Origin of the sequence: Nostoc paludosum FACHB-159, assembly GCF_014698835.1 — a bacterium.
Lineage (GTDB): Bacteria > Cyanobacteriota > Cyanobacteriia > Cyanobacteriales > Nostocaceae > Nostoc > Nostoc paludosum.
The window spans coordinates 1-57,671 of sequence record NZ_JACJTU010000002.1; the positions used below are offsets into that span (position 1 = coordinate 1).

Annotated in this window: 51 protein-coding genes (1 of these 51 running past the window's edge); 37 read left to right on the forward strand and 14 right to left on the reverse strand. The window is 42.4% G+C overall.

Annotated elements, in window-relative coordinates:
- The first annotated feature begins 56 nt into the window (after positions 1-56).
- The 4 genes from H6H03_RS02485 to H6H03_RS02500 all read left to right on the forward strand — a co-directional run bounded on the left by H6H03_RS02485 (position 57) and on the right by H6H03_RS02500 (position 4,214).
- Positions 57-509: a response regulator gene (locus tag H6H03_RS02485; RefSeq protein WP_313931782.1), complete on the forward strand. Its 453-nt coding sequence runs from the start codon at positions 57-59 to the stop codon at positions 507-509.
- Between the two features lie 58 nt (positions 510-567).
- Positions 568-1,527, forward strand: a complete 960-nt coding sequence (locus tag H6H03_RS02490; protein WP_190953570.1) for an orange carotenoid-binding protein — start codon at positions 568-570, stop codon at positions 1,525-1,527.
- 431 nt (positions 1,528-1,958) lie between these two features.
- On the forward strand, positions 1,959-2,402 hold the full coding sequence (locus H6H03_RS02495; protein WP_190953571.1) for a hypothetical protein: 444 nt from the start codon (positions 1,959-1,961) through the stop codon (positions 2,400-2,402).
- A gap of 240 nt (positions 2,403-2,642) precedes the next feature.
- Positions 2,643-4,214: a B12-binding domain-containing radical SAM protein gene (locus H6H03_RS02500; RefSeq protein ID WP_190953572.1), complete on the forward strand. Its 1,572-nt coding sequence runs from the start codon at positions 2,643-2,645 to the stop codon at positions 4,212-4,214.
- 174 nt (positions 4,215-4,388) lie between these two features.
- Here H6H03_RS02500 and H6H03_RS02505 read toward each other — a convergent pair whose 3' ends face one another.
- Positions 4,389-4,673 (reverse strand): hypothetical protein, encoded by a 285-nt coding sequence (locus tag H6H03_RS02505; protein ID WP_190953573.1) that lies wholly within the window; start codon positions 4,671-4,673, stop codon positions 4,389-4,391.
- 488 nt (positions 4,674-5,161) lie between these two features.
- Between H6H03_RS02505 and H6H03_RS02510 the strand changes: the two genes are divergently transcribed.
- Positions 5,162-5,806 carry an HMA2 domain-containing protein gene (locus H6H03_RS02510; protein WP_190953574.1) on the forward strand — a complete coding sequence of 215 codons (645 nt, stop codon included), beginning with the start codon at positions 5,162-5,164 and terminating at the stop codon, positions 5,804-5,806.
- Positions 5,807-6,053: 247 nt separating this feature from the next.
- Here the strand turns inward: H6H03_RS02510 and H6H03_RS02515 are convergent, their stop codons facing one another.
- The 3 genes from H6H03_RS02515 to H6H03_RS02525 form a co-directional block, all read right to left on the reverse strand.
- Positions 6,054-7,400 carry a dihydroorotase gene (locus H6H03_RS02515; RefSeq protein ID WP_190953575.1) on the reverse strand — a complete coding sequence of 449 codons (1,347 nt, stop codon included), beginning with the start codon at positions 7,398-7,400 and terminating at the stop codon, positions 6,054-6,056.
- A 136-nt stretch (positions 7,401-7,536) separates the two neighbouring features.
- A complete protein-coding gene (locus H6H03_RS02520; RefSeq protein ID WP_190953576.1) occupies positions 7,537-8,889 on the reverse strand; it encodes a histidine phosphatase family protein in 1,353 nt (450 codons plus the stop codon).
- A gap of 171 nt (positions 8,890-9,060) precedes the next feature.
- Entirely contained in the window at positions 9,061-9,411 is a 351-nt protein-coding gene (locus H6H03_RS02525; RefSeq protein WP_190953577.1) for a hypothetical protein, read from the reverse strand.
- Positions 9,412-10,100: 689 nt separating this feature from the next.
- Here H6H03_RS02525 and H6H03_RS02530 point away from each other — a divergent pair.
- The 6 genes from H6H03_RS02530 (at position 10,101) to tsaB (ending at position 15,697) form a co-directional block, all read left to right on the forward strand.
- Positions 10,101-10,676 (forward strand): TetR/AcrR family transcriptional regulator, encoded by a 576-nt coding sequence (locus H6H03_RS02530; protein WP_190953578.1) that lies wholly within the window; start codon positions 10,101-10,103, stop codon positions 10,674-10,676.
- A gap of 258 nt (positions 10,677-10,934) precedes the next feature.
- The gene (locus tag H6H03_RS02535; RefSeq protein WP_190953810.1) at positions 10,935-12,224 is read left to right on the forward strand and encodes an ABC exporter membrane fusion protein; all 1,290 of its coding nucleotides are present in this window, start codon (positions 10,935-10,937) and stop codon (positions 12,222-12,224) included.
- A gap of 196 nt (positions 12,225-12,420) precedes the next feature.
- Positions 12,421-13,581, forward strand: a complete 1,161-nt coding sequence (devC, locus tag H6H03_RS02540; RefSeq protein WP_190953811.1) for an ABC transporter permease DevC — start codon at positions 12,421-12,423, stop codon at positions 13,579-13,581.
- 113 nt (positions 13,582-13,694) lie between these two features.
- Entirely contained in the window at positions 13,695-14,447 is a 753-nt protein-coding gene (locus H6H03_RS02545) for a DevA family ABC transporter ATP-binding protein (protein ID WP_190953579.1), read from the forward strand.
- Positions 14,448-14,605: 158 nt separating this feature from the next.
- Positions 14,606-14,962 (forward strand): hypothetical protein, encoded by a 357-nt coding sequence (locus H6H03_RS02550; RefSeq protein ID WP_190953580.1) that lies wholly within the window; start codon positions 14,606-14,608, stop codon positions 14,960-14,962.
- An 87-nt stretch (positions 14,963-15,049) separates the two neighbouring features.
- Positions 15,050-15,697: a tRNA (adenosine(37)-N6)-threonylcarbamoyltransferase complex dimerization subunit type 1 TsaB gene (gene tsaB / locus H6H03_RS02555; protein ID WP_190953581.1), complete on the forward strand. Its 648-nt coding sequence runs from the start codon at positions 15,050-15,052 to the stop codon at positions 15,695-15,697.
- Between the two features lie 9 nt (positions 15,698-15,706).
- On the opposite strand, the gene H6H03_RS02560 is transcribed toward tsaB, so the two are convergent.
- Positions 15,707-15,916 carry a hypothetical protein gene (locus H6H03_RS02560; protein ID WP_190953582.1) on the reverse strand — a complete coding sequence of 70 codons (210 nt, stop codon included), beginning with the start codon at positions 15,914-15,916 and terminating at the stop codon, positions 15,707-15,709.
- A 545-nt stretch (positions 15,917-16,461) separates the two neighbouring features.
- Here H6H03_RS02560 and H6H03_RS02565 point away from each other — a divergent pair.
- A complete protein-coding gene (locus tag H6H03_RS02565) occupies positions 16,462-16,899 on the forward strand; it encodes a DUF6918 family protein (RefSeq protein WP_190953583.1) in 438 nt (145 codons plus the stop codon).
- Positions 16,900-17,058: 159 nt separating this feature from the next.
- Here H6H03_RS02565 and H6H03_RS02570 read toward each other — a convergent pair whose 3' ends face one another.
- Together H6H03_RS02570 and H6H03_RS02575 are read right to left on the reverse strand one after the other, a co-directional pair.
- Positions 17,059-21,432 (reverse strand): ATP-binding protein, encoded by a 4,374-nt coding sequence (locus H6H03_RS02570; RefSeq protein ID WP_190953584.1) that lies wholly within the window; start codon positions 21,430-21,432, stop codon positions 17,059-17,061.
- Positions 21,433-21,568: 136 nt separating this feature from the next.
- A complete protein-coding gene (locus tag H6H03_RS02575) occupies positions 21,569-21,802 on the reverse strand; it encodes a helix-turn-helix domain-containing protein (protein ID WP_313931775.1) in 234 nt (77 codons plus the stop codon).
- 703 nt (positions 21,803-22,505) lie between these two features.
- Between H6H03_RS02575 and H6H03_RS02580 the strand changes: the two genes are divergently transcribed.
- A complete protein-coding gene (locus H6H03_RS02580; protein WP_199338694.1) occupies positions 22,506-22,808 on the forward strand; it encodes a hypothetical protein in 303 nt (100 codons plus the stop codon).
- A gap of 251 nt (positions 22,809-23,059) precedes the next feature.
- Here the strand turns inward: H6H03_RS02580 and murD are convergent, their stop codons facing one another.
- Together murD and glyS are read right to left on the reverse strand one after the other, a co-directional pair.
- On the reverse strand, positions 23,060-24,643 hold the full coding sequence (gene murD, locus H6H03_RS02585) for a UDP-N-acetylmuramoyl-L-alanine--D-glutamate ligase (RefSeq protein ID WP_190953585.1): 1,584 nt from the start codon (positions 24,641-24,643) through the stop codon (positions 23,060-23,062).
- An 83-nt stretch (positions 24,644-24,726) separates the two neighbouring features.
- Positions 24,727-26,880: a glycine--tRNA ligase subunit beta gene (glyS, locus tag H6H03_RS02590; protein WP_190953586.1), complete on the reverse strand. Its 2,154-nt coding sequence runs from the start codon at positions 26,878-26,880 to the stop codon at positions 24,727-24,729.
- A gap of 767 nt (positions 26,881-27,647) precedes the next feature.
- Here glyS and H6H03_RS02595 point away from each other — a divergent pair.
- A complete protein-coding gene (locus H6H03_RS02595) occupies positions 27,648-28,937 on the forward strand; it encodes a glycosyltransferase family 4 protein (RefSeq protein WP_190953587.1) in 1,290 nt (429 codons plus the stop codon).
- 693 nt (positions 28,938-29,630) lie between these two features.
- Positions 29,631-31,256 carry an efflux RND transporter periplasmic adaptor subunit gene (locus H6H03_RS02600; RefSeq protein ID WP_190953588.1) on the forward strand — a complete coding sequence of 542 codons (1,626 nt, stop codon included), beginning with the start codon at positions 29,631-29,633 and terminating at the stop codon, positions 31,254-31,256.
- On the opposite strand, the gene H6H03_RS02605 is transcribed toward H6H03_RS02600, so the two are convergent.
- Positions 31,253-31,441 carry a hypothetical protein gene (locus H6H03_RS02605; protein WP_190953589.1) on the reverse strand — a complete coding sequence of 63 codons (189 nt, stop codon included), beginning with the start codon at positions 31,439-31,441 and terminating at the stop codon, positions 31,253-31,255. The two genes, H6H03_RS02600 and H6H03_RS02605, sit on opposite strands and share 4 nt — an antisense overlap.
- Positions 31,442-31,486: 45 nt before the next feature.
- Between H6H03_RS02605 and H6H03_RS02610 the strand changes: the two genes are divergently transcribed.
- A complete protein-coding gene (locus tag H6H03_RS02610; RefSeq protein WP_190953590.1) occupies positions 31,487-34,642 on the forward strand; it encodes an efflux RND transporter permease subunit in 3,156 nt (1,051 codons plus the stop codon).
- A 202-nt stretch (positions 34,643-34,844) separates the two neighbouring features.
- Positions 34,845-35,288: an RpiB/LacA/LacB family sugar-phosphate isomerase gene (locus tag H6H03_RS02615; RefSeq protein WP_190953591.1), complete on the forward strand. Its 444-nt coding sequence runs from the start codon at positions 34,845-34,847 to the stop codon at positions 35,286-35,288.
- 53 nt (positions 35,289-35,341) lie between these two features.
- Here the strand turns inward: H6H03_RS02615 and H6H03_RS02620 are convergent, their stop codons facing one another.
- Positions 35,342-36,076, reverse strand: a complete 735-nt coding sequence (locus H6H03_RS02620; protein ID WP_190953592.1) for a gamma-glutamyl-gamma-aminobutyrate hydrolase family protein — start codon at positions 36,074-36,076, stop codon at positions 35,342-35,344.
- Positions 36,077-36,458: 382 nt separating this feature from the next.
- Between H6H03_RS02620 and H6H03_RS02625 the strand changes: the two genes are divergently transcribed.
- Positions 36,459-37,409 carry an RpoD/SigA family RNA polymerase sigma factor gene (locus tag H6H03_RS02625; RefSeq protein ID WP_190953593.1) on the forward strand — a complete coding sequence of 317 codons (951 nt, stop codon included), beginning with the start codon at positions 36,459-36,461 and terminating at the stop codon, positions 37,407-37,409.
- A gap of 351 nt (positions 37,410-37,760) precedes the next feature.
- Here the strand turns inward: H6H03_RS02625 and H6H03_RS02630 are convergent, their stop codons facing one another.
- The gene (locus H6H03_RS02630; RefSeq protein WP_190953594.1) at positions 37,761-38,504 is read right to left on the reverse strand and encodes a Ycf66 family protein; all 744 of its coding nucleotides are present in this window, start codon (positions 38,502-38,504) and stop codon (positions 37,761-37,763) included.
- A gap of 366 nt (positions 38,505-38,870) precedes the next feature.
- Here H6H03_RS02630 and gndA point away from each other — a divergent pair, with 366 nt between their 5' ends.
- The 14 genes from gndA to H6H03_RS02700 all read left to right on the forward strand — a co-directional run bounded on the left by gndA (position 38,871) and on the right by H6H03_RS02700 (position 51,791).
- Positions 38,871-40,304 (forward strand): NADP-dependent phosphogluconate dehydrogenase, encoded by a 1,434-nt coding sequence (gene gndA / locus H6H03_RS02635; RefSeq protein WP_190953595.1) that lies wholly within the window; start codon positions 38,871-38,873, stop codon positions 40,302-40,304.
- Positions 40,305-40,851: 547 nt separating this feature from the next.
- Positions 40,852-41,256 carry a 50S ribosomal protein L21 gene (gene rplU / locus H6H03_RS02640; protein WP_190953596.1) on the forward strand — a complete coding sequence of 135 codons (405 nt, stop codon included), beginning with the start codon at positions 40,852-40,854 and terminating at the stop codon, positions 41,254-41,256.
- A 35-nt stretch (positions 41,257-41,291) separates the two neighbouring features.
- Positions 41,292-41,573: a 50S ribosomal protein L27 gene (rpmA, locus tag H6H03_RS02645; RefSeq protein WP_190953597.1), complete on the forward strand. Its 282-nt coding sequence runs from the start codon at positions 41,292-41,294 to the stop codon at positions 41,571-41,573.
- 465 nt (positions 41,574-42,038) lie between these two features.
- Positions 42,039-42,554, forward strand: a complete 516-nt coding sequence (locus tag H6H03_RS02650) for a hypothetical protein (protein WP_190953598.1) — start codon at positions 42,039-42,041, stop codon at positions 42,552-42,554.
- Positions 42,555-43,041: 487 nt separating this feature from the next.
- A complete protein-coding gene (locus H6H03_RS02655) occupies positions 43,042-44,247 on the forward strand; it encodes a sigma-54-dependent Fis family transcriptional regulator (RefSeq protein WP_190953599.1) in 1,206 nt (401 codons plus the stop codon).
- Positions 44,237-44,626: a response regulator gene (locus H6H03_RS02660; RefSeq protein ID WP_190953600.1), complete on the forward strand. Its 390-nt coding sequence runs from the start codon at positions 44,237-44,239 to the stop codon at positions 44,624-44,626. The genes H6H03_RS02655 and H6H03_RS02660 overlap by 11 nt, the downstream gene beginning before the upstream one ends.
- 211 nt (positions 44,627-44,837) lie before the next feature.
- On the forward strand, positions 44,838-46,367 hold the full coding sequence (locus H6H03_RS02665; protein WP_190953601.1) for a YifB family Mg chelatase-like AAA ATPase: 1,530 nt from the start codon (positions 44,838-44,840) through the stop codon (positions 46,365-46,367).
- A 128-nt stretch (positions 46,368-46,495) separates the two neighbouring features.
- Entirely contained in the window at positions 46,496-46,858 is a 363-nt protein-coding gene (locus H6H03_RS02670) for a hypothetical protein (protein ID WP_190953835.1), read from the forward strand.
- Between the two features lie 11 nt (positions 46,859-46,869).
- Complete coding sequence (locus H6H03_RS02675) at positions 46,870-47,286, forward strand: type II toxin-antitoxin system VapC family toxin (protein ID WP_190953602.1); 417 nt, start codon at positions 46,870-46,872, stop codon at positions 47,284-47,286.
- A 303-nt stretch (positions 47,287-47,589) separates the two neighbouring features.
- On the forward strand, positions 47,590-48,621 hold the full coding sequence (locus H6H03_RS02680; protein WP_190953603.1) for a YihY/virulence factor BrkB family protein: 1,032 nt from the start codon (positions 47,590-47,592) through the stop codon (positions 48,619-48,621).
- Between the two features lie 362 nt (positions 48,622-48,983).
- Positions 48,984-49,535 carry a DUF421 domain-containing protein gene (locus tag H6H03_RS02685; protein WP_190953604.1) on the forward strand — a complete coding sequence of 184 codons (552 nt, stop codon included), beginning with the start codon at positions 48,984-48,986 and terminating at the stop codon, positions 49,533-49,535.
- A gap of 40 nt (positions 49,536-49,575) precedes the next feature.
- Positions 49,576-50,871 (forward strand): adenylosuccinate lyase, encoded by a 1,296-nt coding sequence (gene purB, locus H6H03_RS02690; protein ID WP_190953605.1) that lies wholly within the window; start codon positions 49,576-49,578, stop codon positions 50,869-50,871.
- A 19-nt stretch (positions 50,872-50,890) separates the two neighbouring features.
- Positions 50,891-51,172: a hypothetical protein gene (locus tag H6H03_RS02695; protein ID WP_190953606.1), complete on the forward strand. Its 282-nt coding sequence runs from the start codon at positions 50,891-50,893 to the stop codon at positions 51,170-51,172.
- A gap of 67 nt (positions 51,173-51,239) precedes the next feature.
- Complete coding sequence (locus H6H03_RS02700; RefSeq protein WP_190953607.1) at positions 51,240-51,791, forward strand: DUF4126 domain-containing protein; 552 nt, start codon at positions 51,240-51,242, stop codon at positions 51,789-51,791.
- Between the two features lie 117 nt (positions 51,792-51,908).
- On the opposite strand, the gene hemH is transcribed toward H6H03_RS02700, so the two are convergent.
- Positions 51,909-53,075 carry a ferrochelatase gene (gene hemH, locus H6H03_RS02705; protein WP_190953608.1) on the reverse strand — a complete coding sequence of 389 codons (1,167 nt, stop codon included), beginning with the start codon at positions 53,073-53,075 and terminating at the stop codon, positions 51,909-51,911.
- Between the two features lie 94 nt (positions 53,076-53,169).
- Here hemH and H6H03_RS02710 point away from each other — a divergent pair, with 94 nt between their 5' ends.
- Complete coding sequence (locus H6H03_RS02710) at positions 53,170-53,793, forward strand: class I SAM-dependent methyltransferase (protein WP_190953609.1); 624 nt, start codon at positions 53,170-53,172, stop codon at positions 53,791-53,793.
- Between the two features lie 19 nt (positions 53,794-53,812).
- Here H6H03_RS02710 and H6H03_RS02715 read toward each other — a convergent pair whose 3' ends face one another.
- Positions 53,813-54,325: a DUF3122 domain-containing protein gene (locus tag H6H03_RS02715; RefSeq protein ID WP_242058171.1), complete on the reverse strand. Its 513-nt coding sequence runs from the start codon at positions 54,323-54,325 to the stop codon at positions 53,813-53,815.
- Positions 54,326-54,509: 184 nt separating this feature from the next.
- Here H6H03_RS02715 and H6H03_RS02720 point away from each other — a divergent pair, with 184 nt between their 5' ends.
- From H6H03_RS02720 to H6H03_RS02735, 4 genes are all read left to right on the forward strand, one after another.
- Positions 54,510-55,565, forward strand: coding sequence for an ABC transporter permease (locus H6H03_RS02720; protein ID WP_190953611.1), 1,056 nt, complete (start codon positions 54,510-54,512; stop codon positions 55,563-55,565).
- 114 nt (positions 55,566-55,679) lie between these two features.
- Positions 55,680-56,258, forward strand: coding sequence for a Uma2 family endonuclease (locus tag H6H03_RS02725; RefSeq protein WP_190953612.1), 579 nt, complete (start codon positions 55,680-55,682; stop codon positions 56,256-56,258).
- A gap of 103 nt (positions 56,259-56,361) precedes the next feature.
- Positions 56,362-57,291, forward strand: coding sequence for a polysaccharide deacetylase family protein (locus H6H03_RS02730; RefSeq protein ID WP_313931776.1), 930 nt, complete (start codon positions 56,362-56,364; stop codon positions 57,289-57,291).
- Positions 57,260-57,671, forward strand: the beginning of a protein-coding gene (locus tag H6H03_RS02735; protein ID WP_190953613.1) for an ABC transporter permease. Its footprint extends 515 nt past the window's final position; 412 of the gene's 927 nt are visible here — the first part of the coding sequence; the start codon lies at positions 57,260-57,262; its stop codon lies off the right edge, out of view. The genes H6H03_RS02730 and H6H03_RS02735 overlap by 32 nt, the downstream gene beginning before the upstream one ends.

Consider the following 57,671-nt stretch of genomic DNA (forward strand, 5'->3'; position numbering starts at 1 on the left):
GATCTGTAAATGCTGGGGTCATGCTTAATAACTGCTGAAATGCTTATCCTATATACATTTTCGCAGTTTTTGACCCCTTTTTTTTATATCTTTGTGAGAAATCCGGGTATGGTGTTGAGGTGCAACAAGCGTTTTCAGTCCCGCAAGCTCTGGAGATATTTGAGCAATGGCAACCTTATATCGTCGTGAGTGACATTGGTTTGCCAAACGAAGATGGCTATGCCCTGATTCAACAAGTGAAAAGCAAAGCCAAAGAGCGAGGGCAAGTGGTGTTAGCCATTGCGGTGACAGGCTATGCCGATGAAAAGATGCGTCAACGTGGTTTGTCTGCGGGGTTTGACCTGTGGTTCACCAAACCTATGGATATTGATGAGTTCATGGCTGTGCTTGCCTGTTTAGCTATTTGCCAACAATCCTCATATGCGATCGCGCAACGGATTTTGAGTCATGTTATTAGACATGGTGATTTATGTCTTGAACAGCAGTTAGAACCGTTAGTTTCAAGTTAGCATCACCGTTTTTGAAACACTATCAATTAATGTAATTTCGTTTTGGAGATTTTGAAAAATGTCATTTACTATCGAGTCTGCACGCTCCATTTTTCCGGGAACTCAAGTTGCTAATGCAATTCCAGCTACGGTTGAATCATGCAACCAACTCAGTGCTGAGGATCAGTTAGCTTTACTTTGGTTTGCCTATACCGAGATGGGAGTTACAATCACCCCTGCTGCTATGGGAGCAGCCAATATGGTCTTCGCAGAAAAAACCCTGACTCAAATCAAGCAGATGTCTGCTATAGACCAAACGCAAGTTATGTGCGATCTGGTTAACCATAGTGATACTCCCATCTGCCGTACATATTCATCTTTCGGCACGAATGTTAAGTTGGGCTTCTGGTATCAGTTAGGCGAGTGGATGAAACAAGGAATCGTTGCTCCCATTCCAGAAGGTTATGAACTATCTGCACAGGCATCAGATGTCCTCCAAGCTATCCGTCAACTTGAAGGGGGTCAGCAACTCACCGTATTACAAAATATTGTCGTCAATATGGGGTATGCCCCAACAGTTAGCACCCAAAAAGTCAAAGAACCTGTGGTTCCACCTAAAGATATCGCACCCCGAACTAAGGTCAGCATTGAGGGCATCAACAACTTGACAGTCCTAAGCTATATGGAGAATATGAATGCTTTTGACTTCCAAGGGGCTGTAGCTTTATTTGCTGAAGATGGTGCTTTGCAACCCCCTTTCCAAGAACCGATTCTGGGTCAGGAGAACATCCTCGTCTATATGCGCGAAGAATGCTACGGACTCAAGCTCATACCAGAACGAGGGGTATCTGAACCAACAGAAGGAGAATTCACCCAGATTAAAGTGACGGGTAAAGTGCAAACTCCCTGGTTTGGTGACAGTGTTGGCATAAATCTAGCATGGCGGTTCTTGCTCAATCCGCAAGGCAAGATTTTCTTTGTGGCAATTGACGTGCTGGCATCTCCCCAGGAACTACTTAACATGGGCTTTATCCAGTAGAACACGTTTCGGGTGTTTTGGGATGTAGACCCTACAAGTTCCTCACCAATCAATATAGCACCTGCATAACGCTCTAAACCCCTGAAAAAACGGGGTTTATTTGTTTTTATCAAGCTCAATTATTAGCAATATTATTGCCGAACTTTGGGTGCAACATAGATTTTAAGATTGATAGACAAGACCCCATATTTAGTTGCAATACAGTTTTTGTAAATTTTACAAACGTCAAGATATTATTAGTCAAAGAAAAAGAATAATAATATCATAAGTATTTCAATTTTCTAAATAATTTGTTATAATAATTACATACAAGTTTATACGAGGTCACAACTACTAGTTAAAGTTGTTGCCCAACAAGCGGATGCGAATTTGAGACCATAAGACAAGGTGATTCTGAGCGTTTTTTCTGCGTTATGTTAACAAAAAATGTGATGAATATAGATTTTTTAAAGAAAATTAATAGCTTATCTTTATTACTACTTTGTCTTGCTTACGCTTTCTTAGGTTGGTATCTATCTGCTTATCATCTTATTTGGCTTGTAGCAACTTTTATAGCAAGTGTGGCTTTCTTTGGCGGCCCTAAAAATAGCTCTCTATTTGAACGTTCGTTGAGTTTTTTTCTTCCAAGTTCGTTTGTAATTTTTATTATCTATTTCATTGTAAGTATATTAGTATTGGCTTTAGCAGTAAATAGCCCTATTTTAGGAATTCTCATTATCGTCCCGCTAGCAACTACTGTTTTAGCAGAATTAGAAATGCGTCTTACTGGTTTAAACAAACTAAATGCATTAGTAATTTTAACAGTCATAACTGGATTTAGTTTAGTATGGGGCGAAATGATAGATGTCGTGCTTGTACCAAGCCCCAGGTACTAAGTTATGGATGTTGAATTTAGGGACAATTGTTAGACATAGACGCTTTGTGAGAGCTTATAATTACAATACAGGTATAAACTGTATTTAGCTCGCCTGTTAACTGAGCTAAATATTATGTATTTAAATACACAGCAATCCTAGTAATCTAAGTTAATCAGCGTGTATCTTACTCTCCAGCGAGTGGTATGTTGAATACACCATTCAGTCTCAGCGAGGGATACAGTTTATTGGAGGTTTTTGATGAATATTTTGCTCCTGTATCCCCTTTTTCCCAAAAGCTTTTGGTCGTTTGAGAAGACCTTGGCATTGCTCGATCGCAAGGCGATGTTGCCACCGCTTGGGTTAGTGACGGTTGCCGCGATCTTACCGCAGGAATGGGAATTTAAGCTAGTCGATCGCAATGTGCGCGAAGTTAATCAAGCAGAATGGGATTGGGCAGATTTGGTGATTCTGTCCGCCATGATCGTGCAGAAGGAAGATTTATTAGAGCAAATCCAGGAGGCAAAACGCCGAGGAAAACGGGTAGCAGTAGGTGGGCCTTATGCAACTGCATTACCTCAGGAAGTGATGGAGGTAGGGGCAGACTATTTGATTTTGGATGAAGGAGAGATAACTTTGCCCCTGTTTACCCGTGCGATCGCACAGGGCGATCGATCTGGAATCTTCCGTGCCAATGGCGAAAGACCAGATGTAAGCCATACGCCCATTCCCCAGTTTGACCTGTTGGAATTCGATGCCTATGCAGAAATGTCAGTACAGTTTTCGCGTGGATGTCCCTTCCAGTGCGAGTTTTGCGACATTATTGTACTTTACGGTCGCAAGCCGCGCACAAAAACACCAGAGCAATTACTTAAGGAACTCGATCGCCTCTACGAGTTGGGTTGGCGACGCAGCATTTTTATGGTGGATGACAATTTCATTGGCAATAAACGCAACGTCAAACTGTTTCTCAAAGAACTAAAACCTTGGATGGTGCAACATCAGTATCCTTTTTCCTTTGCCACAGAAGCCTCAGTAGATTTGGCAAACGACCAAGAACTAATGGATTGGATGGTGCAATGCAATTTTGGCGCTGTCTTTTTGGGCATTGAAACACCAGATGAAGCTAGTTTGACTCTCACCCAAAAACACCAAAACACAAGGAATTCTCTGACTGAGGCAGTGAACGCGATCGCAAAATCGGGCTTGCGGGTAATGGCAGGATTTATTATTGGCTTCGATGGTGAAAAGGCAGGCGCAGGCGCGAGAATCGTGCAATTTGTAGAACAAACATCAATTCCGACAGCGTTGTTTAGTATGTTGCAAGCATTGCCTGATACAGCCCTCTGGCATCGCCTCGAAAAAGAAGGACGACTCCGCACTAAGTCAGCTAACATCAACCAAACTACGTTGATGAATTACGTACCGACTCGTCCCTTGGAGGAGATCGCCAACGAGTATGTGGAGGCTTTTTGGCAATTATATGAGCCGACAAAGTTCTTAGATCGTGCTTATCGTCACTACCTAATTCTGGGTGAGGCGAATTATCCCAAGAAAGGTAAAAATGCCAAAAAACCGATGAATTGGGTAACAATTCGTGCCTTATTAACTATATGTTGGCGACAAGGTGTTCTTCGTAACACTCGGTGGCAGTTCTGGCGTAATCTTTGGAATATGTATCGCTACAATCCAGGCGGTTTAAGTAGCTATCTGTCAGTTTGCGCTCAAATCGAGCATTTCGTTGAGTATCGCCAAATTGTCAAAAGGGAGATTAATGAACAAGTAGCTCAGTTTCAAGCAGAGGAAGCCAGAAGCAAGTTTGTTCGTGTGTAGGCTTACTATCTGGCGAGGCTGTCACCAAGTGCAAACTGATTTCATCAAAAATATGCTCAAATACTCAATTCGATTGTTACTTCATTCTTTTAAGAATAGATAAATATCTGTATTTTCCTAAATCATCCCGCATTTATGCAACGCCAAAAACATTTTGGCCACTTTTGTTGTAGTTCAGAAGGCTCCAAGGGAACCCACGTTTTTAAACGTGGGATTGAAGCAAGGACGCTCTGTTGCAAAGTTCAGTTCGCGCTTCGCGTTGCCGAAGGCAGACGCTCCGACTTTGCGCTTTGTATCTTGCGCTATGCCTCTGGTACCAGTATCTTTTTTTAAACTGGGCTTTAGACCCAGAAGTAAAGTTTTTATTGATGCTCCTTTCATAAAAGCCTTCTGCCCTGTGCCTTTCTTTGTAATTTCATGGCTAGATCCCAACTTCTTAGACTTGTTAGGATATGCCATCGGACTCTACTGCCTTACTATACTTCTTCCTGTTAATGTTTCTTTACATCTATTGGGAATGTGTAAACACAAAGGGGATTGTCGTCACACATTGCAGAGCTTGTAGAAAATACCAATTAATTGTTCTATTATTATTATTAGCAAAGCACAGTTTTAAATAAGCTTAATCAACCTAATAGCAGCGAGAGCTACATTCACTACTGAGATAGATTTTTTCACTCAGAAGAATAGTTATAACTAAAGTAAAGTCAACGCAGTTCAAGAAAAAGCTCTTTTAAGTAGTTCAATCAAAAAAAAACGTAACATTTAAACTGTGTTATGGCAGAAGAGCTAACGCATCCCCATAAAGTATATATATAGATTGTGCAGGGCTTGGCGACAAAGCACCCTACTATTTTTTGGTGTTTAATTAAATTGGCTTACTTATAACATCAATAGATAACTTTATAAGCTTCAATTCTGTTTTTTTCAAATTACAAAACGATACTATGACTTCTAAAAAACGACCTAATTCGGACAAAAGCGCTAATTTTAATCTGCATTTACCTTCAACAAAGGCAGCTAAAAGTGTAGCAAAAGAAGCAATGCCATTCCCAAAAATATCATATAGCATTGTTCATGCAATTCCTGGGCGGATACGTTTTCGTATTCCTCTAATAGCCAGAGATACTGAGTATATTAATAAAATTAAATCCGCGATGGAATCTGACAACAGGGTTATAAATGTCCGTGCTAACCCACAAGCTGCGTCCATTGTTGTCAATTATAAAGTAGGTGTAATTCCAGATAATCAAATGCGCGAACACCTCGTCAGCCTAATTCAAACTGCTCAAGATCTTGCTACGCCAAAAGAGGTAACAACAAAATCAATCGTCAGGGCTATCTTTGATGCTTTAATCAACCTAATTGATAACACGCGTCAGATTAACCAAGCACGTAATGTTATTGTCTATCGAAGGTTTAAAACAGACATTTGGGAACGAATACTTTCTACCTCAAGAAGCATAATTAAGAGATTAAAATCTGCCACTATGTTTTTCTTACCCAACAAACGATGGCGATTGCACGAAAATGGCAAGGTCAACTCTCAGCCTTTACAATTACAAGCTGTCGGCGAAGGTGATGCTGTATAACTGCCAATACAGTAACCATTGCACCCAGTTATCCCAGTCGAAAAGCAGACCAGATCGGTGTCGGAATCAAGATGTACTCCAAATTATATCAAGTTCGGATGATTAGTTCTGATTGCAGTCCTCGCGTTACCCCTCCCCGATGCTTTGGGGAGGGTGCCGTAAGGCGGGTGGGGTGTTTCAGGATTTATAAGTAATTAAGCGAACTTGATATTACTCAGAGAATTTCTATTAACAGGATTGAACACAACTAACACCAAGTTTGGACAACCCGACCTTGTAATTGTTGTCCTAACCAAGGTGTATTTTGTGAAAGTGTATGCAGATTTTTCCTTTCAACTTTCCAGGTTTGCTGAGGGTCAAATAAAGTCAATTCTGCCGATTGATGAGGGCTAATTGCATTTACTTTCTGCCCCAAACACTTTGCTGGATTACTACTCAATGCACGCCATAATTCTAAAGCTGTAAATTCCCCAGTTTCCACAAGATATTGCCACAGCAAAGACAATGCTAACTCAAAACCGATCGCTCCAGCTGGCGCTTCGGCAAAAGCCTGGACTTTCTCTTCGTAGCTATAGGGTGCATGGTCAATGGCGATCGCATCTATAACTCCTCCACGCACCCCCGCACGCAACGCCGCTACATCACTGGCATTGCCTAAAGGCGGGTCTAAATGCAGGCTAGTATTATAACTTTTAATTGCTTTGGTGTCAAGTAATAGATGCATCCAAGTAGTGCTGGCGGTGATGGGTAAACCAGCAATTTTAGCTCTTGCGATTAATTCCACGCTGCGGGCTGTGGAGACGCGCATGATATGTATTGGGGTGTCGATGGCTGCAACTAATTCAAGTATTGCAGCGATCGCACTTGTTTCGGCGCTGGCGGGTACTGGCGGTAAACCTAAACGCAGGGCTTGGGCACCTTCTCTGATTACACCATTTGCAGCTAATTGGCGATCGCAAGGCCAAAATGCAACAGGTTTCCCTAACGGCTGGAGATACTCTAACACCCGCTGCACCAGCGCTAAATTTTCCAAAGGCTTGCCATCAGTAAAACCAACAACCCCAGCCGATGCTAAATCCGCCAATTCCGTCATTTGCTTCCCAGCAACATCCAAGGTGATAGCACCCCAGAGATTAAGCAGAGGAGCAGGGGAGCAGGGGAGCAGGGGAGAATAAGAATGCAAACTCTCCTCTGCCCCTCTGCCCCCCCGTCCCGCGTTAGGGGTTTCTGCCATAGACCTCTGCCCCTCTGCCCTTCTTTGCTGCAACTGCGCCACAAGCGCAGGATTATCGATAGCTGGGGATGTATCGGGTAATATACTCACTCTCGTAAAACCGCCAGCAGCAGCAGCTTGCAAAAGAGACACAAGAGTTTCCCGTTCTTCAAACCCTGGTTCGCCGGAGTGGCTGTATAAATCCACTAACCCAGAACCAAGAACTAATCCCCGACAATCTCTGATTTGAGTATCCGAACTGATATCAGAAATGCCCGAAGCCACTGCTTGGATATAACCATCAGCAATCAGCACATCAGATATTTCATCAGTTTGGGAAACCGGGTCAATTAACCTTACTTGTTGCAGCAGTTCAATCATAAAAGTTTTTAATTATGAGTTAGGAGTTATGAGTTTTTTGCTGTTTGCTCGTCACTTCTAACTTTATTCCTAACTCCTAACTTTATTTCTAACTCCTAACTCTTGTACAGACGCGATTGTTCGCGTCTCAGTACTCCTACAACGCCCCGGCTGCTGTTTTATCTAATACCCCTCCACCTAAATGAGTGGTGATGTTCATTGCTTGTAGCACTGGTAAACCATCTAATCCAGAAGGATAATCAATAACACTAACAGCACCATTCCCCTGACGAAAGTTCCAGAAATTTTCTAAGGGTAAACCGAGAATGTGACAAAGCAACGTTTTATTCGTAGCATCGTGGGCTACTACTAAAACGGTTTTCACTTGGTTAGTTAACGCTGTCTGTACAATTGATTCCCAAGCTGCAACGCTACGTTCCCATACCTGTTGCAAATTTTCCCCTTCAGGCATTTGAACTTCGGCAGGGACTAACCGCCAGCGCTGTAACTCTCCTGGAAATTCTTGCTCTATTTCTGTTTCTAATTTTCCTTCCCAAAGCCCGTGGCTAATTTCTCTTAAACCACTTTGTAAGTCTAACTTGACACTCGGATGCTGTTTTAAGATAATTTCTGCTGTTTCTTTAGGACGTAGCATTGGGCTACTCACAGCATAATCGATCGCTACTTTTTGCAGAAACTCCCCTGCTTTTTGCGACTGTTGTCTGCCGTTATCGTTGAGGGGGACATCAATTTGCCCTTGAAATCTGGTTTGGCGATTCCACTCTGTTTCCCCATGACGCACTAGCAGCAACCTGACTCCTTGATGCTCTGGTCGCAAGGACGGTAGAATCTCTCCAGTGTGTTGCGTCTGATTCAAAGATTCTAGCTGTACTGGTTCCCCCAATCCCCCAGCAAAATTTAGGACGCTAATACCACAGTTGGATTGCTGTATTGAATGGTAACGACTTGGGGGAATTCCTAATGCTGTGCTAATCAGGGCGCGATTAATACCGTTATGCCCCACTATGAGAACGGTTTCGCCTTGATGCTCGGACAAAATTTCTTGCCAGAATTGCCGCGCTTGTTCGTATAAAGCCAGAACCGGAAAATGTTCTCTTGTTCCTTGTGCATCATTGAGCAGCATCCGCAGTTCGTCGGGCCGTTCGTGCCAAGTGCGGTAGTCTTCAGCTAACTCCTGCTTGACTTCGGCTGTCAGCATTCCTTCCCATAAAGGCAGATCGATTTCTAGGAGCAAATCAGAAACCTGCACTACCGCAGACTCTCCACCACCAGAAGCTAACTCACTATGAATAATGTCTGCTGTATGTTTCGCTCGTTGCAGAGGACTGCTGTAAATCGCATTAAACGAAAGATTACTGAGGGCTTTGCCTAGTTTACTGGCATCGTTACGACCTTTTTCGGTTAATTTTGACGCATCAGTGCGCCCTTGGATACGCCGCTCGGTGTTATAACCGCTTTGACCGTGGCGCACTATGATGACACGAGTCATCGCAAAAAGCCCTCCTGTATCTAGACGACTAATTTTACTGCAAAATCATTGCACAATTATCTACTACAGAAAGCGGATTATTAAAATTAGTCGTTAGTCATTGGTCATTGGTCATTAGTTGTTGCTAGCTGAATAAATTACGAGGATTAGAGAGTTAAGTTTTATACTTAACTATTCTCCGGTTAGATCTAACTGTACTTGCAATCCATCATTATCATTTCCAGACTGAGCAGGTGTTAGAAAAACTGAACTTTCTGGCAGGGATAATGATTCGTTAAAGCGTATTCGAGTCCGAGTTTTATTGTCTGTGCGATTAGTGTTGGAATTGAATGGATTAGTTTGCTCAAAAAAGCTTCTAAAGTCATCTTCGGCTGTTCTATTATCAATCCCAACTAAAGAATCTCCAGTGATTGTATATTGTTGGGTATTTAGGTTTGATGGTGACGACTGCCCGTAAACTTGGCTTCCTAAGCTTGCAAAGGCAGCCGTAATTCCCAAGAAAGCAATAATTTTGGTGTTCATTTCTTTTATCCAAATTATTTGTATATTGCTTGTCTTTATTTTCTGGGTAAATTATTTTAATTTACTCTATCTTTAGCTCTAACAAGAATGATTGTATTGTGTATATACTTAGGCTGTCAATTATATGTTACGTAAAATCAACATATAAAATACTATAATTTGACCTGAGATTTTTCAATTGATTTACGTGGTGCGCCAAGGGCTAGAAGCAGGCAAGAGGCAATAAACCTCTTAGAGTTGTAGGTAATTTTTTTATCCAATCAAATACGAGTCCTGTATATTCGATCGATATTGGAAATTAGACAATATTTCTTGAGCAAAAAATATTATTCATGGCTGGACAATGGGAATTTTTGTAGGACGGATACTGCTTAAGATTCCTTCAAACCCTTATTTTTAAGAACTACCTACTTGAGTATTGGCTAAAGAGACTTCTTACCTATTGCCTATTGCCTATTGCCTTTTACCCTTTATGAATCAAATCGCACTACCATATAAAAAAAATTAATATAATTCTTGCTTGTCTGCATAAATGAGGACAAAAATAGCGATGAATATTACATGTATTGCGAAACTAGATAAAACTGTAATCGATCTTCGATCTAAATCAATCAGTCATAACTTGACATAGGGGGGATCGATTTGTTTATATAAAATATAACGACCGTTCGATATAAATAAATTAAACCATGCCTAAAATTGTTGACCATGAGCAGTATCGTAAAGAACTGCTCAAAAAGTGCTTTGATTTATTTGCCGAAAAAGGTTATGGTTCGATTACTATGCGCCAAATTGCTGAAGGATTAGGGGTTTCAACGGGGACGTTATACCACTATTTTCCCAGCAAACAAAGTTTATTTGAGCAACTAGCCCAAGAGATATGCGAACAAGATGTAAGTGCGGCTTTAGCTGAATTAGAAGGAGCGCAAACACTACAAGAGGCAATGGAAGCACTAGGAAGATATCTAGTGAACAATGAAGATTATTTTGTGAAGTGGACTTATATTTGGATTGATTTTTGCCAGCATCAAGAGACTAATAGTATACAGAATAATAGTGTTTTTAAACATACTAATAAGCAGTATCAGCAGGCTGTTTATGATTTTTTGGGCGTTCAAGATCCAGTGTTAGCTTCTTTTGTATTGAGTTTTGTCAATGGTTTAATTCTGGAGAAGTTATGGGGTGATGAAACAGTTGATTTCATTGAACAATGTGCGTTGTTAGGTAAAATGCTGACGGCATATTTGCCGCAATCTAGCAATTAGTTATCTCAAATTAAGTAGAAGGCAGAAGGCAGGAGGTAAAAACCAGTTGACCAGAGGATTTGAAAGATTGACATTTTACATTTAATTATGTTCGCCTACTTAATTGGTGATTAATAGGAATGATTACTTGATGGTATAAATCACTAGATTTATCCGTCTAGAAAGTTTTAGAACACCGAAAGTCGGCGCTTCAAATTTTTGGAAAATAGAAAAACCAAAATTGTCTGGAAAAGACAAATTTTTATGGGGACAAAAGAGATGGTTGAAAAGGTATCATCTAAAGCCGGGAATAAAGGGTTAATTGCATTAGTAATTACGGCTACTGCGATTACAGGTGGAATTGTATTTTATGGAATTTCTCAATTTGGACAGGTTAATCAAACTGCCTCATCTGAGCCGGTAGAAACTACACCAGAGACTCAAAAAGTAACTGCTTTAGGACGACTAGAACCAGAAGCCGAGGTAATTAGCTTGTTTGCGCCCTTGGCTTTGGATGGCGATCGCGTTGCCCAAATATTAGTCAAAGAAGGCGATGGCGCTCAAGCCGGACAAACCATCGCAATCTTAGACGCCCGCGATCGCTTGCAAACTGCCGTCCTCCAAGCGCAAAAACAAGTCAAAGTCGCCCAAGCTAAACTCGCTCAAGTCCAAGCTGGAGCCAAGGTAGGAGAAATCAAAGCCCAGCAGGCAAGTGTTGAACGCCTGCAAGCCCAGTCCCAGGGAGATATCACAGCACAACAAGAAGCGATCGCCCGCATAGAAGCACAATGGGAAGGAGATAAAATCGCCCAAGAAGCAACCATTAAGAAACTAGAGGCAGAACTGAAAAATGCCGAAGCTGAATATCAACGCTATCAGCAGCTATATTCCCAAGGAGCAGTTTCTAGTTCTTTGTATGACAGTAAAAACTTGACTGTAGAAACTGCCAAACAGCAACTAGACGAAGCCAAAGCAGTTCTCAACCGGATTAACACCACCGCAAGCAAACAACTGTCCGAAGCCAAAGCAGCACTCGCCCGCACCAACGCCACCGGGAACAAACAAGTTAGCGAAGCCAAAGCTACACTCACCAGTATTGCAGAAGTTCGAGATGTGGATGTCGCCGCTGCTAAGACAGAAGTTGAAAATGCGATCGCCACACTCAAACATGCCGAAACCGAGTTAGCGGGAGCTTACATCAAAGCACCTATGGCCGGACAGATCATCAAAATTCACACGCGAGTCGGAGAAAAAATTAGTGAGTCTGGCATTGCAGAGTTAGCGCCAAACGACCAAATGATGGCAGTAGCAGAAGTTTATCAAAGCGACATCGCCAAAGTCAAACTAGGACAACAGGCAGTGATTACCGGTCAGGCATTTGTGGGAGAACTGCGAGGAACCGTTGCCCAAATTGGCCGCCAAGTCATTAGACAAAACGTTTTTAGCAACCAGCCTGGTGAAAACCTCGATCGCCGAGTCATTGAAGTGAAAATTCGCCTCAATCCCAAAGACAGTAAGCGAGTTGCAGGTTTCACTAACCTACAGGTACAGACAGCGATTGAATTATAAAAGGGCATGGGGCATGGGGCATGGGGTATGAGGACACAACAGTAGAGTTCAAAAACTCATTCACGAATATTAAAGACTCATTGACTACTTGCAGTGCCCAATGACGCCAGTCGCCTCAAGTCGGGAATGGCTCCCCAATGCCCAATGCCCAATGCCCAATGCCCAATCCCCAATCCCCAATCCCCAATCCCCAATTATGAAAATGTTTCGTAAAACGCCCCTAGCATGGCGGCAGTTGATGAAAGAAAAAACGCGTCTGGCTGTTGCAGTGGCAGGTATCACTTTTGCCGATTTACTGATGTTTATTCAGTTAGGATTTGAAAGTGCGCTGTTTGATGCAGCCATCAAACCCCATCGCAATTTACAGGCGGATTTAGTTTTGATTAATCCCCAATTTCAAACTCTGTTCTCTGTGAAAAATTTTTCCAGAGAGCGACTCTACCAAACATTAGGTTTTGACGGCGTTCAGTCAGTGAATTCTGTCTACATCGGCAGCGCACAATGGCGAAATCCAGAAACACGTCTCGATCGCACCATCTTAGTTTGGGGTATCGATCCTACACAACCCGCATTTAAATCTGCCGAAATCAAACAAAATCAGCACCACCTCAAACAGTTGTATCAAGTTCTGTTTGACCAAGCAGGGCGTCCAGAATACGGAACAGTTGCCGATATTTTTAATCAAACAGGCAAGTTAGAGACAGAACTGAATGATAAACTTGTCTCCGTTAAGGGCTTGTTTACTGATGGTGCCTCCTTTGCTGCCGATGGTAATGTCATCACCAGTGACTCCACCTTTACGGAACTATTCCCAGATAGTAAACCCGATCGCATCACAGTAGGATTGATCGCTCTCAAACAGGGTGCCGATCCCCAGAAAGTGCAATCGCAACTTGCCGCAGCACTACCTAAAGATGTCAAAGTCCTGACCCCAGAAGAATTTGCCCAAATCGAGAAAAAATACTGGGAAAATGGTACTGCCATTGGTTTCATTTTCACTTTAGGTACAGGAGTCGGATTCATTGTTGGTATTGTTATTGTTTACCAAATACTTTATTCAGATGTTTCTGACCATTTGCCAGAATATGCCACACTCAAAGCAATGGGATACACTGATGGCTATCTGTTAAGAGTCTTATTTCAAGAAGCATTGTTTTTAGCCATTTTAGGTTTCATCCCTGGATTAATCCTTTCTATTGGGTTGTACCAACTTGCTTATAGTGCAACGATGCTGCCTCTTTTTATGAAGCTCGAACGAGCGATATCCGTCTGGATTTTAACCTTAATCATGTGTAGTTTCTCTGGGGCGATCGCTATGCGAAAGCTGCGATCTGCCGATCCTGCTGATGTGTTTTAGTTTTGGGACTGGGGACTGGGTACTGAGTACTGGGAAAGAATTATTCTAATCCCTAATCCCCAGTCCCCAGTCCCCAATCCCTAATTCCCATTCCCTATTTTCTATAAAATCCTATGTTGCAAAAATCTTTACCACTAAATTCCAATTCGATATTTTCTGCTTCAGAACCTGTTATTTGTGTGAATAACCTCAACCACTATTTTGGTGAAGGTGCCCTTCGCAAACAAGTATTATTCGATATTAATTTGGAGATTTACGCTGGGGAAATCGTCATTATGACTGGCCCCTCAGGATCGGGAAAAACTACTTTGTTGACGCTAATGGGTGGCTTGCGTTCTGCCCAAGATGGTAGTCTCAAAATCTTAGGCGAGGAAATTCGCGGTGCGAAAAAGCAGCAGTTAACGAAGCTGCGCCGTAATATTGGCTATATTTTCCAGGCACATAATTTGATGACTTTTTTGACAGCAAAAGAAAATGTGCGAATGTCTCTAGAATTACATGAAGATTTTCTCAATCAGGATATCGATGCTAAAGCGATCGCCATTTTGGAAACTGTCGGTTTAGGTGAACGGGTAGATTATTATCCAGAAAAACTATCTGGAGGGCAAAAACAACGTGTGGCGATCGCTCGTGCTTTAGTCAGCCATCCTAAGATTGTCTTAGCAGATGAACCGACTGCTGCACTTGATAAAAAATCCGGGCGCGATGTCGTGGAAATAATGCAGAAGTTAGCCAAAGAGCAAGGCTGTACGATTTTGCTAGTTACCCATGACAACCGCATCCTCGATATTGCCGATCGCATCATTTATATGGAAGATGGTCAGCTGAAAACTGATGGTATAGATGCCCCCATAACAGGTAAATAATATAGATTGCCGACTTCTTTATGGAGAAAGTCGGCGAGCTTGTTCTTTATTAGTAATATTTTGTACAGAGTCTAAAGTTCATGAATCAAGCTTTCTTCTGGGGTTCCTGGTTTACTTCACTTGCCAGTACCGCGTTACTGTTTTTTTGGTCATTGCCTATGTCTCCATTTACGCACCCTGGAATCAAAGCCAATGAAGCAGCTATTATCTTTTTTCCGGTTACGGGCATACGCTGGCTGGGTCTTGCTAGCAGTCTGTTTCTAGTGGCGATCGCTTGGGGGCAATACCTGTATTCAGAAGCTATCTCTATAATTTCTCTGGCAATTTCCGTTTTAGTTTTACACTTCGTTCTTGGAGTAATTAATATTGCAATAATGGATCTTTGGCTTTCTGTAGAGCCTATCAAGACACGCACTACTAAAGCCATTTACGCAGGAATCTACTTTGGATTGCCGATGTTTTGGCTATTACTCGTAGCAGTGTTAATGCTTAAGATTACTTATTTTCGTAACTGAAGCAGCAAGGATGTATCATTGCCTGATTAATCACTCGATTTCCTGAAAAAATCCTGGTTTTCTCAATTTAGTATAAATTTATAGTTCATGTCAACAAAAATTCCCATAACAAAATACGCTTTATCACTGCACACCACAACGCCAGAATTAGGTATAGCAATTAGTAATTTTTCAGGTGAGACTCGCTCTCAAGTTTGGAATTTAGGGCGTGATTTATCTAGCTTAATACATCAATATCTAATTGAATTTATCAAACCACAAACTTGGGCAGATTTGTCCTTTATTGCAGTTGCAAAAGGCCCCGGCGGCTTTACCGGCACTCGTATTGGTGTCGTCACTGCCCGAACTTTGGGGCAACAATTAGCTATTCCTGTATTTGCAATTTCGACTTTAGCTGCGGTAGCTTGGTCAGAGGCAAGCAAAAGCCAAAATCCAAAAACTCTTGCTGTCGAAATGCCAGGACAGCGAGGTCAAATTTTTGCTGCTATCTATCAATCCATGCCAAATGCCTCTGGACTAATAGCTTTATTGCCAGATACAGTTATGACGCCAGAAATATGGCAGGAAACTTTAGCCAATTGGAACACCAGTTATCAGCTGATTCAAGCCCAATCTGGGTTGGCAGCGACGGTAACAAGTATTCTGGAACTAGCTGAACTTGATTGGCAGCACGGCAAATCTCCTCATTGGTCTGAGGCTTTGCCTTATTATGGACAACATCCGGTAGAAGTTTAACTAAAACATTCAATCGTCCAATAAACTCATCAATGCTTGTAATTCCGAGTCTGGTGACTCTGATAATTGATGCTGTAATTCTAACAGTTGAGTCTGTAATGCTGTAACTACGTTCACCATATCAGATTCTTGTGCGATTTTTAGCTGACTTTCTTTGATTCTGATTTTTCTCAGCAGTTCATCGACAACGGAAATTGCATCATAATCTTGAGAAATCATAGCCTTACACCTAACTAGAAATTACAGGAGTAAAGTGATACTTGTTGCTCACACATTGCCTAGCATCGTTTAAATTTTAAGTAAAAATTGTACATGCTATTGGCACAGACTTGCCATGAGAGTAACTTTTTTTTTTAAAGTACTTTACACAAACAAATGATACTGTTAACAAAATATTGCTTTATAACTAATTAGTTATTAAATTTGTCAAAAAATGTAGTATTTGCGATCGCACGAGTACTTGCTAGAATTCTCAACAGCTGGTTAAGCATCTGTATGCTGTTTGACTTCAAATTGGTTAATTAGTATAAAATTTCTTACCTACTGGCAAAAATTAACTGTATTTACTTAAATTTAATCTCATGATGTGATACTAAGATTACCTAATTTAGGTTATAGCCAACTTTAGAACTACCGTTGAACAGCACAGCAAGGTTATCTTTAGGACTAATAATGGCATCTCGGATACCATTTTCAGTAACTTCCTGCTTGCTAAAAAATTAGTCGAATGAAAATTAAGTACTGGATTTCTCAGGAGGAGTGACATGGGACTTAGCGACGAACTTTTGAACCCAAACAAAAAAGCTATGGTCGTAGAAGACTGCTGCAACTTGCTCGAAACACAAGTTGCTTCTAAGTCAGGTATCAGCGGTATGGCTTTGAAAGCTGCCTTTGGAGCCTTAAAGGGAGTCAAGCCTGGATACATTCCCTATGCCCTCGAACAACTTTTGCCCCAGTGTTTCACGGCGCTCGATCCCATTTGGAATGAAGGCGTCCAGAAGGGCGACCCAGTGGGGCATGTGATTGCGAATTCATCAGATACCGCAGATGCGCTTTTAAGCGTAACTGACGCGAGGCTCAAAACTGTGAAACGCCAAATTGTGCGAGGAACCTATGAAAAGCTTCGCGGCTCAGCAAAAAAACACGTCGAAGAGGCGATACCAGACTTAGCCAATATCATCGACAAGCACGCCAAGGGATGATGGGGATTAGGGACTGGGGACTGGGGACTGGGGGCTGGGGACTGGGGACTGGGGATTAGGGACTGGGGATTAGGGACTGGGGACTGGGGAGGCAGGAGGAGAAAGAATAACCAATGCCCAATGCCCAATGCCCAATGCCCAATGCCCCATTCCCGATTCCTATCTACCAATCAAACTAGCAATAGCCTTGACTAACTCGTCTGGCTCAACGGGTTTGGATATATGCTTTTGAAATCCTGATTCGAGGGCTTTTTGCTGGTTGATTTCTCCTGCATAAGCAGTTAAAGCGATCGCTAAAATCTGTTTGTTCTGCTCTGCCTGTAATGCTTTAACTTGGCGCATCAGCATGTGGCCGTCTGTTTCTGGCATTCCGATATCACTCACCAGAATATCCGGCTTTGACTGTGCCAAAGCTTGTAGTGCTTCCAAAGCAGATGCCGCAGCAGTCACATTTGCTCCAGCCTGTTCGAGGACGAATGTGTGGAATTCACGGGTATCTGTGTCATCGTCCACAACTAAAATTTGGATGCCCGTAAGAATTTCGGTAGCTGGGGAAACATGGGAGGTAATAATGTCGTTGTCTTGTTTTTTACTTAAATCTTTTTTGATTAACGGTAGTCTGACTGTGAAAGTGGCTCCTTGCCCTTCCCCTAAACTTTCTACCCAAATGGTTCCTCCATGTAGTTCTACCAAGTGGCGGACAATTGCTAAACCTAACCCCAAGCCGCCAAACTTTCGGGTTGTCGTGCTGTCAGCTTGACGGAAATATTCAAACACATGAGGAAGGAATTCCTGAGCGATCCCCTTGCCTGTGTCGCTGACAGTAATCTGAGCTTGAGCGTCAACGTGCTGGAGTTGAATCTCAATTTTTCCTCCTTGAGGGGTGAATTTCACGGCATTCGATAACAAATTCCAGATTACTTGTTGTAAACGGCCGGAATCGCCCAAAACTCGCTCTATAGAAGTATCGAAGGTTTTATGAATTTGAATATTTTTAGCTTCTGCTGCCAAACGCACTGTCTCCAATGCTGCATCAATCACAAGCACTAGACTAACGGGAAACATATTGAGGTTGAGTTTGCCTTGTAAGATGCGGGAGACATCGAGCAAATCTTCAATGAGCTGAGCTTGTAATTTAGCATTACGCTCAATGGTGGCGATCGCTTTTTTAAGCGCCACTCGGTCAAATTCACGGGTTTGTAACAAATTCGCCCAACCGAGAATTGGATTTAGGGGCGATCGCAATTCATGGGAAAGCACCGCTAGAAACTCATCCTTGATGCGGTTGGCTCTTTCGGCTTCGGTTCTGGCAGCTTGCTCAAGTTGCAGCAGGCGATCGCGTTCTGATTCTGCTGCCTTGCGTTCGCTAATATCAATACACGAACCGATGTAGCCTAAAAAGTCACCTTCGGGAGTAAATCTGGGTACACCGACATCAAAAATCCAGCGGTATTGCCCATCAAAGCGTCTGAGTCGATATTCCATTTGAAACCCTTGACGGGCATCAAAGGCATTCGCATAAGTATCTAATAAATATTGCAAATCGTTGGGATGCACTCCTTGAGTCCAACCATTGCCCATCTCTTGCTCTATGGTTCGTCCAGTAAAGTCCAACCACGTTTTGTTAAAATAATTACATAATTTATCGACCCCAGCCATCCAAATTAATGTTGGTGTCGAATCTGCCATTAGCCGAAAGCGTTCCTCACTCTCACGAAGTGCCTCTTGGGTTTGTTTGCGTAGGCGTAGCTCCGTGTAGACATCACTGACATCCGTAACAAAAATTGATACTCCTTCCTTAAAGGGATAGATGCGATTCTCAAACCAGCGATTCCATTTAGGATAAAAGTATTCAAAACGAACCACGGTCTGTTCGGCGATCGCCCGATGAACCTGGGTATAAAATTCAGTTCCCACCACATCTGGAAACATCTCCCAAATGCTCCTACCCAGCAACTCTTCCTTGGAAAAGCCCACAACTTCTGCTACCCGCTGGTTGACAAAGGTGTAGCGCCACTCGCGATCCAATACATAGAACTGGTCTTGGATACCAGCTAACACCGTCTCCAAGTGGGCTTTTGCTACCTCCGCTTCAAACCGTAGCTCTTGTTCCCGTTGCATTGTCTCCTGTCTCAAACGAGCCATTTTTAAGGCTGCTTCTACCCGTGCTAACAATTCACGGGCTGAGAACGGTTTAATCAAGTAATCATCAGCTCCAGCTTCTAACCCTTCCACCCGTGCCTCTTCTCCTGCCCGTGCTGACAGCAGAATAATCGGAACTTTTTTTGTCTGCGGATCGGTTCGTAATGCTTGCAACAATCCAAAGCCATCTAACAAAGGCATCATCACATCCGTCAGTACCAAGTCTGGCAGACGCTCACGAACAGAATTCAAAGCAGCTAAACCATTGGGCACTGCTTCCACTTCATAGTGCTGGCTTAACAATCGCTTGACATAATCGCGCATATCAGCATTGTCATCAGCTAGAAGAATGCGGGCAGTTCTAAGCAGAGGGGCAGAGGGGCACAGGGGCAGAGGGGAAATTAGACTCTCCTGCTCCCCTGCTCCCCTGCTCCCCTGCTCAAGAGCCTCTTCGGGTAGCCAACGCATGGCTTCTTGTATATAAGGTGCTGCACCTAAGGCTGTTGAAGTTAAAGTTCGAGGGGCGCTAATCCTGTCTGGAGGCAAATGAGCATAACCGGTAGGAATCGACACAGTAAAGCAACTGCCTACTCCTAGAACAGTGCTTACTTGGACAGTTCCACCATGCATTTTCACCAATTCTTGCACCAGTGACAAGCCAATTCCCGATCCTTCAAAAGTTCGTCCTTGCGCTCCTTTGACGCGGTGAAATCGTTCAAACAGATGCGGGATTTCTGCTGCTGGAATACCAATGCCTGTGTCTTGCACCGACAATTGTACGAAAGACGACGCGGGGACGGGGAGAGGGGGAGACGCAAAGAGTGTTTGTGATAAATTTCCTACGTCCCCGCGTCCCCGCGTCCCCGTGTCTTCTTCCCCCACCCACTGCAAATTCACGGCAATTTTTCCTGCCAAGGTGAATTTAAACGCGTTAGACAGCAAGTTAAGAACAATTTTTTCCCACATTTGGCGATCGACATACACTGGTGCGGGTAGGGGAGGACAATTAACTGATAACTGCATTCCTGCCCGTTCAATCGCTGAACGAAAAACACTAGCTAATTCCGCGGTGAACATGGCAAGGTCAGTGGGTTCGTATGAAGCTTGAACCCGTCCGGCTTCGATACGCGAGAAATCTAGCAGGCTATTGACTAGTTTCAACAAGCGCAGTCCATTACGTTGCACCATTTTTAACTGCTCTTGTTCGTTGGCTGGTAACAAACCGCCACAACTGGCTAGGATGTCTTCTAGTGGCCCCAACATTAAAGTTAATGGGGTACGAAACTCGTGGCTGACATTGCTAAAGAAGATAGTTTTGGCGCGATCGATTTCTGCTAAAGCTTCAGCCCGTTTGCGCTCTTGTTCGTAAGCCTGGGCGTTGGCAATGCTAGCTGCGATTTGAGCTGCAACTAGTTCCATGAATCCTTTATAATTGTCGTCAAACAGCCTGAAGGGGTTTAAGCCAGCAATTAAGATGGCAGCTTTGCCTGTTTCACCCGATGGTGCAATGGGTATAGCTACTGCTTGATGTGGCGTTGGCGAAGCCTGCCGTAGGCATTGCTCCCATATACCACAAGGGAAACTACCAAAATCCGCTGCTACAATGTCAACCAGTTTTGTTTGATGGGTTGTCATCACTTCCCCAAAAGGCCAAACTGTATCAGAATTGAGAGCAACTGTTTGGGGAACTGCTATGTGGTTTGGCTCAATGCCGCATGTCCTGGCGAGAGAAACTTGTTGTCGATCTGGATCGACCAAATAAATCATTGCAAAGGGTAAGTCATAGGGGTTGGTTTCCAGACAACTGGCACTCAGGGTACAGGCTTCATCAAATGTACGTGCATCTGCTGTCCTGGTTGCTAACTCCCGTAACAGTTTTAACTGACGCTCACTAATAATGCGTTGTGTGTCGTCTGTGTTGGCACAGATAATACCGCCTGTCTGGCCCTCATCATTGGGAACTGGGCTATAGGAAAAAGTATAATAAGTTTCTTCTGGGTAACCATTACGCTCCATAATCAGCAGTAGCGCTTCGTCGTAAGTACCCTCGTTCTTCAGCAGCGCTGATTCTGCTCGCGGTCTAATCTGATCCCAAATTTCGCGCCACACATGGGAAGCTGGCTGACCGAGTGCTTGTGGATGTTTGCCACCAATAATAGCTTTGTAAGGATCGTTGTAAAGATTAATGAGTTCGTCGCCCCACCAGACAAACATCGGTTGACGAGAAGTAAGCATAATTCGCACCGCAGTTTTCAAACTCTGCGGCCAATGCTGTGTTGGGCCAAGGGAAGTTTGGGACCAGTCAAGTTCTCGCATCCGCGCACCCATTTCACCTCCACCGAGAAGGAAATTATCGTCGGCGTTGCTTGCTGACGTTGACTCATTTTTCATTGGTTCTTCTCGATTAGTCATGGGTCAGGTAGAAAGCTACAGTTGTGGTCATGTACCGATTAAAATCCTTTTCTGGTATGGCCAAAATAGTGTTGAGTGGGTATTGTGACTCCAAACTCAGCACCATAAAACAAGCTTACTCTTCTTCTCCAAAGTATGTTGTTTCGAGAATTTTACCTCGATCGCCCAACTCATTAAGCAAAATACTAATACGCTCCATTGCCAAAGAAGAAGGTGCTGCGCGTCTATTTTGCCAACGCTTGATTGTTGTAAACGCGACATTCAACTCGGCGGCAAATCTTGATTGAGAAAGATTCAATTCTTGCCGCAGGTCACGAACTAGCTTACTAATTTTGGATTGTTTTGCCACAAGTAGGCTTTTACTGTGAAGCAGATAAATGAAAGTTATAATGCTCTATATATCTAATGTTTACGTTAGAGCGCTATTTGGCGTCAATTATTCTTGAGACAGAGATTATAATTCCAGTAGCTTTTCCATTAGTTAGAATAGACGAACTGATGTAGTGCGATCGCTGCCCAAAAATTCGATGACAAAACTCATCAAAACCCATAAACGCCATATTTTGTCAATTCTCCGACCCCAAATTGCCAAGGTAAACAAGCTTGATTTTTGACTTTGAGATTTAGCTTGTGTACTTCACTATCCTTGAAATCTATTGTCAATCACTACGTGTATTGATAAATTTATTTAGATAATCTACGATTAGTTTATTTTATGGTTTTAACAATCAATAATATTTGATTATATTTGAAAGCTTGTTTATTCTATAAGTACTAAAGATTTCTAATTAAAATTACTCCAAAATCATTAATTCCCTTAATTTAACCTTAAAAATCATCAGTTTTTATAAAATAGCAAAAACTTTTACTAATCAAAATGAAACTAATGTATTAGTTAAAATCAAGAGAGCCAATTAATGCTAAATTACCGACATAAAATTTATGAAATAGGCGCAATTTCAAAAATTATTTTTGAGAAAGTCAATAAACAAACAATTTCAACCTTTATAGCAATTATTACTCCAGCTTTGTCTAGAAATTTACTAACTGTAATGAACATCAAATTTTTACAAATTACTGTAGTGTTATTAGTATTTTTGTTCAACTTAGCAGTTGCTTCTCCCACCTGGGCAAAAACAGCACCTTCTTTAACTAGCAATCCTGACTACTTTGAAGTAGGTCAAAAAGTTATTTGGCTTTACAAGGCTCGTGGTGATTCTGCTGATATTCAGAGAATTCCCGCAGAAGTGGTCAAATTAGGTTCCAAGGAAGTGCAAATTAAGGTACACAAAAATAAAAACGAATTTGTGAATCGTTGGGTAAATCCAAACAAGCTGGAAAATTTTCACGAATAGAGATACAGCATTTTTCAGGTAAATGAAGTGTACACCGTAGCCTCCCAGGAGAGGGAAACAGGGTGTGTGAGGTCTGTCGAATTCACGTTAAAGATGTATGGGTAGAGGCGTACACCTCTACACTTTTACAGCGGATTCATTTGTTGCAAAGATTTTTGCAAATGGTATTGTAACCAAGGCTATTACCCATGACCACAGGATAAGGCTCGGCGAATCGCTACTTATCGCCGCAGCCAGTTGAGAAACAACACCTAGCGACTTTGAACTATGGACTGTTGACTAGAATTTTCTAAGTCTGGAAGTTCTAGTTTGCTCGGTTTGGAGTTTTTCACCCAAGCAAGACACAGTTCGCGGAAATGGTCGCCCCGCACCTCAAAATTCGGGTACTGGTCGAAACTCGCGCAAGCAGGAGATAGCAACACTACAGGTGCTTGATATTGCTTGGCTAATTCCGCTGACCTGGGAATTGCCTTTTCCATAGTTTCCACAATTTCGTAAGTATAATATCCTACTTCTTGCAGCCGTTGGGCAAAGGCGGGTGCAGCAGAGCCAATCAATAACACAGCAGCAGCTTTGCTTTGGATTTGTGCTAGCCAAGCAGTATCATCGCCTGCTTTTGCTTCTCCACCGGCAATTAAAATCGCTGGGCTGTTTACCGATGCCAAGCCAACTTCCGCAGCATCGTAGTTTGTGGCCTTGCTATCGTTAATAAAATCAATACCTTCCCAAGTGCAGATATGCTCTAAACGATGAGCAACACCAGGAAATTCACTAATTGCACGAGCGATCGCATCTTTATTAATTCCCGCTAACCGCGCCGTCGCTACCGCCATCAAGAGATTTTGCTGGTTATGTTCTCCCACCATCCGCAAAGCAGATACTTTCACAATCCGTTCTGGTGCAGAGGTAGCAGTTAACTTTTCCACAACCCAGCCATCTTCAATATAAAAGCCTTTTTCGCTAATCAGGAAATCTTTTCCTTTGACACTCGTCCAATAAGCATTCGGCCAAGCACTCAAACCCAGCTTGCTCAAGTAAGCATCATCGCCATTGAACACTTGTAACTCAGACTGCTGTAATAACTTAGCTTTGATGTTGTAGTAATTTTCTAAAGTTTTATGCCGCGCCAAATGGTCTGGTGTAAAAGTCGTCCAAACACCGATGCGAGGTGCAAGGGACGTTGATGATTCTATTTGATAGCTGCTAATTTCGGCAATTATCCAATCGAGTGAGGAGTTAGGAGTTAGGAATGAGGAGTTATCAAATCTTTCCCCCGCTTCCCCTGCTTCCCCTGCTTCCCCTGCTCCCCCTGCTCCCCCTGCTCCCCCTGCTTCCCCTGCTCCCCCTCGCTTCCAAGACAGAGCGACTTCACAAGCAGCGTAGCCAATATTACCGCAGGCGGGTGCGTTTAAGCCTGCTGCTTGGAAAATGGCGGCAATTAAAGATGTAGTGGTGGTTTTGCCGTTAGTGCCAGTAATTCCTACCCAAGGTAAAGGTTGCAAATGCCGCCAAGCGAGTTCGATTTCGCCGATGGTTTCAATCCCTAGTTGCCGTGCCTTATTTAATACAGGAACATCCCAAGGCACGCCAGGACTAACGACTATTAATTCTGGTAAATTAGCACCATTCAAGTCTGGGGATTGACCTAGTTTAATGGTTATTTGTTCGGCAGCAAGTTCTTGTTGTTGTTGGAGAAGGGTCTCGGAGGTGTTGCGTTCAGCTAAGCTCTCGGCACTAGCGGAATCAATCAGTTCCACCTCCCAACCTTCCCGTTTCAACAATCTCGCCGCAGCAACACCGGACTTTCCAAATCCAATTACAGTAGCTCTGGACATAGATTGCAGCAGAGATCCCTGGTTAAGCACTCCTTATACTAACGTTTATTGGCAAAAATTACACAACTTTTTGTTGACCTACGCTACAGATTTTTGACAATTGCTCCGAAATCAGCTAAAACACGGGCATGATTGCGAACTAATCCCAATAGATGTAATCGATTACGCTTAATTTCTGGATCGGAGTCCATTACTAAAACGCTATCCGGCCCGTCAAAGAAGTTACTAACTGTGGGAGCAATTTTTGTTAGGGCTGCTACTAACAGTTGATAATTTCTAGTTTCTTGTGCTGCTTGAGTTTCTGGCACTAAATCAACTAAGGCATTATACAAAACCACTTCGGAAGGTTTTTGGAATAGTTCTTCACGGATTAAGCTTGTGGGTTCTAGCTGTTTTGTATCCAAATCGCCTTGGGCGGCTAGGCGTGTGGAACGGTTAACGGTTTCATAAATGGTATCTAAGATGCCGTCGTTACGAATTTGTTGCAGATATAAGGCGCGATCGCGTACATCTAACAAATCTTTTAATGCCCGCTCTGTATATTCTGGATCGTTTTCTCCCAAAACTGCATTCACTAAGTCGTAATCAATCTGTTTTTCTTCTTGCAATAAAGTGCGAATGCGCTGTAAGAAAAATTCTTGTAATGCTGCTGTTAATGATGCCAGATCTTTCTGATATTTTGCTGCAAAATCTGTGGAGATTTGCAACAGTAATTCATATAATCTTATTGGTAAATTAGCAAACCAAGCAATTTTTACTACTGCATTGGCAGCACGACGCAAAGCAAAAGGATCGGAAGAACCCGAAGGAATTAAACCTAAACCGAAGATACTCACCAAAGTATCTAATCTATCTGCTAAACCGACAATTTGACCTGTGAGTGTTTCGGGTAAATTGTCACCTGCTCCCGTTGGCAAGTAATGTTGAAAAATTGCCTTTGCTACTTCGCTATCTTCACCACTTGCTAGGGCATATTTTTCTCCCATAATGCCTTGCAATTCTGGAAACTCATAGACCATTTGAGTAACCAAATCTGCTTTACATAATAAAGCCGCACGGTGGATTTTTTGGCTTTGCTCTGCTGTTAAATCTAATTGCTTAGTTATTTGCTCGGCAATCTTAACTACTCTATCTACCTTGAGACGCAAAGACCCTAATTCTTCTTGAAAAGTGACTGTTTCTAACTTGGGTAAAAAGCTTTCTAAAGGTTTGGTTAAATCGGCTTCGTAGAAAAATCTACCATCAGCTAATCTGGCACGAATTACCCGTTCGTTCCCCACGGCAACAATATCTGATTTTTGAGGGTCGGCGTTAGAAATAGTAATAAAATTCGGCAATAATTCTTGCTGAAGACTACCTGATTTGAATACAGGAAAGTAACGCTGGTGAGTTACCATAACTTCAGTGATGACTTCAGTCGGCAATTCCAAAAATTCTGGTTCAAATTTACCAACAACAGCCGAAGGATATTCAACCAGGTTGATTACTTCTTCTAACAAATCGGGGTAAATTACTGTATCGCCACCTAAATTTTCTGCTACCTTATTTACTTGCTGTTTGATAACATTTGCTCGTTCTTCTGGGTCAACGGTAACGTAGGCTTCTTTGAGAGTGGTAACATAATCTGTAGCCTGGGTAATTGTCACAGGTTGAGGATGTAAGACGCGATGACCTTGGGTCAGGCGATCGCTCTGAATCGTTTTAGAACCATTCACTAACTCTAAAGGCAGCACCTTATCATCTAACAAAGCCACAAGCCAACGAATCGGTCGAGAAAATCTCGCATCTCCATCACCCCAACGCATCAACCGCTTACCTTCCAAGCCCCAAATCCATTGGGGAACAAGCTCTGTCAAAATTTCCGCCACAGGACGACCAGAAATTTTTCTTTGCACAAACACAAAATCCCCTTTATCAGTCGGGCGAACAGACAGCGCATCTACTTCCACGCCCTGTTTTTTAGCAAAGCCCACTGCTGCTGGTGTCGGTTGACCATCTTTAAAGGCGGCACCAGCAGGAGGCCCTTTAATTTCTTCTTCTCTGTCTGGTTGCTGGAACGGTAGACCTTTAATCAATACCGCCAAACGCCGGGGAGTCCCGTATACCTCAACGCTTTCATTCTTGAGGCTGTTTGCTTCCAAACTTCGAGGAATGCGCTCTTGCCATTGCAGCAGAGCACCACTGAGAAAGTTTGCAGGTAGTTCTTCTGTACCAATTTCTAATAAAAAAGCAGGCATAGGTCACTGTTTTAAACTTTGCGTAGCTCAACTTTATGAGTTGATTCCAACAGTTTACCTTGCCGCAATGCTGCCGTATGGGCTGTAAAACACTTTAAATGAAAAAGAGGGGGAAAGGGAAAAGGGGAAAGGGGAAAGGAACCAGCAATTTCAAAACAGGGGTTTCATAGGCATGGAGTCGGCAATTTTTATCGCACTATGTATCTCCTCAATCTTCTTTTTTGTTCTCCATATTTAAAAACAGGGGCTTTATACCTTGTGGGCAAAAGTGTTTTCTTCTTCCCTTACCCCTTACCCTTTCCCCTTCTTGGTAAAGTAATTCGGCAAAATTCCTCATCCATCTTACACGGTGGTGTAGTTCACAATACTTCATGTGCCACTTTACAAGCCGGAATGCGGGTTTCATGCACGAGATTAAATATAATGCTACAATCCCCTATGAGTAAATTTAACAATTAAATTCCCATTTTAATTAGTTAAAAGTAATCAGCCATATGGTGAAATTAAATTCAGCGAACAGTTAACACTAGTAGCTAATAACTGCACAGTAGAAAGGCTCAATCCAAGCAAAAAAACTGATAATTGATAACTAATAACTGTTAAAATCCACATAGAAAATTTACTAATACGATTGATTGCAGTTTTGATTTAAAAAATTCATAACCTGTTCACAACCTAAATTAAATAATACAAAGTAGCAGCCCCTACTGTAGTTATCAATCAATTCGCTCATCTGTGGCTGTTGTCACCAACTTTACAAATAGCTCATGCACATTCTGATCTATTCCTACAACTATCATCCAGAGCCGATTGGAATTGCTCCCTTAATGACTGAATTGGCAGAAGGATTAGTAAAGCGAGGTCACCAAGTGCGAGTAATCACTGCAATGCCCAACTATCCGGAGCGACGGATTTACGATGGGTATCGGGGTAAATGGTACGTTACTGAACAAAAAAATGGTGTTACAATCCAACGAAGTTACGTGCGAATTAAGTCTAAACCCAACGTTGTAGACCGATTGCTATTGGAGTTGAGCTTTGTTTTCACGAGTTTACCGCAAGTCTTTAAAGGCGATCGCCCAGATGCGATCGTCTTAACAGTTCCGCCTCTACTAGGTATCTTACCAGCAACAATATTTAGCTGCTTATACAACTGCCCGCTAATTCTGAATGTGCAAGATATATTACCAGAAGCTGCTGTGCGTGTTGGGCTACTGAAAAACAAGTGGATGATCCGAACTCTTGCAGCCTTAGAAAAATTTGCATATCGAACTGCACAAAAAATTAGCGTGATTGCTGATGGGTTTAGTGAGAATTTAGTGAATAAGGGAGTACCTGTTAATAAACTTGTTTGTATTCCCAATTGGGTGAATATAAATTTCATCCGCCCCTTACCAAAACACGATAACTCTTGGAGATCTACACATCAATTAGATGGGAAATTTGTAGTACTTTATTCCGGAAACATTGCCCTGACACAAGGTTTAGAAACAGTCATAGAAGCAGCAATTTGCTTGCGTCATATCAAGGATATTGTCTTTGTGATTGTTGGTGAATCAAGAGCATTGCAGAGGTTACAGGAATATTGTCTATTAAATGGAGCGGATAATGTTTTGCTGCTACCATTGCAGCCACGAGAGAAACTACCAGAAATGCTAGCAGCATCAGATGTGGGGCTGATTGTGCAAAAACACAATGTAATTTCATTCAATATGCCTTCAAAAATACCACTGCTTTTGGCAAGTGGTCGGCCGATTGTGGGTTCAGTTCCCGCCAGTGGTACTGCTGCCAGAGCGATCGCACTTAGTGGTGGTGGCATAATTGTGGAGCCAGAATCACCCCACGCTTTAGCAAATGCAGTACAAAATTTATATACCAACCCGACTTTAGCAGCCAAGCTAGGCCACGTAGGCAGACAGTTCGCCGAAGCAAACTATTCCTTAGAGCAAGCACTCGATCGCTATGAGTGGCTGTTTTCTCAGATTGTTGTTAATCAAAAATCAGTTGAGAGTATATTGCCAGAATTAGATTCCAAGAAATCTGTTGTAGATGGTTGAAACTTTTGCCCTCTGCCTCCCCTGCTCCATCGCCCAAATCTGGGAAAATTAAATCACCCGATCGGGTGACCTAAGTGTAGGAAGTTGAAATCGATTAAAAAGAGGATTCTGGATCAATAAATACTGATTGTGCCTTGTTTTTGGTGAGGATAAATCAATGAAACTCGCAATCTTGATGAGATAGATCTGAAATAATTAGTGATTGGCTACTCTTTATCTTCCTTCAGATCGATATTCACTACTACTTAAGAAGGGTAAACTCATTTTTAGCATTACCAATCTTCTTTACTATGTAGTTATAATGCAGCCTAATACTTACATAGAGATGCAAGCAAGTACTTGCAAACACTTATGAAAAACCCAACACCAGGTTGCACATTTGAGGTAATACAAGACTGACAAATTGCTGCCTAAACAGTTGGTTGTGTACTAAAAAAACGGCGAGGAGAAAGGTACAGTGCGCTCAGATATTGATTTGAAATCATCTTTGCATAGTTTTGTAGGTATGTTGCTTTGCCTCAAAGGCAGAGATATAGGGTAGCAAATATAACGGACATGGGGGAGTGTGGGAAGAATATAAAAAGCTTCCATACCTGTCAACACCCAATGCCCAATGCCCTGTTTGGCCAATGCCCTCCTCGTTGACCTAAGTAAGATTGCTCAAGTCTAGATTCACAAGACGAGAAAACGAAAATGTCCCATTCTGAGTTCCCTGAATCTTCCTTTCCTGTTGAAATAGAACAGCCTGCTGTTAATGATTCCAGTCAAGAGTCCGGCTCGTTGCCACGATCGCCCAAATCACCTAAAAAGCGACGTTGGCCTATGGTGTTGGGAATTATTCTGGTAATCGCAGGTGTTGGTTTTGGTTGGCGGTGGTGGCAAACTAGCAATGCCAGCAATGGAGCATCTGCTAATCAGGGCGCTCCTGGTCAACCTATGGCAGTTCCTGTGAAGCTAGCAACTATAGAGACAGAAACTACACAAGAAAGTTCCCAGTTTATTGGCTCCTTAGAAGCTCCTCGTTCGGTAACTATTAAGCCACAGATTGAAGGACGAATTACCCAGATTTTTGTCAACGAAGGCAATCGAGTACAACAAGGGCAAGTCATTTTTACCTTACAAAGTGATGATGCCCAAGCTCAGTTATTACAAGCTAGAGGCTCACTCCAACAAGCCCAGGCGCGTCTTGCTGAACTTGTAGCGGGTACCCGGCGAGAAGAAGTTGCCCAAGCCAGAGCGCAGTTAGCCCAAGCCCAAGCTCGCCTTAGGGATGCCCAAACGGGAGCGCAGCCAGAAGAAATTGCTCAGGCTGAGGCTCAAATCCAGTCAGCTAAATCTGATGTGGAGCTAGCACAGTCACGAGCCAAACGATACGAGCAATTGAGAAAAGAAGGTGCAGTTTCCCAAGATACCTTAGAAGGATATGTTAAGGAACAACGGAGCGCTGAAGCTGCCCTTGTGGTAGCCCAGAAACGTTTAGACCAACTACGGCAAAGTAGGAACTCTAGTATCAATGAGCTAGCTGCTGCTGTAGAACAACAACAGCAGAACCTCAGGCAACTGGAAAATGGTTCTCGTCCAGAAGAAATTGCCCAAGCGCGATCGCAAGTTACTCAAGCAGCAGGTCAAGTCCAAGCTGCCCAAGTGCAACTTCAATATACAAAAGTCCTAGCTCCTTTTACCGGCATTGTTGGTGATATTCCCACAAAAGTCGGAGATTACGTAGAAAGAGCAGATCAGCTCACCACATTAACTAGAAATGACTCATTAGAACTTAATATTTCTATTCCCTTAGAAGAAGCCAAAAAGTTGCGCTTGGGATTACCCGTACAAATGCTCGATGCCCAAGGCAAAGCCATAGCCACAGGTAAAATTAGTTTCATCTCCCCAAATACAAATTTAGATTCCCAAACAGTTTTAGCTAAAGCCAACTTTGGCAATTCTACAAGGCAACTGCTTAATGGCCAGTCAGTACAAACCAAAGTCATTTGGGATGAACGCCCAGGCATTTTAATTCCAGTGACAGCAGTATCTCGTCTCGGTGGTGAGACATTCGTTTTTGTGGCTGAAGCACCAGCGCAAAACTCTCAACCTGGAGCGCCAAAAGCTGAAGCACCAGCACAAAACTCTAAACCCGCAGCCCCAAAATTGGTAGCTCAGCAAAAGCCTGTAAAGTTGGGAGCTATTGAGGGCAATAGTTATCAAGTGCTCGAAGGACTAAAACCTGGTGACAAAATTGTTGTTTCTGGGATTCTCAACCTCACCAATGGCGTCCCCATCACTCCTGCACCGGAAACAGTTGGTAGTCGGAATTTTTAAGTGAAACGGGACTGGGGAGCAGAGGAGAGATGGGGAAGTGTGGGGAGTGTGGGGAGAAAGGGGAGTGTGGGGAGATGGGGAAAAAGAGAATTTATGCTTCCCTTTCCTCCCACACCTCCCACACCTCTCACCCCTCCCACACCTCCCACACCTCCCACCCCTCCCATACTTCCTGCTTGCCCCATGCCCAGTGCCCAATGCCAAATACCCAATGCCCAATTTTCTAAATTATGTTTGTTGACTTTTTTATTAAGCGGCCAATCTTTGCGTCGGTCTGCGCCATTCTTATCCTTTTAATAGGATTAATCAGTATTCCGACACTACCGATCGCCAGGTTCCCAGAAATTACTCCCACCCAAATTAGTGTCACTTCCAACTATAGCGGAGCCAGTGCCGAAATCGTAGAAAGCGGCGTTACCAATATCTTAGAAAGGCAAATCAACGGGGTTGAGGGACTTAGATATCTCACTTCCAGCAGCAGTAATGATGGCACGAGTACCATTACAGCCACCTTTGACTCATCACGGAATAAAGATATTGCGGCGGTGGATGTGCAAAATCGTGTTTCTATTGCCCAACCACAATTACCAGAGTCTGTGCAACGCACGGGAGTGCGAGTATCAAAAGAGTCTAGCAACATTCTCTTAGCAATTGGTTTATTCGCAGAAAATAATGAATACGACAATATATTCTTAAGTAACTATGCTGACCTTTACATTGCAGATGCCTTAAAAAGAGTCAAAGGTGTCAGTAATGCCCAAGTTTTTGGCGAACGTCGCTACGCCATGCGCCTGTGGTTAGATCCGAGTCGGCTTGCGAGTCGGGGATTAACAACTCAAGATGTGGCAAATGCCTTATCGGAACAAAACCTTCAGGTGGGTGCAGGAAGAATTGGACAAGAACCGGCTCCTGAAGGACAAAGATATCAACTTGATGTGCGCGCTTCCAGTCGATTAGCAGAACCAGCAGAATTTGGGGAAATTGTCCTGAAAACTGAAGATGACGGCACATTAGTTAAGCTCAAAGATATCGGTAGAGCAGAACTAGGTGCAGAAAATTACAATACATTTCTGCGATTTCGCGGTAAAGATGCTATTGGTTTAGGGATTTATCAGGTTCCTGGTAGTAATGCCTTGGATGTAGCCAAAGGAGTCAAAGACGAAATTGCGCGATTGGCTCCGAGCTTTCCCCCAGGTATGAAATATCAGGTAGCTTTTGACACAACTATGTTTGTCGAAGAATCGATGGCAGAAGTGGTCAAGACTCTGATTGAATCGGTGGTGCTGGTTGTACTTGTAATTTTTGTGTTTTTGCAAGACTGGCGAACTACCTTAATTCCAGCAGTAACGATTCCACTTTCCTTGATTGGGACATTTGTATTCGTCAAAGTTTTTAACTTTTCCATTAATAGTTTGACTTTGTTTGGCCTGACTTTAGGCTCTGGGATGGTGGTAGACGATGCGATCGTGATAGTGGAGCAAATTAGCCGCTTTATTCAGGATAAAGGTATAAGTCCTCGCCGAGCCGCTAGCGAATCAATGGCAGAATTGCTTGGGGCGGTGATTGCAACTTCACTGGTGTTGATGGCGGTGTTTATACCAGTGGCCTTCTTCCCAGGAACTACAGGCGCACTTTATCAGCAATTTGCTCTGACGATTGCCTTTTCCATTGCGATTTCGACTTTTTTGGCTTTGACTCTGACACCTTCTTTGTGTGGGGTGTTGCTGCGTCAAGGACAAAGAACTTCAGGCTGGCTGGGTTGGATTTTTGACCAGATTAATCGATTTCTTGACTGGGCACAGCATAACTATAAGCGATCGCTCAATTTCCTCACACGCTTCAAAAGTGTGATCATTGGGTTGTTTATCGTCTCCTTAGGGATGACTGCTTGGCTTTACACCACAGTACCGACGGCCTTTCTTCCAGATGAAGACGAAGGTTATTTCATCACAATTATTCAAGGGCCTCAAGGCGTTTCGCTGCAATATACCAGCGATGTAATTGCCCAAGTAGAAAAAGAAATCCTACCAATTCCCGAAGTACTAGGGACTTTTGCGATCGGCGGATTTGGTTTTAGTGGTAGCACCGCTAACAGCGGTATCATATTTACAACCTTAAAATCTTGGGACGAGCGCTCAAGACCCGATCAATCAGTACAGGCGATAATTGGCAAATTGCAGGGTAAATTGTCATCCATCCCAGAAGCCAGGATATTTGCAGTAAATCCGCCACCAATTCAAGGTTTAGGCAACTTTGGCGGCTTCGTCTTTCAGCTGCAAGACCGCAGAGGTAATACTGGCTTAGAAAATTTGGTGCAGTCGATGGGGCAATTACTCGGTCGCGCCAATCAAACACCAGGATTACAAGCTGTATTCAGTACCTTTGCCGCAGATACACCACAATTAGTTGTAGAAGTAGACCGCAATAAAGCCAAATCACTGCAAGTTTCCATAGATGATGTCTTTAGTACTTTACAAACTGCTTTGGGTTCACAATATGTGAATGATTTCAATCTCCAGCAGCGCAGTTATCGCGTATATATCCAAGCAGATGAACAGTTTCGTTCTAATCCAAAAGATATTGGAAAACTATACGTCCGTTCCCAAAAGGATCAAATGATTCCTTTAAGTAACTTAGTCAAAGTGACGCCAACTGTGGGAGCGCAAACGATAAATCATTACAATCTGTTCCGCTCAATTGAAATTAACGGTGCCGCTGCTCCTGGTTCTAGTTCTGGAGACGCTATTAAGGCAATGGAACAAGTTGCTAAAGAAGTTTTACCAGCAAGTTTTGGTTACGAATGGTCAGGAACTGCATTAGAAGAAATAGATTCTGCTGGCTTAGCACCTATAATTTTTGGGTTAGGATTGGTGTTTGTATTTTTAGTGCTAGCTGCTCAGTACGAAAACTACATTGACCCTTTTATCATTCTGTTGTCAGTTCCCTTAGCTATTTTTGGAGCGCTCATAGCTCAATCTTTGCGAGGTTTTTCTAATGATGTTTACTGTCAAATTGGTCTACTAATGTTAATTGGTTTGGCTAGTAAGAATGGGATCTTGATCGTGGAATTTGCTAACCAATTACGAGAGCAAGGACTTTCCATTACTAAAGCAGTAATTGAAGCTTCACAAGAGCGTTTACGCCCAATTTTGATGACTGGATTTTCTACTCTTTTAGGGATTTACCCGTTGGCTGTCGCCACAGGTGCAGGAGCAGGGAGCCGTCAATCTTTGGGAACAGCAGTGTTTGGTGGGATGTTAGTTGCGACTTTTTTAAGTTTGTTTATAGTGCCAATTTTGTACATCGTGATTAAGACGACGACGGAGCGTTTTATCAAACCAAAACGGCATCAAGAACTGCAATCATCTTTAGTTGAGGAAAAATAGGAATTAGTCTCACGCAAAGGCAAGGCAGGCGCAAAGAATAAAAGTTAAAGAGATGTCATTTTGGCATTTCATATTCAGATTCAGCAATACCCGATCTTGAATATCATTTAACTAAATTGTAGCGACAGTTAAAAAGGTAATTAACTGTCGCTATTTATCGTAAGATGAAACAATAGGGTAGGCTACTTTTAGAGGGGAAGGCATGAGAATCGCTATTGGCAGTGATGAACGCACTAACCTTACTGATACTGTATTGGAAGAACTTAAGCGGCGTGGGCATGAAGTTATACCTTTTGGTTCCCTAGCAGAGAATCAGCGAGAGGTTGATTGGCCTATCAGTAGTAGTAAGGTTGCTTTGGCAGTAGCAACTCAGAAAGTAGATGAAGGAATTGTTTTTTGTTGGACTGGTACTGGTGCATCTATAGCTGCGAACAAAGTCTGTGGAATACGTGCTGCTTTGTGCCATGATGCTGAGACGGCGCGGGGTGCCCGTATTTGGAATCATGCGAATGTCTTAGTTTTAAGTTTACGGGCAACTACAGAAGCGATCGCCAAAGAAATATTAGATGCTTGGTTCAGCACCCCCTATTCTGAAGATGATTGGAATCTGCTACAAATCAAGCGAATTGGACAGCTAGAGAAATGACGCGCAAAGAATAATTACTGCCCAAAGTATTTAATAATACTTTGATTTCTCAATTAGCTTTGTTTGGTATGTGCAGCCTGAACGAGAGCTTGAAAAAGTCTTTGATTACTAGGATCTACAACAGTTGAAAGTTCCGGATGCCATTGTACACCAATCGCCCAAGGATGATGTTCGTGCTCCACAGCTTCAATTACTCCATCATCTAGAGCATGGCCAACAACCCGCCAACCAGATGGTACCTTATCTACTGCTTGATGATGCCAAGAGACTACAGATACGTGAGAATTCTGTAAACAGTCAGCTAAACAGCTTTCTACATCTATCTTGACGAAATGTTCTGTAGGCAAACGTCGTCCAGGCTCAGGCTCTAGGCGATGCAATGCAGATGTACCGTAAACATCTGGAATGTGAGGAATTAGAGTACCCCCACAGGTGACCATGAGAATTTGTAAACCCCGGCAAATACCCAATATCGGCAGATGACGTTCAAGGGCAAACTTGGCAAGCTCCAATTCAAAAGCATCACGTTCGCTATCGACAGCATAAATAGTAGGGTGAGCAAAACCGTTATAGCAAACAGGGCTAATATCTCCCCCACCAGAAATGATTAAACCATCCAAAGAATCCACAAGTGTGGCAGGCTCCATTTCTCCTGGTGGTAATAATATGGGAATGCCACCTGCGGCCCGGACTGCATCTATATATTCACTGGGCAGAGAAAATGGTAATGGTGCTTGCCGTCCGTAAGTTGTAATGCCAATCAATGCTTTTCGAGATTTGCTACTCATCTTGATGCTATTTCAGTATTTCGTCTATGGGGCTACTATTTGATTTTGACGATCGCTCTGAGCACTAACTAGTAGGCTGCCAAAGTCTTTTTGACAGGCAAGGCAAAGGTTACAGGTTTTAAACCCTTCCCCTTTACCCTTTTCCCTTTCCCAATTTACACCTATCAATAATTTGCGTGGGGAACTACTACTACCATTAATATTTCCTCAAAGAATTTTTACCAGTCTATCGTTAAAGTTACGATGTAGTTAGTGGGCTACCTTGCCCAATCATTAGTGAGTAGTCCTTGCATAAGATTGCCTCTCGTGGTCGATATTTTTTATGAGGCTATTTGATTTATACTTTTAAATTCGTCTAATTGTAGAGAAATGTTAAAGTTGTATGTCCAGCCTGACTTCTGACATGGTACGCGTTTATTTGCAAGAAATTGGTCAGTTCCCTTTATTAACATCTGACCAAGAAATAACTTATGGCAGGCAAGTACAACAAATGATTGCCATTGAGCAGCACAAACAAGAGCTTAGTCAACAATTACATCGCCAACCAACACCATCAGAACTAGCAAATTTTGTCAATAAGACCGAAACCGAAATTAATCAAATACTTCAGCTTGGACAACGAGCCAAGCAAAAAATGATCGTAGCAAATCTTCGACTAGTGGTTTCCATAGCTAAAAAATACCAGCGTCGCAATCTAGAGTTTTTGGATTTGGTTCAAGAAGGTGCAATCGGTTTACAAAGGGGGGTAGAAAAGTTCGATCCTAACCGAGGCTATAAGTTATCAACTTACGCATATTGGTGGATTAGTCAAGCGATAACTAGAGCGATCGCCGAAAAATCCCGTACAGTGAGACTACCAATTCACGTTAATGAAAAGCTCAGTCAAATTAAGAAGACACAGCGAGAACTATTTCAAACACTTGGTCGTCGTGCTACTCTCACGGAAATTGCTCAGAAACTGGATATGGAACCAAGCCAGATTCGAGAATATCTCAGTGCTGCTAGTGGAACAATCTCTCTAGATTTAAGAGTGGGTGATAACCAAGATACAGAACTTAGTGAACTTCTAAGCGATGAAGGCATCTCGCCAAATGAGCAAATCACTCAGGAACTGCTGCGCCAGGACTTGAATGATTTGTTAGCATCACTCAAACCCGTGCAGCGCGAAGTATTAATCTTACGCTTTGGACTGTTGGATAATCAAGAACGAAGTTTGGCTCAGATTGGAGAAAAGCTCAATGTTAGTCGAGAACGAGTTCGCCAAATCCAGCAGCAAGCCATGACTGCTCTGCGTCGTCAAAAACCATCCATTGGTCAGTATTTATCTTCTTAATTGACACCAAAAGCTCACCCCTAAGGGGGTGATGACTTTAAGGAACTTTCAAAAAATAAATATCTCTAATTATTCCTACATTCGTAGGGGCGCACAACTATAGGTGTCAACTTACAGCTATAAATAGACCACGGAGTAGGGGCGCAAGACCTTGTGCCCCCAGGACAGACGTAGTTCAAATACATGAAAAAGGCTGTAACATAAAATTTATGTCCCGCATAGCAAAAGTCATCTCAAGATCGCTAAATATACTTAAAAATCTAAAATAGGCAAAATTCTGATCAAGGTGTTTGTTTAGGCTATAAGTGAAACCCAACATTAAATTAAACATAACGTTGGGTTTCACTAAATTTAACTAGCCTGATTATTTGGCGGTGTTGCATCCGGTGGTGTTTCGGCTGGGGGAGCCAGAGATGCATCTGGAGCAATTTCCTCTACGGGAATCTTTTCCTTATTCTCAGTTTCCGGATCTGGTTGGGCTGCTTCCACTAATTCCCAGGAAGGAGGATTTGGTGGAATTGCTTGTGGTACACTCTCGGTTTTTGCTTCGGTGTCGGTAGTACTAACCGTCTCCTCTACTGGTGGTTCTGGTGTGGCAGTGGTATTGTCGATAATCTCAACAGCAGGTTTCTCTGTTAATACAGAAGTAATGTCTTCAGGTTTAGTCGTTATGGGTGTCTTTTGACCCACAGTTTGTTGCACCTTGTCTTTCACGCCACTCAAGGTGCTACCAATATCCTGTTGCAACTGAGCTAGCCTTTCCTGAAGAGACAATTTATTCACCTTTTCCTGAATGCCAGTTTTCACCGTCTCAGCACTAGGTACTTGGGTTTGTTGTGCCTGTGGTGTTAGTTGGCGACGTAACGAAAAAGTTTGCCAGCCAAACCAGACCAAAAGAGCGACGCTAGCCACATGACCCAGCAACAACCCTCCAGAAATGCGCGGTGCAAACACCCATAAAACTAAGGCATAGAACAACCCGACACCGCTCCAAATAAAATCATTCTTGCGGTGGATTTCAGGAAAAAAGAAAGCTGCTATGTAAATGGCTAAACTACCAAGACCGACCACCAAAGCTAGGACATATGCCAGCATTATTTGGTTACTCCTTTGACTAGGGATTGGGCATGGGGCATGGGGCATTGGGCATGGGGCAAGCAGGAAGTGTGGGAGGAGTGGGAGGGGTGGGAGGGGTGAGAGGATAGGGAAAAAATCTTTCCCCCCTTTCTCCCCACACTCCCCACACTTCCCCATCTCTCCTCTGCTCCCCAATCCCTAGCCCCCAGTCCCCAGTTTCCCATCTCAATTGTTGATTTAGATACAACTTAAAATTAATTATCTGTGTTAGTTGTGGATTTTTGTCGTTGAGATCAACTCTTAAGGTCTTCTTTAGGAGATCGACGAAAATCTCGGACTACCCTAAAAGATGAAAGGATCTGCAAGAGTTAGCCAAACAAATTTATGACACTACAAAGCTTTGGTGTGATTGGACTAGCCGTTATGGGCGAGAATATTGCTCTAAACGTGGAACGTAATGGCTTCCCAATTGCAGTTTACAACCGCTCCCGAGAAAAAACGGATGCCTTTATGGCGCAGCGTGCGCCAGGACGGAACGTCAAAGCCGCTTTTACCCTAGAAGAATTTGTCGCCTCATTGGAACGTCCCCGCAAAATCCTTGTGATGGTGCAAGCTGGTAAGCCAGTAGATGCGGTGATTGCTCAACTCAGACCTTTGCTAGATGAAGGCGATATCATTATCGACGGTGGTAACTCTTGGTTTGAAGATACAGAAAGACGCACTCAAGAATTAGAACCTGCTGGACTGCGGTATCTTGGTATGGGCGTCAGTGGTGGTGAAGAAGGGGCGCTAAACGGCCCTTCACTAATGCCCGGTGGTACAACCAGTTCTTACGAGTATCTATCACCAATTTTCAACAAAATTGCTGCCCAAGTCGATGACGGCCCTTGTGTAACCTACATTGGCCCTGGTGGTTCTGGCCACTATGTAAAAATGGTACACAACGGCATTGAGTATGGCGATATGCAGCTAATTGCTGAAGCCTACGACTTGCTCAAAAATGCCGCTGGATTAGACCATAATCAGCTACATGAGGTGTTTGCTGAGTGGAACACCACCGACGAACTCGATTCATTTTTGATTGAGATTACGAAGAATATCTTCCCTTACATTGACCCAGAAACAAATCTACCCCTGGTGGACTTGATTGTTGACGCAGCAGGTCAAAAGGGAACTGGACGATGGACTGTGCAAACTGCATTGGAATTGGGAGTTTCGATTCCCACAATCACAGCAGCTGTGAATGCTCGGATTATATCTTCTATCAAAGAAGAACGGGTAGCAGCATCTAAAGTCCTCACAGGCCCCAGTGGCAAGTATAGCGGGCAAACCAAGGACTTTATCAACAAAGTACGCGATGCTCTCTATTGCTCAAAAATCTGTTCTTATGCTCAAGGGATGGCCTTGCTATCTACAGCTTCAAAAACATATAACTGGAATTTGAATCTGGGCGAAATGGCGCGGATTTGGAAAGGTGGTTGTATTATTCGCGCTCGCTTTTTGAATAAGATTAAGAAAGCTTTTAGCGAAAATCCAACTTTGCCTAACTTGCTGTTAGCTCCCGAATTTAAGCAGACAATTCTCGACAGACAGACAGCTTGGCGGGAAGTGATTGCGACAGCTGCAACACTGGGAATTCCAGTGCCCGCATTTAGCGCATCCTTGGATTATTTTGACAGCTATCGCCGCGATCGCCTACCCCAAAACCTGACTCAAGCACAACGCGACTACTTCGGCGCACACACTTACCTGCGTCTTGATAAGCCCGGAACCTTCCATACTGAATGGGTACCAATCGCTGAAGCTGATAAAAAATAAACTTTCACACTTACACCCCAGCAAATTGTGAAAGTTGAAAGAGTTTTCAACTGCAATTTTTATAGTGACTCTGAATTTCAGAGTCATTTTTTTACATAGCAGGGAACAAGCAATAGGCAATACTTGGACAAGCGGTAAGTAGAACAGCGTAAAAAAACCAAAATATGTAACAAAAAGTAAAGTTGTCCAAAAAGCTCTTCCCTTGTGTCTTCTGTCCGGTCGGTGAGCTTGTCGAATTGCTGCTTTCTGCCTTGTCATAACGACAATTTTCAACACCGACCTACTTAGTTGAGCGCAGTGGAAACTCAGTGCAGGCAATAAGCTTAAAAGTCTCTGATGCTGATGTTTAACAATCAGTTGATGTCCTAATCTCACTGACTACTGCTATAGCTTAAATTGCTTGACTCAAAACCTTTTAATAGAATATGATTATAGATTGTCTGTCTAATTCCGCTCGGAACAGGTAGACACATAACAAAAGCTGGCAAAAGCGTCTCGAAAGAAGATCGAAACCAGCTACCTGTACGGCAACTTCAAGGACAATTCTATGACCTACGCAATTATTGAAACTGGCGGCAAACAAATAAGAGTAGAGCCAGGGCGGTTTTACGACATTGAGCTGCTGACAGCCCAACCAGATGAAAAAGTTACAATAGATTCAGTATTATTGGTGCAGAATGATGGCGAAGTCACCATTGGACAGCCACGAGTGTCAGGTGCGACTGTAGAAGGGACTATACTGCGACATTTCAGAGGTCGTAAAGTCCTGGTATACAAAATGAAGCCGAAAAAGAAAACCCGCAAAAAGCGCGGACATCGACAAGAAATTACCAGGCTTTTCATTGACTCCATTACTCTTAACGGTACGGTGTTTAGCGCCCCAGCAGCAACGGATGAAAGCCCTGTTGTAGAAGACGCTCCTGCTCAAGAAGCTCAAACCGTTGCAGAATAATAAAGAAAACAGAAGTAGATACATAAAAGGAAATCATGGCTCATAAGAAAGGAACAGGTAGTACACGCAACGGTCGTGACTCTAACGCCCAACGTCTAGGTGTTAAGCGCTATGGTGGTCAAACTGTACGTGCAGGAAACATTCTCGTGCGTCAGCGCGGCACCAAATTTCACCCTGGCAACAACGTCGGTATTGGTAGCGATGACACTCTGTTTGCCTTAATCGACGGCGTAGTAACCTTTGAAAGAAAGGGTAAAACCCGTAAAAAAGTTAGTGTTTACTCAGCCGCAACTGCCACTGAAGAAGTAGCAAGTTAGAGTAATGAGGGTGGGTAACAGTGCCCGCCCTATCCGCTATTTAGTAACTAAAAACTAGTAATATCTCACTGGCTTTTAGCCATTTACCAAAAGTTAGATTTTTGGAAAACGATACAATAATTATCTTTTTCCGTACTCTTCATTAATCATCTGACTTTAGTTTTTTATATCTTGTAATTGCTAAAATATAGCTAAGCTAATCCAAGACACAAAGTTTAAGCTACTAGTAACTTGCGGAATATATTAGCTGGCATTGAGTAAAGTACAGCGAAAAAATAAAACTGGGGCGATGGTCAATTAAAATACTGTTCAGTTTTCCAGTGAATAATGATTTTTACTTAGTTTTTGAGTAAATTTTGGAATTAAGACAAAACAAAATTCAGATAAAATCTGTTTTTTAAAAGCAGCCATGCTACTTTTACAACCCTCAATAGATTTGAATTCGTAAATAAGTTGAGGTAGTTTATGAATTACGTTGTTGCAGTTTTACCAGACCGGATACAAGTTGAAGCAGCTTACTCTGCGTTGGTAGAAAAAGGCTTATTAGATAACCAAATTGACATTTTAGGTAGTGGCTATAAAAGTGCTGACGAATATAAATTAATTGATTTGAATCAACAAGCCAAAAAAGGAGTAAAAGGTTCATTTTATTGGCTGATAGTCTTTGGATTTGTTGCAGGTTATACTTTTAACTATTTAACTGACATTGAAATTTTGCCTACAGTCGGTACACTTGGGAATCATATTATTGGCGGGGTTTTAGGAGCCATTGCTGGTGCATTAGGCGCTTATTTTGTTGGTGGAGGTATAGGTTTAACTAAAGGTATTGGGGATGCTTTACCTTATCGTAATCGCTTGAATGAGGGGAAGTATTTGATTATAGTCAAGGGTACTGAAGAACTAATTCATCAGGCAACTCGTGTGCTGCGCCAGTTTGAGCCTGAAAATATTCAAGGTTATATAGAACCAATAAGTGCGTAAATAAAAGATTTTCATACGTAACCGTACAGTATAACCCGATTGTTGAGGTCGGTCACTGTACGTTATTACTCAACTTTTGAGGGGTAAGCGCAACCACTGTTATAGCAAAGTGCTTTTAGCGGAAGCGAGGCGTTGAGTCAGTGCTGAGTCGTGAGTAAAAATTATTTGCTTCAAAGCTTTGAGCAATCACACTGTTCTAACCTATGTGACTACACCGATCGCTTACATGAATCATACCCGATCTGATAACGTACAGTCACTTTCTAAATGCTCAGCGATTAATTCCGTATTTTTACTGTACCGTTTTGCTTTGATATCTATGTAAGGTTGTGTAGCTCAATATGTTGTTATTAACTCAAGAATTTTGAGTTTTTTCCAAACCTAGTTAAAACAAAAAATAAAACTAAAATATTCGCTTACTTGCTGTCTAACTGATATTAAAATCTAGAAAATTAAAATCAATCTACTGCTAAGAGTAGTTAGAGCCATGTCTTCTCAAACAACTAATGTATTAGAAGCAGGGCGCATATATAGAAGTATAGGCGCAATACCACCCGATCTTTTGCGTGCAGATATCTATCGTGCTTGGGAAAGATCGCACCTCCAAGGAGCTAATCCCCACACTCTGCAAGCAGAGAGGCTATCAAGTTTAGATACAGAACGTTTGTTAGAAAAACACAGTTATTTACTCAATGCAGTTCGTCCTTATTTCCGAATACTATCACAAGCAGCTGGGAGGGAGCGTCATGCAGTAATGCTAAGCAATCATGAGGCTATCTTGCTAGATGTAATTGGCGATGAACAGACTATACATGGGCCAGAACCATTTCCTTTACCTGGAGCCTTACTATCAGAAGCCGTAGCTGGTGCTAATGGTATTGGCACAACACTAGCTGAAGAAAATTACACAGAAATCGTAGCAGCAGAGCATTTTATTGATGGATTTTACCCATTTACTTGTCAGGGAACTCCTCTGCGTAATGACAAAGGAGAAATTGTTGGAGTCTTTAGTATTTCAGTACGCAATCAAGATGCAGGACAACGCCTGAAAGAGATATTACTGTGTGCTTCCCACGGTATTGAAGCAGAATTTTTGGTAGCTAGCCTCGAAAAAGATGTTCGTGATGTATTGGCATCAAATCCCGATGACTATCAGCCGTTAGAAAACCTGCGTCAGGATATTATCCAAGCACATCAGGCAACAAAGCTGAAACTTGAAATCATATCTCGAATGGTGGCTGTTAACACTTTAGATTATGCGATGCAATTGCTTCAACAGGCAGAGAAATCAATTCAAATATTTCGCCGCCGTGCTAAAGTTTGGCGCGAGTTAGCATCTTTAGAACGTGGTACACCCCAACTCTTGGTACTCACCGATGTTGTGCAGGATTTAGCCGATATTTTATCAACTGAAGCCGCAATTCGCAAAGTGGAAATTGTCATACATTTTTCAGAAAAAATTATAGTATTGGCTGATTTAAAAAGTCTTTTACGTAAGCTGTTTAGTTATTTTTTATCTGCTTTTGAAAGCGCCAGCAAAGGTGGGATAGTAGAAGTGGAGATGGCTAGAATAGTGCATTCTGAATTGGTAAAAGTCACTTTTAACTCAATTCCCGGATTAAATATTTCTCAATCAGATTTGACTTCATATATTTTTACCTTACCTATAGGAAAAAGGGACTATGAAAACTGATAATTTAGTTACGCGTAGAGTACTCATTGCAGATGATGATAACGATAGTCGAGTTCTACTTGCTTTTTTACTCGAACAAGAAGGCTGGGAAGTAAAACAAGCCAAAGATGGCAAAGAAGCTTTAGAAAAAGTGTTTCACGAACAGCCAGATTTATTGATTTTAGATCACAGGATGCCTGAATTCACAGGAAGTGAAGTTTATCAGCATCTCCAAACACGAGGAATTAGTTTAACAATTGTATTGGTTACAGCTTATGGATATTTAGAAGAGTTATCCTCATCTCTAGGTATTTCCTATTTTGTTAGTAAACCATTTGATATTCCAGATTTGCTGAACATTATTGAGTCTGCCTATCAAAAATCTCTGGAGCCAGTGTAAAAGAAAGTTGAAAATAGAGAGTGGAAAGTGAGTAGAGACGCGATTAGCCCTTGTCTGTAAGGAGTGGGGAGGAGAGGAGAAAATCTTTTTTATCCTTAGTTATGGGATTTTTCCGTAAATGACTGGTGGGACAATTGTCTCTGTGGTTTCACCCATGCCAATTTCCTGACTCATTTGCTAGAGATGCTAAAGGTTTACTGTTATATAACAAATGCTTGCTAGAGTCTGGAGTGCATCAATTGTCGGTATCGATGCTGTTAAAGTAGGTGTGGAAGTCGATGTATCAGGAGGATTACCGGGAATTGTTGTCTTGGGCCTTCCAGATTCAGCGATTCAAGAATCAAGAGAAAGAGTGAAGGCAACGCTGAAAAATGCAGGTTTCGCTTTTCCTATGCGAAAAATTGTCATCAATTTAACTCCGGCAGATTTACGCAAAGAAGGACCGTGTTTCGATTTACCTATTAGTGTGGGAATTTTGGCGGCTTCTGAGCAAATTAGCGCTGATTTGTTAGGGGATTATTTATTCTTAGGGGAAGTATCTCTTGATGGCAGTTTGCGTGCGGTGGCTGGTGTGTTGCCGATCGCTGCTGCTGCCGAAAAGATGGGAATTACAGGTTTAGTTCTCCCTGCTGATAATGCCCAAGAAGCCGCAGTGGTTCAAGGTTTGGCTGTTTACGGCTGCCAACATCTGTCTGATGTGGTGAACTTTTTAAATAATCCAGGGCGTTACAAACCTGTGCAGATGTCGGATAATGAGACGTTACATGTAACGTCTCTACATTCCCCAGATTTACAAGATGTTAAAGGACAAACTCATGCGCGTCGTGCTTTAGAAATTGCTGCGGCTGGTGGACACAATCTTATTTTTGTCGGGCCGCCTGGTAGTGGGAAAACTATGTTAGCACGCCGCTTACCGGGAATTTTGCCGCCCTTAAGTTTTGCCGAATCTTTAGAGGTGACTCGGATTCACTCGGTGGCTGGTTTATTGAAAAATCGCGGTTCCTTAGTACGCGATCGCCCTTTTCGCAGTCCCCACCACTCAGCATCCGGCCCTTCTCTGGTAGGCGGTGGTAGCTTTCCTCGTCCTGGGGAAATTTCTTTATCTCACAATGGCATATTGTTCCTCGATGAACTCACAGAGTTTAAACGCGATGTTTTAGAATTTCTCCGCCAACCTCTAGAAGATGGTTACGTAACCATTTCCCGCACCAAATTATCAGTCATGTTTCCCGCACAGTTTACTTTGGTAGCGAGTACCAATCCCTGTCCTTGCGGTTACTATGGCGATACTATCCAACAGTGTACTTGTTCTCCGCGGCAACGCGAGCAATATTGGGCAAAACTTTCTGGGCCGTTGATGGATCGAATTGATTTACAAGTGGCGGTGAATCGCTTAAAACCAGAAGAAATTACCCAACAACCGACGGGAGAAGCATCAACATCGGTGCGTCAACGAGTACAAGAAGCACGCGATCGCGCAAGTATCCGTTTTCAAGCAGAAGCAAATCTGCGTTGCAATGCCCAAATGCAGAGTAGTCATCTGCAAAAATGGTGCAAGCTAGATGATGGAAGTCGCAATTTATTAGAAGCCGCAATTAGAAAATTAGGTTTATCAGCAAGGGCAAGCGATCGCATTCTCAAAGTTGCACGGACGATTGCAGATTTGGCGGCAGAGGAAAAGCTACAACCTAATCATGTAGCAGAAGCAATTCAATATCGCACAATTGATAGAATGCAGTAACAAGGAGCCAGAATTCAGAACTCAGGAGTCAGACAAGCTTGATATTTGGCTTTGAGAGTGAGGTTTTGTACTTCACCAACTTGAAATCTGCTCTATGATTCTAATATATGAGTGAGAGTCCAAACTTTATGAAAATGAATAATTTAGCAGAATCAGAGGTCGCTAATTTAAAAGTCAATATTTTGCTGGAGACTAAAGAAGATGGTAGTGCGATCGCATCTATTTTAGAACTGCCACAGTATCATGTTGAAGCAGCAAATCGCGAACAAGCACTCTTGATGCTAGAACAGCTTTTGGTTGAGCGTATGCAAAAAGTTGAAATCATTCCGATGAAGATTAAAATACCTCAAACTGAGCAATCTCAAAGGCCTTGGATGAAATTTGCAGGGGTATTTAAAGACGATCCAGACTTTGATGCAGTTGGGCAGTATATTCAAGAATATCGTCAAGAATTAGATGCTGCGGAAGATGCAACAGATTCTGATAAATAGAGGCAAGCAAATTGAGTCTTTGGATTCTCGATACTGATAGTGTTTCTCTTTTCCAAAGAGGAAATTTAGAAATTGCTCGTCGCCTAAACATTATTGACGCTAGGGAAATAGCGATTACAATCGTCACTGTCGAAGAACAACTTCGGGGACGATTTCAAGTTATTCGACGAGCGGCTGCTAATGATTTAGTTTCGCCTTATGAGAAACTACAGGTAACATTTGATAGTTTGAAAAGCTTCAATATATTAAGATTTACTCCTAAAGCACAAGAGTTATATACGAATTTACTCCATCAAAAGATTAAAGTTGGTCGCCAGGATTTACGGATTGCTGCAATTGCTCTTTCTGTCGATGGAATTCTGGTCACACGGAACAATCGGGACTTTTCTCAAGTACCTAATTTAGTTTTGGAAAATTGGACTTTATAATTTGATTGCTACAGTTATACTCCTCAAAAGTTCTCTCAATGAGCAAGAAGTTCAGGACAAAATGCAGTAATACCAATTCGTAATTACGAATTACGAATTACGAATTGGTATTACTTATTCTCAACTCAATTTTTTATCGGCTTGCACTGCAATTGATTGTAAATTCTAAATTCTGAATTCTTTCTTACTAAATTACTCCTCAAGGAAGCTACACTAACATCCTTGGGAAGATGTGGCTAATTAGCAAATCAGTATCCAATATATCAGGGACTAAACAACATCCCTTACAAGGAGACTGGCTCAATGAATTTGCAGGCGATTTGGAAGTTGTTCCAAGAGACATTTCAGGAATGGAGTGAGGATAAAGCCTCTCGGTTAGCCGCAGCGTTAGCTTATTACACGATTTTTTCTATTGCACCATTGCTAATTATCGTAATTGCGATCGCCGGTGCAGTATATGGAGAAGAAGCGGCAAGGGGTGAAATTGTTCGACAAATTCAAGGTTTAGTCGGCCCAGAGGGTGCAGAATTCATCCAAACAGCGATTCAGAATGCTAACAAACCACAGACGGGTGTGATGGCTTCGATTATTAGTGTTGGAGTTTTGCTCTTAGGTGCTACTGGTTTATTTACCGAATTGCAAGATTCCCTCAACACAATTTGGGAAGTAAAACCGAAACCCGGACGCACTGTAACTAACATGATTCGCCTACGCTTTCTATCGTTTGCAATGGTGTTAGGTATTGGTTTTTTACTTTTAGTATCTCTGGTAATTAGTGCGGTTTTAGCAGCATTAGCTACTTACTTTAGTAATTTAATACCAGGGGTTGATTTCCTCTGGCAGATTATCAATTTTATCGTTTCTTTCGCCATCACTACATTCCTGTTCGGACTAATTTTCAAAGTTCTACCAGATGTAAAAATTGCTTGGAGTGATGTTTTAATTGGAGCTATGCTCACTTCTTTTTTGTTTTCCATCGGGAGATTTTTATTAGGACAATATTTAGGTAATGGCAGTTTTGGTTCAACCTATGGTGCTGCCGGTTCACTGGTGGTAATTTTAGCTTGGGTTAATTATGCAGCCCAGATTCTTTTCTTTGGTGCTGAGTTTACCCAAGTGTATTCCAGAAGGCACGGAAGTGGGATCACACCTACTAAAAATGCCGTACCTCTTAACAATAAAACTTCTACCGATACAGGAACAAATAGCAATAATACTGCTCAGAAAAAGCAAAGTAATAACAAACGGTCATTTTCTAAATTAATGAGCCGCTTAATTCGCAATTTTACCAAACCAAAACCCTTGAGATATAAAAGAAGATCCCAGCATTTTTAGTTGTTGAAAAATCAAGGTAATTAGTATGTAATTAATTAATCTGTGAAAGCAAAAAAGCTGTGTAGGCGTAGCCCGTCGTAGACCTTGCTTCTTCAATATGACAGTAAAATTTCTACTGTCATATTTCTCATTCATGAGCAAAAGTAATCTTTTTCTAATACAGCAAATTGCAGTTAGACAGATTACACTAAACCATAGTGCATCAACCGGGACTATGAAAGCTTACTCCATCGACTTTTGAGAAAAAATAATTAACGCTTACTCTCAAGGCGATACATTAATTAGAAAAATACAGCCTATGTAGATTATTTTCGATATTCTCAAAAAGATGAAAATACTATAAAGAGAGAAAATAAGTGTTAATGAACAAATTGTTTTTTATCGATTGGCAAGCAATCTTTGTTCCTAGTATTAGCGTCTCGGAATTGGTTATACGGGGGTCGCTGGTTTACTTAGCGCTGTTCTCGGTGCTGCGTTTGCTTCCTAGCCGCCAATTAGGAACTTTAGGAATTACAGATTTACTGGTAGTTGTGTTATTTGCTGAAGCTGCCCAAAACGCTATGGCAACTAATTATACGTCAATTACTGAGGGCGCTATCTTGGTAGGAACTGTGATTTTTTGGAGCTATTTGCTCAACTGGCTAGGCTACAAAATTCCGCAATTTCAACGTTTTATGAATCCGCCACCGCTTTTACTGGTTAAAAACGGCCGGATGATTGAGCGGCATTTGCAACGAGAATTAATTACAGAAGAGGAATTGATGAGCAAGTTACGTCAGCAAGGTGTCGAATTTTTGGCTGATGTAAAATTGGCGTATATGGAAGCTGATGGTAGGATTAGTATCATTACCTCAGACTCAAAGCCTAATTCCATCGCTGGGCAAAAAGTAGAGTTAAAAAGCGATGTACACTAATTAGACTGTAAAATATAGCCGTTGTATTCTGTGCCAGATTGTGATTGAGCGTTATACTCTGCCCGAAATGGGTAATCTGTGGAGTGAAGCCTATAAGTTAAAAACCTGGCTGCAAGTAGAAATCGCAGTTTGTGAGGCTCAGGCTGAGTTGGGTTACATTCCGTCTGAGGCTGTTGAAGAAATTAAAGCCAAGGCAGATTTCGATCCAAAGCGAGTGCTAGAAATTGAAGCTGAAGTTCGCCACGATGTAATTGCTTTCTTGACAAATGTCAATGAATATGTTGGGGATGCCGGACGCTATATTCACCTGGGGTTAACCAGTTCCGATGTACTGGATACAGCTTTAGCACTGCAATTGGTTGCTAGTTTGGATGTGTTATTGCAACGTGTGGAAGATTTGATTGGTGCGATTCGCCAAAAGGCACAGGAACATCGTCATACAGTGATGATTGGTCGATCGCATGGTATTCACGCCGAACCGATCACTTTTGGTTTCAAGCTAGCTGGGTGGTTAGCAGAAGTTTTGCGGCACCAAGAACGCCTGAGAATTCTGCGTCAAACCATTGCCGTGGGTAAGATTTCTGGTGCAGTGGGCACCTATGCCAACGTCGAACCGCGTGTAGAAGCGATCGCTTGCCAAAAACTCGGACTGCAACCCGATACCGCCTCCACACAAGTAATTTCCCGCGATCGCCACGCCGACTATGTGCAGCAATTAGCGCTATTAGCGGCATCCATCGAACGCTTTGCTGTGGAAATTCGGAATCTCCAAAAAACAGACGTTCTAGAAGTCGAAGAATTCTTCGCCAAAGGTCAAAAAGGCTCGTCAGCCATGCCACACAAGCGCAATCCCATCCGCTCAGAACGGCTGACGGGAATCGCACGACTTGTGAGAAGCCATGCCGGTGCAGCCTTGGAAAATGTAGCTTTGTGGCACGAACGGGATATTTCCCACAGTTCCGTAGAACGGGTAATTTTGCCAGATGCTTGCACTTTGACACATTTTATGATTGCAGAAATTACCGACTTAGTGAAAAACCTGCTGGTTTATCCTGAGAACATGGAACGAAATCTTAACTGCTACGGCGGTGTTGTCTTCAGCCAAAAAGTGCTACTTGCCTTGATAGACAAGGGATTGAGCCGCGAAGAAGCCTATGCGATCGTTCAAGGAAGCGCTCACGCCGCTTGGAACAAGCCAGAAGGCAATTTCCAAGACTTAATTAGCAAAGACCCCCGTGTTACCGAAAAATTGTCCCCAGCAGAATTAGAGGTGTGTTTCGACCCCCAACAACATCTGCGGCATTTAGAACAAGTTTACCAACGGCTAGGGATTTAAATTTCATTGGGTATGGGGCATGGGGCAAGCAGGAAGTGTGGGAGGTGTGGGAGGTGTGGGAGGTGTGGGAGGTGTGGGAGGATGGGGAAGCATTAATTCTCTTTCCCCCCACACTCCCCACACTCCCCTATCTCCTCATTTCTCCCCACACTCCCCACACTCCCCACACTCCCCTATCTCCTCATTTCCCCCCACACTCCCCACACTCCCCTATCTCCTCATTTCTCCCCACACTCCCCACACTTCCCCATCTCTCCTCTGCTCCCCACTCCCAAAAAACACTTTCAATCTGCTGCTGTAATTACTACTAACGGTGGGTAGTATACATAACAAATACTTACTTATTTATTTGTGCTGCGAGTGCTTTGATGATTGAAATCCTAGCCACACTCTCTGCCTCAGCGGCAGCAGGAATGAGAATAGGCACACCTTTACTGATTATTGGGCTGTTGCAGGGTAGTAACCTCTGGTCGCAAGTGCCGATTTTATCTCATATTTCTGAGCCAATATTATTAACCTGCCTCACCAGTTGGTCGTTAGTTGAATTATTAGCCTCAAAAAAGCTATGGGGACAAAGACTGCTACAAATGATTCAGTTATCAATGTCTCCTCTTGTAGGGGCAATTATGGGGTTAGCGGTAGCTTCTGCCACAGCAACACCACACTGGCTGATTGGCTTAACTGGCGGTTTGTTAGCTTTGGTACTCCAACTAGTTCAAGTTGGTTGGTTCTATCGGTTACGCGGCTTACCGTTGTGGGCAGTATTTCTTCAAGATACCTTATGTATTGCTCTAGTACTTTTTGCCTTTGATGCTCCTTGGCAAGGAGGATTAATTGCTTTAATTTTGTTGTGGTTTGCAGTTCGTAGCGCCAAGCAGTGGTATGACTGGTATCACAAGGGAGTGGGGCATAGGGCATAAAGATGAGGGAGCAGGGAAGGCTCTTGAGGCAGGGGAAAAGGTTAAAGGGAAAAGGAATAAATTTAATCTTTCCCCTTTTCCCCTTACCCTTTTCCCTTTCCCCATGCCCAATGCCCTTTACTGCAAAATTCCAATCATATGCAATACACCGTGACCGGTAATCAGCTCGATGATTAGAGCAATGAAGCCGAGCATGGCAATGCGACCATTCCAGACTTCGGCGCTAGTAGTTAAACCCCACTCCCAACGCTCTTGGGGATACATCTTCACCCTTTTTTTCATTTGGGCTGCTTGCGACAGCTTGAAACTGGGGTTTTTCAGCGCATCAATTACTAGTTCGGCTAGGGCATTAATAAATACTGGATGGGTGTTGGGAGCAGGTACGCGACGGAAGTTGTGAATTCCTGCTTCTTCTGCGACTTCTCGATACTCAATATCAATTTCTTGTAGTGTCTCAATGTGTTCTGAGACAAAACTGATGGGCACGACTACCAAATCTTTCACGCCTTGCGTGCCCAGTTCTTTCAAGGCATCCTCAGTATAAGGCTGTATCCATTCTACTGGGCCGACGCGGCTTTGATAAGCCAAGGTGTGGGTATTGGGTCGATTGAGGGTCTGCATAATTAAGGCAGTACATTCCTCAATTTCTTGTTGATAGGGGTCGCCTGCTTCTTCAACATAGCTTTTCGGAACGCCGTGAGCGCTGAAGAAGACATGAACTTCATCTGGGTTGGGAAATTGGTCTAATTCTTGGACTATAAGTTCCGCCATTGCTTGGAGGTAGCCTGGTTGTTTGTACCAGGAAGGAATGACGGTGTAATCAATGCGTTGCAGTTTAGGATCTTCTTGCCAAAGCTTTTCTAAAAGCCGGAAGCTGGAACCACTAGTACTGATAGAAAACTGCGGATAAAGTGGTAAGATTACTAGCTGTTCTACATTATCCTGGGTGAGTTGGGCGATCGCCTCTTCTGTATACGGATGCCAATAACGCATTCCCACATAAATATTAGCTTCTTGCCCCAAATAACCCAACTGTTCTTTTAGGGCTTCACCTTGGGCTTCTGTGATCCGCCGCAGTGGGGAACCACCACCGATTTGCTTATAATTTTCTTGAGATGTTCTGGTTCGTCGGGTGGCTATGAACCAAGCTAGGGGTTTTTGCAACCAACGAAACGGTAGGCGAATAATTTCCGGATCGGAAAATAGGTTGTACAAAAACGGCCCAACATCCTCTAGCTTATCGGGGCCACCGAGATTGAGTAATAAGACGCCTACACGACCCATAGCAGTTACTTTCCCCCGATACTTTTCAGGTTTTTTACTAATGTTAACAATATATCTTTATTAAATATAAAGCTTAATAGCAAGGAAATATGCAATGGCAACAATTTTAAGAGATTGGAGTTACCGCTATCAGTGGCTATATGATGGTATTTCTCGTTTAGCAGCCTTAAGTGTAGGTGGTGAAGGTCGTTTTCGACAACTTGCTTTGCAAGGCTTAACAATTGACTCAGCTACTCAGGTTTTAGATTTATGTTGCGGCAGTGGCCAAGCAACACAATTTTTGGTAAAACTGTCACAAAATGTAACAGGGCTGGATGCTTCACCGTTTTCTTTGCAACGGGCACGGCAAAATGTACCGTCAGCTTCCTATGTCCAAGCTTTCGCAGAGGACATGCCATTTGCAGATAATTTGTTTGATGTGGTGCATACCAGCGTTGCACTACACGAAATGCAACCCCAGCAATTGCGAAAGATTATTAATGAGGTTTATCGAGTCTTGAAACCAGGAGGGGTATTTACTCTGGTAGATTTTCACACTCCCACAAATCCAATATTTTGGCCTGGGGTATCGCTATTTTTGTTGTTGTTTGAGACAGAAACAGCTTGGGAATTATTAAAAACTGATTTGCCTGGTTTATTAACAGAAACTGGCTTTGAGGTGGATAAGCCAACTTTGTATGCAGGTGGAAGTTTGCAAGTTATACAAGCAAAGAAGTAAAGGATAGAATTTGATTTCATCAATCAATCTCTGTCACTAGCCATTGCCACTCAGTAACTACAGTCTTGGGTATATTGAGAATCAATGGCTGTCTACTGGAGATGGGCACATAAAGTTTGAGCGCATCGGTTGTTGGCAATTTAGCAAGGACATCCGTTAAGTTATATTCGCCTACATTGGGTGCGGGTGCTGTTAGGGCGTATGCGTCTGATGCACTCAACAATTTTCCTCCTGCTGTTTCAATTAATAGTGGTTGAGGGTGAGCAAGTTCAACAACACCAGGAAAGGCAACCAAGCGCAACCGTAAATCTTTGACTGGATTGTTGTAATTTTGTTTGAAGAGTAGCACTTGCCAAGCATATCCAAATTCATCTTTGATAGATACTTGCGAGTGGTAGCGTAAGACATTAGGGGAGTCATGATGTTGCCGCAGCAGTGCTTGTGCTGGCTCAACACTCCATCCACATACAGCTAATGCTAGAAGAACTACTAAGGCGCAATGCCAAAAATATTGTTGCAATTTTCGCTTCATGCAGCACATTTTACAGCAGAATTCATAACTCAGAATCAAGAATGTGGAGGATTTAACTAGTAAATTAAATATTGAGTAGGGGTTTTAAACCAATTTATTCATCTACCAGCCAGACTCGAATTCATTCTGAATTCTGACTTCTGACTCCTGAATTCTGTTTTGCTACAATTCCTAATTTATATTTATGCTAATTCAACTTGAACCCCGTAGTGTCCCGTCAAAAATATGGCAAGTCTTATCGCCTTTGGTTGCACTACTGGCAACGGTGATTTTAGGATTTGTATTATTTTATTCATTGGGGAAGCCGCCGATCGCAGCTTTGCAAACTTTATTAATTTCGCCTTTAACTAGCTTTTATGGATTGTCAGAATTAACTGTCAAAGCAGCACCGATTTTATTAATTGCTGTTGGTTTATCCGTCTGTTTTCAAGGTAAGGTGTGGAATATTGGTGGAGAAGGACAGTTTACTATCGGTGCGATTTGTGGTGGTGCTGTAGCGTTAGAATTTCCTAGCATTAATAATTATAGTTTATTGCTACTTAGCTTAATAGCTGGTGTGTTGGGTGGTGCGATTTGGGCAAGTATTTCTGCTTGGCTGAAAGTACGATTTAATACGAACGAAATTCTCACAACTTTAATGTTAAATTATATAGCGATTTCTGTTTTAAACTATTTAGTAAATGGGGTATTAAAAGACCCCCAAGGATTTAACTTTCCGGAATCTGCACCCTTTAGTGAATTTGCTAGCTTACAACCTTTAATTGCTGGTACGAGATTGCATTTGGGTGTAATTTTGGCAGTTGTGGCAGCGGTGTTAATTTGGGGAGTATTGCGACAAACGTTTTTTGGTTTTAGTGTGCGGGTAATTGGTTCTAGCACTAAGGCTGCGGTATATGCTGGAATAGAGAGCGATCGCATTATTTGGCTAACCCTCCTCATTAGCGGTGGATTAGCAGGTTTAGCTGGTGTTTGCGAAGTGTTGGGCCCCATTGGCCAACTACGTCTTAGTATTTCCCCTGGTTACGGTTATACTGCTATTATTGCTGCTTTTATCGGTAGATTAAATCCATTGGGTATTATTTTATCCAGTTTATTCATAGCACTTTTGTATGTAGGCAGCGAATTAGTACAAATTAAATTGGGACTTCCTTTAGCTTTAGCTGGAATGTTTCAAGGTATTTTGTTCTTTTTTGTTTTAGCAGCAGATATATTAATTTACAATCGAGTAATAATTAAATGAAGACCAATTTACTAGTCTAAATTATGAATTCTCAATTCTGACTTGTGAATTAGTTAAAAACTGATTAATCAGCACTATTTAGCTACAATCAATCCAAGCTTAAAAAATCTTGGTATGATAGCCATCCCCCAACAACCCCAAAAAATGACCGTTGAGGAATATCTGGAATGGGAACCTCAGCAAGACGTTCGCTACGAATATGTCTATGGCAAAGTGTTTGCCATGACAGGTGGTACAATTCCCCACAATGACATTGCTTTAAATCTCTACACTGTTCTACGTCCTCATCTACGTTCTAGGGGTTGCCGAGTGAATGTGTCAGATGTAAAAGTGCAAGCCAATTTTCAGAATCAGTACTACTATCCTGATGTTATCGTCAGTTGTGACCCTCAAGACATCAACGCCCGCAAATTTATTCAAAACCCCAAGTTGCTTGTCGAAGTTCTTTCTCCTAGTACAAGTGCTAAAGATAGAGGGGAAAAATTCACTCACTACTTGACAATCCCCAGTTTACAGGAATATATCTTGATTGACTCTGAAAAAATCTCCGTTGAGCGTTACTGTCGGGGAGAAGGAAGAATGTGGCTTTACTATCGTTACACTGCTGGAGATACGATCGCTTTCTCAAGCATTGAATTTGAGTTTCCTATAGAATTGCTGTATGAAGGTGTTACTTTAGAAACAGAAGTATAAAAGCGCACCTAGTGTTAGTTGTAAGCTGTAATAAATAAACATTTGTTAGCTAGTTACTAATGGCAAATGACAATGAAAAATAATCAAAATCGGGAGATTTAATGTGTCCAATGAAAAATTACCTGTAACTTTCAAATTGGTAGTCATTACATTAGTGACTTGTGCTACTACTTTAGGTATAACTCTAGTTTTAGGTACAACAAAACTTAATTCTTTATTAGGAATTCAACCATTAAAAAGTGAGAAAGAAAAAGTAAGTCAAGATCGGGCAATTATTGGATCTGCACAAGCTCTCTCCTCAACAACAAACCAAATAAATCAAGTACCAAATAAATTTCAGGGAACAGTCGTTTATCAAGGGCAACTCAAACCAACTGAGAAAGTCATCGCCTTAACTTTTGATGATGGCCCCAGCCCTAAAAATACAGGGCAGATATTAGAAATTTTGCAGAAAAATCAGATCAAAGCTACATTCTTTATGGTTGGGCAAATGGTGAAATATTTTCCCCAGGTTGCCAAGCAAGTTGCAGCTGATGGCGAGGTAATTGGTAACCATACATGGCATCATTCCTATCGTCACATGGATATAGTTACTGCGGCTAATGAAATAAATACTACAGCAGACATCATTTATCAGACTACGGGAGTGAAAACTACTCTCTTTCGTCCCCCTGGGGGCTTCTTAAATAATGGATTAGCTGACTATGCTAAAAGCCATAACTATACTGTCATAATGTGGTCAGAATTATCGGGAGATGCTGAACGTAGTTCGCCTCAAGTGCCAAAGATGGTCAAAGATGTGTTAAAAAATGCCAAACCAGGAGCAATTGTATTAATGCATGATGGTGGCGGAAATCGTTCTCGGACTGTCAAAGCTTTACCGCAAATTATCGATGGTTTAAAGGCACAAGGTTATAAATTTGTGACAATACCCGAACTACTGGAAATACAAGCCCAAGAAAAAAATTTGGTAACACCAGTATCACCTGTAGTCACAAATCATGAATATCCAAACAATCACCTTCATCATTAGTGATAGCATACGAGCAGCTACACCTCTAATTTTTGCAGCATTAGGTGAATTAATAGCTGAAAAATCGGGGGTGTTAAACCTTGGTGTTGAGGGAATGATGCTCGTTGGGGCTGTGGCTGGTTTTATTGCGGCTTCAGTTACAGGTAATATTTACTTTGGATTATCCATAGCACTAATATCGGGAATAGCGATCGCTCTGATTCATGCTTTACTAACAGTTACTATAGCTGCTAACCAAGTGGCAACGGGTTTAGCCTTGAGTATTTTTGGTTCCGGACTCAGCGCTTTTATTGGTGCAGGTTATGTGGGCAAAACAATTACCGGGCTGCAACCTGTTGACATCCCAATTTTAAAATCAATTCCGTTTTTGGGTAAAGTTT

Coding starts and splice junctions, on each gene's coding strand:
- H6H03_RS02695 (WP_190953606.1), top strand. CDS start 50,891: ATGGGGCAAGCAGGAAGTGTGGGAGGTGTGGGAGGTGTGGGAGGTGTG.
- H6H03_RS02615 (WP_190953591.1), top strand. CDS start 34,845: ATGAGAATCGCTATTGGCAGTGATGAACGCACTAACCTTACTGATACT.
- rpmA (WP_190953597.1), top strand. CDS start 41,292: ATGGCTCATAAGAAAGGAACAGGTAGTACACGCAACGGTCGTGACTCT.
- H6H03_RS02630 (WP_190953594.1), bottom strand. CDS start 38,504: ATGCTGGCATATGTCCTAGCTTTGGTGGTCGGTCTTGGTAGTTTAGCC.
- H6H03_RS02595 (WP_190953587.1), top strand. CDS start 27,648: ATGCACATTCTGATCTATTCCTACAACTATCATCCAGAGCCGATTGGA.
- H6H03_RS02700 (WP_190953607.1), top strand. CDS start 51,240: ATGATTGAAATCCTAGCCACACTCTCTGCCTCAGCGGCAGCAGGAATG.
- H6H03_RS02505 (WP_190953573.1), bottom strand. CDS start 4,673: ATGGCATATCCTAACAAGTCTAAGAAGTTGGGATCTAGCCATGAAATT.
- H6H03_RS02655 (WP_190953599.1), top strand. CDS start 43,042: ATGTCTTCTCAAACAACTAATGTATTAGAAGCAGGGCGCATATATAGA.
- H6H03_RS02565 (WP_190953583.1), top strand. CDS start 16,462: ATGGGACTTAGCGACGAACTTTTGAACCCAAACAAAAAAGCTATGGTC.
- glyS (WP_190953586.1), bottom strand. CDS start 26,880: ATGCCTGCTTTTTTATTAGAAATTGGTACAGAAGAACTACCTGCAAAC.
- H6H03_RS02510 (WP_190953574.1), top strand. CDS start 5,162: ATGACTTCTAAAAAACGACCTAATTCGGACAAAAGCGCTAATTTTAAT.
- rplU (WP_190953596.1), top strand. CDS start 40,852: ATGACCTACGCAATTATTGAAACTGGCGGCAAACAAATAAGAGTAGAG.
- H6H03_RS02500 (WP_190953572.1), top strand. CDS start 2,643: ATGAATATTTTGCTCCTGTATCCCCTTTTTCCCAAAAGCTTTTGGTCG.
- H6H03_RS02570 (WP_190953584.1), bottom strand. CDS start 21,432: ATGAAAAATGAGTCAACGTCAGCAAGCAACGCCGACGATAATTTCCTT.
- murD (WP_190953585.1), bottom strand. CDS start 24,643: ATGTCCAGAGCTACTGTAATTGGATTTGGAAAGTCCGGTGTTGCTGCG.
- H6H03_RS02670 (WP_190953835.1), top strand. CDS start 46,496: ATGAAAATGAATAATTTAGCAGAATCAGAGGTCGCTAATTTAAAAGTC.
- H6H03_RS02520 (WP_190953576.1), bottom strand. CDS start 8,889: ATGACTCGTGTCATCATAGTGCGCCACGGTCAAAGCGGTTATAACACC.
- H6H03_RS02715 (WP_242058171.1), bottom strand. CDS start 54,325: ATGAAGCGAAAATTGCAACAATATTTTTGGCATTGCGCCTTAGTAGTT.
- H6H03_RS02515 (WP_190953575.1), bottom strand. CDS start 7,400: ATGATTGAACTGCTGCAACAAGTAAGGTTAATTGACCCGGTTTCCCAA.
- H6H03_RS02660 (WP_190953600.1), top strand. CDS start 44,237: ATGAAAACTGATAATTTAGTTACGCGTAGAGTACTCATTGCAGATGAT.
- devC (WP_190953811.1), top strand. CDS start 12,421: ATGAAAATGTTTCGTAAAACGCCCCTAGCATGGCGGCAGTTGATGAAA.
- H6H03_RS02720 (WP_190953611.1), top strand. CDS start 54,510: ATGCTAATTCAACTTGAACCCCGTAGTGTCCCGTCAAAAATATGGCAA.
- H6H03_RS02650 (WP_190953598.1), top strand. CDS start 42,039: ATGAATTACGTTGTTGCAGTTTTACCAGACCGGATACAAGTTGAAGCA.
- H6H03_RS02530 (WP_190953578.1), top strand. CDS start 10,101: ATGCCTAAAATTGTTGACCATGAGCAGTATCGTAAAGAACTGCTCAAA.
- H6H03_RS02605 (WP_190953589.1), bottom strand. CDS start 31,441: ATGGGGCAAGCAGGAAGTATGGGAGGGGTGGGAGGTGTGGGAGGTGTG.
- H6H03_RS02525 (WP_190953577.1), bottom strand. CDS start 9,411: ATGAACACCAAAATTATTGCTTTCTTGGGAATTACGGCTGCCTTTGCA.
- H6H03_RS02545 (WP_190953579.1), top strand. CDS start 13,695: ATGTTGCAAAAATCTTTACCACTAAATTCCAATTCGATATTTTCTGCT.
- H6H03_RS02490 (WP_190953570.1), top strand. CDS start 568: ATGTCATTTACTATCGAGTCTGCACGCTCCATTTTTCCGGGAACTCAA.
- H6H03_RS02725 (WP_190953612.1), top strand. CDS start 55,680: ATGATAGCCATCCCCCAACAACCCCAAAAAATGACCGTTGAGGAATAT.
- H6H03_RS02680 (WP_190953603.1), top strand. CDS start 47,590: ATGAATTTGCAGGCGATTTGGAAGTTGTTCCAAGAGACATTTCAGGAA.
- H6H03_RS02625 (WP_190953593.1), top strand. CDS start 36,459: ATGTCCAGCCTGACTTCTGACATGGTACGCGTTTATTTGCAAGAAATT.
- H6H03_RS02665 (WP_190953601.1), top strand. CDS start 44,838: ATGCTTGCTAGAGTCTGGAGTGCATCAATTGTCGGTATCGATGCTGTT.
- hemH (WP_190953608.1), bottom strand. CDS start 53,075: ATGGGTCGTGTAGGCGTCTTATTACTCAATCTCGGTGGCCCCGATAAG.
- H6H03_RS02535 (WP_190953810.1), top strand. CDS start 10,935: ATGGTTGAAAAGGTATCATCTAAAGCCGGGAATAAAGGGTTAATTGCA.
- H6H03_RS02560 (WP_190953582.1), bottom strand. CDS start 15,916: ATGATTTCTCAAGATTATGATGCAATTTCCGTTGTCGATGAACTGCTG.
- H6H03_RS02580 (WP_199338694.1), top strand. CDS start 22,506: ATGAACATCAAATTTTTACAAATTACTGTAGTGTTATTAGTATTTTTG.
- gndA (WP_190953595.1), top strand. CDS start 38,871: ATGACACTACAAAGCTTTGGTGTGATTGGACTAGCCGTTATGGGCGAG.
- H6H03_RS02620 (WP_190953592.1), bottom strand. CDS start 36,076: ATGAGTAGCAAATCTCGAAAAGCATTGATTGGCATTACAACTTACGGA.
- H6H03_RS02600 (WP_190953588.1), top strand. CDS start 29,631: ATGTCCCATTCTGAGTTCCCTGAATCTTCCTTTCCTGTTGAAATAGAA.
- H6H03_RS02710 (WP_190953609.1), top strand. CDS start 53,170: ATGGCAACAATTTTAAGAGATTGGAGTTACCGCTATCAGTGGCTATAT.
- H6H03_RS02550 (WP_190953580.1), top strand. CDS start 14,606: ATGTCTCCATTTACGCACCCTGGAATCAAAGCCAATGAAGCAGCTATT.
- H6H03_RS02610 (WP_190953590.1), top strand. CDS start 31,487: ATGTTTGTTGACTTTTTTATTAAGCGGCCAATCTTTGCGTCGGTCTGC.
- tsaB (WP_190953581.1), top strand. CDS start 15,050: ATGTCAACAAAAATTCCCATAACAAAATACGCTTTATCACTGCACACC.
- H6H03_RS02495 (WP_190953571.1), top strand. CDS start 1,959: ATGAATATAGATTTTTTAAAGAAAATTAATAGCTTATCTTTATTACTA.
- H6H03_RS02685 (WP_190953604.1), top strand. CDS start 48,984: ATGAACAAATTGTTTTTTATCGATTGGCAAGCAATCTTTGTTCCTAGT.